At 63.4% G+C, this 56,038-nt stretch carries 49 protein-coding genes and 1 pseudogene (2 of these 50 only partly in view); 21 read left to right on the top strand and 29 right to left on the bottom strand.

Translation table 11 applies throughout. From position 1 onward, the window contains the following. The 3 genes in view from PCA31118_RS22630 to PCA31118_RS22620 are tightly spaced (at most 19 nt apart) and all read right to left on the bottom strand, a layout consistent with a single transcriptional unit that may run on beyond the window. Positions 1-1,048 carry the 5' portion of an acyltransferase family protein gene (locus tag PCA31118_RS22630; RefSeq protein ID WP_150627229.1) on the bottom strand. 146 nt of this gene lie to the left of the window's left edge, so 1,048 of the gene's 1,194 nt are visible here — the first part of the coding sequence; the start codon lies at positions 1,046-1,048; the stop codon falls past the left edge of the window. Positions 1,049-1,064: 16 nt separating this feature from the next. Then, entirely contained in the window at positions 1,065-2,054 is a 990-nt protein-coding gene (locus tag PCA31118_RS22625) for a DUF6492 family protein (RefSeq protein ID WP_150627228.1), read from the bottom strand. A 19-nt stretch (positions 2,055-2,073) separates the two neighbouring features. After that, complete coding sequence (locus PCA31118_RS22620) at positions 2,074-4,281, bottom strand: GumC family protein (RefSeq protein ID WP_150627227.1); 2,208 nt, start codon at positions 4,279-4,281, stop codon at positions 2,074-2,076. Between the two features lie 207 nt (positions 4,282-4,488). Here PCA31118_RS22620 and PCA31118_RS22615 point away from each other — a divergent pair, with 207 nt between their 5' ends. From PCA31118_RS22615 to PCA31118_RS22600, 4 genes are all read left to right on the top strand, one after another. Continuing rightward, positions 4,489-5,205 (top strand): polysaccharide biosynthesis/export family protein, encoded by a 717-nt coding sequence (locus PCA31118_RS22615; RefSeq protein WP_150627226.1) that lies wholly within the window; start codon positions 4,489-4,491, stop codon positions 5,203-5,205. Between the two features lie 116 nt (positions 5,206-5,321). Then, the gene (locus PCA31118_RS22610) at positions 5,322-6,650 is read left to right on the top strand and encodes a hypothetical protein (protein ID WP_150627225.1); all 1,329 of its coding nucleotides are present in this window, start codon (positions 5,322-5,324) and stop codon (positions 6,648-6,650) included. Next, the gene (locus PCA31118_RS22605) at positions 6,628-8,301 is read left to right on the top strand and encodes a glycoside hydrolase family 44 protein (RefSeq protein WP_150627224.1); all 1,674 of its coding nucleotides are present in this window, start codon (positions 6,628-6,630) and stop codon (positions 8,299-8,301) included. The genes PCA31118_RS22610 and PCA31118_RS22605 overlap by 23 nt, the downstream gene beginning before the upstream one ends. A gap of 1 nt (position 8,302) precedes the next feature. Continuing rightward, positions 8,303-9,643, top strand: coding sequence for a lipopolysaccharide biosynthesis protein (locus tag PCA31118_RS22600; protein ID WP_246190383.1), 1,341 nt, complete (start codon positions 8,303-8,305; stop codon positions 9,641-9,643). A 13-nt stretch (positions 9,644-9,656) separates the two neighbouring features. Here the strand turns inward: PCA31118_RS22600 and PCA31118_RS22595 are convergent, their stop codons facing one another. Together PCA31118_RS22595 and PCA31118_RS22590 are read right to left on the bottom strand one after the other, a co-directional pair. After that, complete coding sequence (locus tag PCA31118_RS22595) at positions 9,657-10,598, bottom strand: NAD-dependent epimerase/dehydratase family protein (protein WP_150627223.1); 942 nt, start codon at positions 10,596-10,598, stop codon at positions 9,657-9,659. Between the two features lie 13 nt (positions 10,599-10,611). Further along, positions 10,612-12,348 (bottom strand): FAD-dependent oxidoreductase, encoded by a 1,737-nt coding sequence (locus PCA31118_RS22590; protein ID WP_150627222.1) that lies wholly within the window; start codon positions 12,346-12,348, stop codon positions 10,612-10,614. A 330-nt stretch (positions 12,349-12,678) separates the two neighbouring features. Between PCA31118_RS22590 and PCA31118_RS22585 the strand changes: the two genes are divergently transcribed. Then, entirely contained in the window at positions 12,679-13,494 is an 816-nt protein-coding gene (locus PCA31118_RS22585) for a WecB/TagA/CpsF family glycosyltransferase (protein WP_150627221.1), read from the top strand. A gap of 117 nt (positions 13,495-13,611) precedes the next feature. On the opposite strand, the gene PCA31118_RS22580 is transcribed toward PCA31118_RS22585, so the two are convergent. Together PCA31118_RS22580 and PCA31118_RS22575 are read right to left on the bottom strand one after the other, a co-directional pair. Then, positions 13,612-15,027 carry an undecaprenyl-phosphate glucose phosphotransferase gene (locus tag PCA31118_RS22580; RefSeq protein ID WP_246190382.1) on the bottom strand — a complete coding sequence of 472 codons (1,416 nt, stop codon included), beginning with the start codon at positions 15,025-15,027 and terminating at the stop codon, positions 13,612-13,614. Positions 15,028-15,426: 399 nt separating this feature from the next. Continuing rightward, positions 15,427-15,954, bottom strand: coding sequence for a glycine zipper 2TM domain-containing protein (locus PCA31118_RS22575; RefSeq protein ID WP_044457231.1), 528 nt, complete (start codon positions 15,952-15,954; stop codon positions 15,427-15,429). 490 nt (positions 15,955-16,444) lie between these two features. Between PCA31118_RS22575 and PCA31118_RS22570 the strand changes: the two genes are divergently transcribed. Beyond that, entirely contained in the window at positions 16,445-17,941 is a 1,497-nt protein-coding gene (locus PCA31118_RS22570) for an MFS transporter (RefSeq protein WP_150627220.1), read from the top strand. Positions 17,942-18,070: 129 nt separating this feature from the next. Here the strand turns inward: PCA31118_RS22570 and PCA31118_RS22565 are convergent, their stop codons facing one another. Next, the gene (locus PCA31118_RS22565) at positions 18,071-18,547 is read right to left on the bottom strand and encodes a CBS domain-containing protein (RefSeq protein ID WP_044457229.1); all 477 of its coding nucleotides are present in this window, start codon (positions 18,545-18,547) and stop codon (positions 18,071-18,073) included. 623 nt (positions 18,548-19,170) lie between these two features. On the opposite strand from PCA31118_RS22565, the gene infA reads away from it, so the two are divergent. Continuing rightward, on the top strand, positions 19,171-19,392 hold the full coding sequence (gene infA / locus PCA31118_RS22560; protein WP_039393473.1) for a translation initiation factor IF-1: 222 nt from the start codon (positions 19,171-19,173) through the stop codon (positions 19,390-19,392). Here infA and PCA31118_RS22555 read toward each other — a convergent pair. From PCA31118_RS22555 to PCA31118_RS22540, 4 genes are all read right to left on the bottom strand, one after another. Continuing rightward, positions 19,389-19,859 carry a GNAT family N-acetyltransferase gene (locus PCA31118_RS22555; RefSeq protein WP_246190381.1) on the bottom strand — a complete coding sequence of 157 codons (471 nt, stop codon included), beginning with the start codon at positions 19,857-19,859 and terminating at the stop codon, positions 19,389-19,391. The two genes, infA and PCA31118_RS22555, sit on opposite strands and share 4 nt — an antisense overlap. Before the next feature lie 40 nt (positions 19,860-19,899). Continuing rightward, positions 19,900-20,196: an acylphosphatase gene (locus tag PCA31118_RS22550; protein ID WP_044457228.1), complete on the bottom strand. Its 297-nt coding sequence runs from the start codon at positions 20,194-20,196 to the stop codon at positions 19,900-19,902. 4 nt (positions 20,197-20,200) lie between these two features. Further along, the gene (locus tag PCA31118_RS22545; RefSeq protein WP_150627259.1) at positions 20,201-21,313 is read right to left on the bottom strand and encodes a metallophosphoesterase; all 1,113 of its coding nucleotides are present in this window, start codon (positions 21,311-21,313) and stop codon (positions 20,201-20,203) included. A 252-nt stretch (positions 21,314-21,565) separates the two neighbouring features. Beyond that, entirely contained in the window at positions 21,566-21,946 is a 381-nt protein-coding gene (locus tag PCA31118_RS22540; RefSeq protein ID WP_150627219.1) for a nucleotide pyrophosphohydrolase, read from the bottom strand. 266 nt (positions 21,947-22,212) lie between these two features. Here PCA31118_RS22540 and PCA31118_RS22535 point away from each other — a divergent pair, with 266 nt between their 5' ends. From PCA31118_RS22535 to PCA31118_RS22520, 4 genes are all read left to right on the top strand, one after another. Next, positions 22,213-22,494 (top strand): 2Fe-2S iron-sulfur cluster-binding protein, encoded by a 282-nt coding sequence (locus PCA31118_RS22535; protein WP_150627258.1) that lies wholly within the window; start codon positions 22,213-22,215, stop codon positions 22,492-22,494. A 66-nt stretch (positions 22,495-22,560) separates the two neighbouring features. Then, on the top strand, positions 22,561-24,228 hold the full coding sequence (ettA, locus tag PCA31118_RS22530; protein WP_044457225.1) for an energy-dependent translational throttle protein EttA: 1,668 nt from the start codon (positions 22,561-22,563) through the stop codon (positions 24,226-24,228). 169 nt (positions 24,229-24,397) lie between these two features. Then, a complete protein-coding gene (locus tag PCA31118_RS22525; protein ID WP_174990569.1) occupies positions 24,398-25,183 on the top strand; it encodes a 3-hydroxybutyrate dehydrogenase in 786 nt (261 codons plus the stop codon). 174 nt (positions 25,184-25,357) lie between these two features. Continuing rightward, positions 25,358-26,539 carry a DUF3734 domain-containing protein gene (locus PCA31118_RS22520; protein WP_150627217.1) on the top strand — a complete coding sequence of 394 codons (1,182 nt, stop codon included), beginning with the start codon at positions 25,358-25,360 and terminating at the stop codon, positions 26,537-26,539. Positions 26,540-26,690: 151 nt separating this feature from the next. Here PCA31118_RS22520 and PCA31118_RS22515 read toward each other — a convergent pair whose 3' ends face one another. From PCA31118_RS22515 to PCA31118_RS22500, 4 genes are all read right to left on the bottom strand, one after another. Beyond that, positions 26,691-28,520: a chemotaxis protein CheW gene (locus PCA31118_RS22515; RefSeq protein ID WP_150627216.1), complete on the bottom strand. Its 1,830-nt coding sequence runs from the start codon at positions 28,518-28,520 to the stop codon at positions 26,691-26,693. After that, a complete protein-coding gene (locus PCA31118_RS22510; RefSeq protein ID WP_044457222.1) occupies positions 28,517-29,044 on the bottom strand; it encodes a chemotaxis protein CheD in 528 nt (175 codons plus the stop codon). Before PCA31118_RS22510 ends, PCA31118_RS22515 begins: the two co-directional genes overlap by 4 nt. After that, positions 29,028-29,870, bottom strand: a complete 843-nt coding sequence (locus tag PCA31118_RS22505; protein WP_150627215.1) for a CheR family methyltransferase — start codon at positions 29,868-29,870, stop codon at positions 29,028-29,030. The genes PCA31118_RS22510 and PCA31118_RS22505 overlap by 17 nt, the downstream gene beginning before the upstream one ends. Positions 29,871-29,951: 81 nt before the next feature. Then, positions 29,952-31,649, bottom strand: a complete 1,698-nt coding sequence (locus PCA31118_RS22500; protein ID WP_150627214.1) for a methyl-accepting chemotaxis protein — start codon at positions 31,647-31,649, stop codon at positions 29,952-29,954. Positions 31,650-32,353: 704 nt separating this feature from the next. Here PCA31118_RS22500 and PCA31118_RS27525 point away from each other — a divergent pair. After that, the gene (locus PCA31118_RS27525) at positions 32,354-32,479 is read left to right on the top strand and encodes a hypothetical protein (RefSeq protein WP_281350147.1); all 126 of its coding nucleotides are present in this window, start codon (positions 32,354-32,356) and stop codon (positions 32,477-32,479) included. Positions 32,480-32,775: 296 nt separating this feature from the next. Here the strand turns inward: PCA31118_RS27525 and PCA31118_RS22495 are convergent, their stop codons facing one another. Together PCA31118_RS22495 and PCA31118_RS22490 are read right to left on the bottom strand one after the other, a co-directional pair. After that, complete coding sequence (locus tag PCA31118_RS22495) at positions 32,776-33,090, bottom strand: hypothetical protein (protein WP_150627213.1); 315 nt, start codon at positions 33,088-33,090, stop codon at positions 32,776-32,778. Positions 33,091-33,303: 213 nt separating this feature from the next. After that, positions 33,304-33,606 carry a hypothetical protein gene (locus PCA31118_RS22490; protein WP_150627212.1) on the bottom strand — a complete coding sequence of 101 codons (303 nt, stop codon included), beginning with the start codon at positions 33,604-33,606 and terminating at the stop codon, positions 33,304-33,306. A gap of 199 nt (positions 33,607-33,805) precedes the next feature. Here PCA31118_RS22490 and PCA31118_RS22485 point away from each other — a divergent pair, with 199 nt between their 5' ends. Then, positions 33,806-34,345: a VOC family protein gene (locus PCA31118_RS22485; protein ID WP_150627211.1), complete on the top strand. Its 540-nt coding sequence runs from the start codon at positions 33,806-33,808 to the stop codon at positions 34,343-34,345. A gap of 8 nt (positions 34,346-34,353) precedes the next feature. Here PCA31118_RS22485 and PCA31118_RS22480 read toward each other — a convergent pair whose 3' ends face one another. The 5 genes from PCA31118_RS22480 to hemA all read right to left on the bottom strand — a co-directional run bounded on the left by PCA31118_RS22480 (position 34,354) and on the right by hemA (position 38,672). Beyond that, positions 34,354-34,971 (bottom strand): UbiX family flavin prenyltransferase, encoded by a 618-nt coding sequence (locus PCA31118_RS22480; protein ID WP_246190380.1) that lies wholly within the window; start codon positions 34,969-34,971, stop codon positions 34,354-34,356. 52 nt (positions 34,972-35,023) lie between these two features. Beyond that, on the bottom strand, positions 35,024-35,338 hold the full coding sequence (grxD, locus tag PCA31118_RS22475; protein ID WP_044458554.1) for a Grx4 family monothiol glutaredoxin: 315 nt from the start codon (positions 35,336-35,338) through the stop codon (positions 35,024-35,026). An 80-nt stretch (positions 35,339-35,418) separates the two neighbouring features. After that, positions 35,419-36,303: a peptide chain release factor N(5)-glutamine methyltransferase gene (prmC, locus tag PCA31118_RS22470; RefSeq protein WP_150627209.1), complete on the bottom strand. Its 885-nt coding sequence runs from the start codon at positions 36,301-36,303 to the stop codon at positions 35,419-35,421. After that, positions 36,303-37,385 carry a peptide chain release factor 1 gene (gene prfA / locus PCA31118_RS22465; RefSeq protein ID WP_150627208.1) on the bottom strand — a complete coding sequence of 361 codons (1,083 nt, stop codon included), beginning with the start codon at positions 37,383-37,385 and terminating at the stop codon, positions 36,303-36,305. The genes prmC and prfA overlap by 1 nt, the downstream gene beginning before the upstream one ends. Next, complete coding sequence (hemA, locus tag PCA31118_RS22460) at positions 37,386-38,672, bottom strand: glutamyl-tRNA reductase (protein WP_150627207.1); 1,287 nt, start codon at positions 38,670-38,672, stop codon at positions 37,386-37,388. Positions 38,673-39,000: 328 nt separating this feature from the next. On the opposite strand from hemA, the gene PCA31118_RS22455 reads away from it, so the two are divergent. Together PCA31118_RS22455 and PCA31118_RS22450 are read left to right on the top strand one after the other, a co-directional pair. Beyond that, positions 39,001-39,258, top strand: a complete 258-nt coding sequence (locus PCA31118_RS22455) for a GlsB/YeaQ/YmgE family stress response membrane protein (RefSeq protein ID WP_044457212.1) — start codon at positions 39,001-39,003, stop codon at positions 39,256-39,258. 576 nt (positions 39,259-39,834) lie between these two features. Further along, entirely contained in the window at positions 39,835-41,331 is a 1,497-nt protein-coding gene (locus PCA31118_RS22450) for an MDR family MFS transporter (RefSeq protein WP_150627206.1), read from the top strand. 182 nt (positions 41,332-41,513) lie between these two features. On the opposite strand, the gene PCA31118_RS22445 is transcribed toward PCA31118_RS22450, so the two are convergent. Further along, positions 41,514-43,958 carry a penicillin acylase family protein gene (locus tag PCA31118_RS22445; RefSeq protein ID WP_150627205.1) on the bottom strand — a complete coding sequence of 815 codons (2,445 nt, stop codon included), beginning with the start codon at positions 43,956-43,958 and terminating at the stop codon, positions 41,514-41,516. A 144-nt stretch (positions 43,959-44,102) separates the two neighbouring features. On the opposite strand from PCA31118_RS22445, the pseudogene PCA31118_RS27560 reads away from it, so the two are divergent. Further along, positions 44,103-44,570, top strand: a pseudogene (locus PCA31118_RS27560) (GtrA family protein); the annotation flags it as partial. Here the strand turns inward: PCA31118_RS27560 and PCA31118_RS22435 are convergent. From PCA31118_RS22435 to PCA31118_RS22425, 3 genes are all read right to left on the bottom strand, one after another. Further along, the gene (locus PCA31118_RS22435; protein WP_246190389.1) at positions 44,515-45,654 is read right to left on the bottom strand and encodes a glycosyltransferase family 2 protein; all 1,140 of its coding nucleotides are present in this window, start codon (positions 45,652-45,654) and stop codon (positions 44,515-44,517) included. The pseudogene PCA31118_RS27560 and the gene PCA31118_RS22435 sit on opposite strands and share 56 nt — an antisense overlap. Before the next feature lie 47 nt (positions 45,655-45,701). Next, positions 45,702-47,036: a glycosyltransferase family 87 protein gene (locus PCA31118_RS22430; protein WP_150627204.1), complete on the bottom strand. Its 1,335-nt coding sequence runs from the start codon at positions 47,034-47,036 to the stop codon at positions 45,702-45,704. 331 nt (positions 47,037-47,367) lie between these two features. Continuing rightward, complete coding sequence (locus tag PCA31118_RS22425) at positions 47,368-48,840, bottom strand: SLC13 family permease (protein WP_150627203.1); 1,473 nt, start codon at positions 48,838-48,840, stop codon at positions 47,368-47,370. 70 nt (positions 48,841-48,910) lie between these two features. Between PCA31118_RS22425 and PCA31118_RS22420 the strand changes: the two genes are divergently transcribed. Continuing rightward, positions 48,911-49,567: a GntR family transcriptional regulator gene (locus tag PCA31118_RS22420; protein WP_174990567.1), complete on the top strand. Its 657-nt coding sequence runs from the start codon at positions 48,911-48,913 to the stop codon at positions 49,565-49,567. A 160-nt stretch (positions 49,568-49,727) separates the two neighbouring features. Here PCA31118_RS22420 and PCA31118_RS22415 read toward each other — a convergent pair whose 3' ends face one another. Next, a complete protein-coding gene (locus PCA31118_RS22415; RefSeq protein WP_150627201.1) occupies positions 49,728-51,128 on the bottom strand; it encodes an aminotransferase-like domain-containing protein in 1,401 nt (466 codons plus the stop codon). Positions 51,129-51,299: 171 nt separating this feature from the next. On the opposite strand from PCA31118_RS22415, the gene PCA31118_RS22410 reads away from it, so the two are divergent. From PCA31118_RS22410 to PCA31118_RS22395, 4 genes are all read left to right on the top strand, one after another. Continuing rightward, entirely contained in the window at positions 51,300-52,589 is a 1,290-nt protein-coding gene (locus PCA31118_RS22410) for a hydroxymethylglutaryl-CoA reductase, degradative (protein WP_150627200.1), read from the top strand. Positions 52,590-52,670: 81 nt separating this feature from the next. Next, entirely contained in the window at positions 52,671-53,114 is a 444-nt protein-coding gene (locus tag PCA31118_RS22405; protein ID WP_150627199.1) for a hypothetical protein, read from the top strand. 17 nt (positions 53,115-53,131) lie between these two features. Beyond that, positions 53,132-54,514, top strand: coding sequence for a tripartite tricarboxylate transporter permease (locus PCA31118_RS22400; protein ID WP_150627198.1), 1,383 nt, complete (start codon positions 53,132-53,134; stop codon positions 54,512-54,514). Between the two features lie 22 nt (positions 54,515-54,536). Further along, a complete protein-coding gene (locus PCA31118_RS22395; protein ID WP_150627197.1) occupies positions 54,537-55,424 on the top strand; it encodes a hydroxymethylglutaryl-CoA lyase in 888 nt (295 codons plus the stop codon). 49 nt (positions 55,425-55,473) lie between these two features. On the opposite strand, the gene PCA31118_RS22390 is transcribed toward PCA31118_RS22395, so the two are convergent. Continuing rightward, a protein-coding gene (locus PCA31118_RS22390) for a hypothetical protein (RefSeq protein WP_150627196.1) crosses the window boundary here: on the bottom strand, positions 55,474-56,038 show its 3' portion. The gene runs 3,674 nt beyond the window's last position; 565 of the gene's 4,239 nt are visible here — the last part of the coding sequence; the start codon falls outside the window, past its right edge; it ends in the stop codon at positions 55,474-55,476.

Here is a 56,038-nt window from a genome sequence, read left to right as displayed (position 1 = left end):
TCATGGCCAGGGTCGCGCTCGACATGCCCATACGCTGCAACACGATCACCGTCGTGAGTTGCAGCGGAAAGTGAATCAGATAGCTGGAATATGTCGTGTTGCCGAGATTGGCGATGGGCGACGCGAACCGTTCAGGAATCCACGGCTCGATGGCGTGCAGCAACACGATCGAGACCGGTGCAATGACCGTCGCTGCCAGATATTTCGTCCCGCCGAACAGCGCGCACGCGGCGAACAATACCGCATACCCCGCACAGCACAGCAACACCGTTGCACGACGGTGTGCCTCGATGACGTCGCGCAACCGCTCGTAAACCAGGTGTACCGCGCCGCCCATGAAAAAGTAGAAGGCGCAGAAGACGATGTTCGACTCGCTACCCTTGATGTGCTGATGAATCAGCAGGCCCCCTGTGGCCGCCGAGAGGCACATGATCAGCAACGTCCACCCGAGACCGATGCGACAGCATCGCGCCAGCAGGAAGAACGCCACATAAATCACGATTTCCGTCGATACGCTCCACACCGGACCGTTGAATGAGTCGGTGTACGGCGTCAACCAGCCGGACGCGAAGATCACGTTGACGAAGAAGTCGTAAGGCGTGTTGTACGGATAAACGAAGAACGCGTGGTTCTCGCGCACGTAATACGTCTGCAACAGCGCCACGACCACGAGCGTGACGATATGCAGCGGGTACAACCGCGAGAAACGGTTCAGGAAGAACAGGCCGCCGGAGACCTGGCGGGCAACGATCTTCGACAGATAGCGGTTGAAGAAAATGAAGCCGGAGATCGTCCAGAAGACGTTCACGCCGAGCCATCCGAAATCGTAGAACGGATGCAACAGCGCGTAGAGCGGCTGCGTGTCGCGCACCACTTCGATGGACGCCGTTTCGGGCCGGAAGAAGAAATGCTGGTAATGCCAGACGAGCACCGCGAACGCACTGAAAAATCGCAGGATCTCGATGCCGACCATCCGGCCACGCGTGCTGTCGGTGTTGCCTGTGTTGCCGATGTTGCCTGTACTGCCCGTGCTGCCCGTACTGCTCATGGAATCGGGTCCTGTCTTATTTGATACCCGCGCCGTTGCCCAGCAACTTCTTGACCATCTTGAGCCCCTTGCGCACGACCGCCGAGTATAACTCTGCGCCCTTGAGCGCAGGGTCCACGTGACGCTCGTACGGCTGAATGTCGATCGGGAAATACGGCGAGAGCTTCGCCACGACCTGATCGAGCGGAATCTTCGTATTGCTCTGCACCACGGCGAACAATCCATCGCTTTCGGGGGCGAAGTAGTGCGCGGCGTCCCACTCCTGCATCTTGTCGGCAAACCACACGCTCTCGTCGGCGTGCAGCGTGCGCTGCGGGGGCACGGCCTGCGTGTGGTACTTGTCGAGCAGGCCGGCCCGCTCGGCGTTGAGCCAGTACAGCGTGTATTCCGTCCAGTCGATGGCGTAGTTCGCGAGCAGCACGCGCTTCCAGTCCGTACCGTGCACAGCTTCGAGCCGCGCCTGCAGCGACAGGCACAGCGAGCGCGAGAGCGTTGCGGGCGTCCACCACACGCCTTCGCGATCCAGATGCGGATCGACATCGAGCAGCTTGGCCGACGCTTCCCAGTAGTACGGCTCGACGCTTCGTCCCTTGAGGTGCGTGATCGCACGGCCGTCGACGATGAGCGAGTCGTAGTCGAAGGCGTGGGTGGCGAAACAGTCGGGATCGAAGATGAGGAAGTACTCGGTCTCGATCCACTCCGGCGCGTTGATCTTGATGATCTGCTGACGATGCCAGTTACGGATCTGGTGCCGCTGCGAGAACTCGTTGAACGCCCCCATGTACAGCGACTCGTCGATCACTTCGATGGGGAAGTCGGACCACGCCTTCGCATAGCTACGCACTTCCTCGACTTCGTCGTGCGGCACGATGATCACGAAGCGATGGAACAGGTCCGGCGTCGTGAAGTGTCGCAGCGACGAGAAGAGGATGTCGCAACGACCGATGTTGTCGGCGTAGTGTCGTCCGCGGGTCTTGATCGGCAGGATCGCGCTGATTTGGGGCATGAGGGTCTGCACCGAGGCCTTAGAAGAACCGGTAGATGAAGCTCGGAATGTAGCCGCGACGATGCGTGAGCGCCACGCCAATGAGGCGGCCTCCCGCGTCTTCGACCTGCGCCTTGAGACCGGCAATGACCGGCTTGCGCGTGGCTTCCGCGCGCACCACGAGCACCGTGGCGTCCGCCAGCGACGCGTTTTCGATGCCGCTGAACGACTGACTCGACGGCGGCGCATGCACGACGATGTAGTCGTGCGACTCGCGCAGCCCGTCGAACAGCCGCGTGACCTGCTGCCACGACGACGGAATGGCGCCGCTGCGCGGTTGCGCCACAACGATGTTGTGACGATCGACACGCGTGAACGTCAGGTCCGCAAGCGCTCCGGCGGCATCTGCATTGATGCGGACGCCGCCCTCGGCGCCGGCGGTGCGGCTGCTGCCGTTCGATGGCCATTCCAGCAGGCCTTGCGCGTTCGGCTTGCCATATACCGGCGCGTCGGGCGTCGAGGCGATGTCCAGAATCAGAATCGGTTTGTCGGAGCGATATTCGAGTTCGCTTGTAAGCCCTTGAATGACGGAAGACTGGCCGTCGTTTCTGCCGGTCGACAACACCATCACCACCTTGGCATGCGCGTCGGTGCTGCTATTGATCGCGGCGATCATGCGACCGTAGGCCAGATGCGCGGGACGCGCATAGGCGGGTTCGGCATTCGCGCCACCCGCTGTCGCGCCGCCGGAACCGGTAACGTCAGCGGCACCGGCGGCACCGGCGCCACCGGCTCGTGCCCCGCCGAGCAGCACCGGGGCGTTCACCACCGGCAGCAGCAGCGCGCGTTCGACTTGTTCCGGGCTGAGGAACGTTTCGCGCAGGCTCGACAGAATCAGCACCGTGAGCGCAGAGATCAACAGGCCGGCGGCAATCGACGCGGCAATCAGCAGGCTGGCCGACACGCTGCGTTGCGACGGCGGGAAAGGCGCCTGAATGACGCGCACGTTGGTGCCGTTGATCTGGCTGACCTGACCCTGCTGCACGCGGGCGAGTTCCACCTGGCGCGAACGGTCCTTGAAGCTGTCGGCGAGAATGTCGCGACGCGCCTGCAACTGACTCAACTGGCTCGACACGTCGCTCATGCCTTGCAGCTTGCTGCGGGTGTCCTTGATCTGCGCTTCGAGCTCCGCTTGCTGGGCCACGCCACCGGCGATGCTCGCGTTGAGCACGGCAAGACGTTCCTGCACCACGTCGTAATAGTTGTTATGGCCCAAGCGCGTGGCGGTCATCATCTCCTGACGCTGCTTGGCGATGTTCGCGCGCATGTCGGCGATCTGCTTGTCGAGCTGCACCACGAACGGCGAGGTCGCCATGTAGCGCGATGCGAAGTCGGCGCGCTTGTTCTCCAGCTCGCTCAGCGAACCTTGCAGCGTGTTGATCGCGCGGCTGGTCTCGGAGTCGTCCGTGTAGATCGGAATCGTCGAGCGCACGTCCCGGGTCGAGCTTTGCAGCGACTTCAGTTCGCTGCGGTCCTGAGCGAGCTTCGCATCGGTTTCGAGCTTGCGCTGCACGAGTTGCGCTTCGAGCATCACGGCGCGCGACGTCTGATCGTCGATCTTCACGATGCCGTGCTTCTTCTGGAACGCGAGCAGATCGGCGTCTGCCTTGTCGAGTTGCTTGCCCACGTCGTCGCGCTGGCTGACCAGCAGGTTGACGCGACCCTGCGTGAAGATCGATGCGCGCTGACGGAAGTACTTGTCGAGCAGGCGCGCCAGCGCATCGGCCGCCGCCTTCGGATCGGTATCCGAATAGGTCAGCGTGATGGTGTTGGCCAGATCGTTCTGCTCGATGTGCAGACGCTTCTCGAAGTTCTGCAACTCGCGGTCGATCTCGCTTGCCGTCGCACTCGGGCCGAGCTTCGAGAGGATGACGTCGCGGTGCAGTTCGGGGCTGGAGAGAATCTGCGCTTCCACACCGTTCAACTGTCCGGGCGGGGGTTGCAGCGACACACCGCCGTTCGGATTGTTGGTCTGGTCGTAGTACCCCGCATTGAGCACGAGCAACGTGGCCTGTGCGCGATACGGAATCGGCACGAAGAGCGCGACGAGAATGCCGAGCGCCACAATGGCGAGGAACACCGTCGTGGCAATCTTGCGATAGTAAAAAAGGGTGTTGAGATAATCCCGGATCGTCACGTCGACGACCGCGGCGTGCCGGTCAGGCCTTGTTCTAGTCGTAATTGCCATAGCGATGCAAGAAGCGTAAAGGTTGCCCGGCCATTTGGAATGGTTTCAAGGCGCATATCTTACGCAAGAAAGTCCCCGTAAAGTCCCCCTAAAACCGCCATTATCCTAAATCTGACGCTGTTTTATCGTGCTTGGCGAGACGGCAGAAGTGCACTAGAGTACGGTCCAAACTCCGTGTAACTACCCCGGCCTCGTGCCATCTGTCCCATGAATATGCTCCGCCCGGCCTGCGTACTGGCGCTGATGACGCTGACGGCCTGCACCCAAACCTGGGTCGACACCAAATACCAGCAACCCGATCGTTTCGCGACGTGGGTCGATGCCACGCCGAGTCCGTACCGGCTGTTGCCGGGCGACGACATTTCCGTGGTGTTGCCATTTAACATCGAGCTCAACTACAAGGGCCGCGTCGCGCCCGACGGCACCGTTGCCATGCCGTTCGCAGGCAACCTGCCGGCAGCCGGCCAGACGCTCGCGCAATTCGGCGACACGGTCAACCGCGCACTCGCGGCCAACCACATGACCGCGAATGCGATGGCCATGGTCGCCGTGACGCAGACCGCCGCACACGTTTTCGTCGGCGGCGAAGTCGGCAAGCCCGGCGAGCTCGCGCTCACGCCCGGTATGAGCGTGATGCAGGCAATCATCACGGCGCAGGGCCTGCTCGACACCGCACGTACCGGCGAAATCGTGCTGATTCGCCGCAGCCCCGACGGTCGTCCGATGCTTCGCACGGTCGACGTGAAGGCGCTCACGCAGCAGGGCGATCCCGCGCATGACATCGTGTTGCAGTCGAACGACACGATCTTCGTGCCGAAGTCGTCGATTGCCGAAGTCGATCTCTGGGTCGACCAGTACATCAACAAGGCGCTGCCGTTCAACAAGAACGTCAACTACGACATCAACGGCGCACGCAGCTTCTGATCGCCGGACTTAACGGTGGAAGTAACGCTGGACGTCGCACACGAAGTGCGGCCTCCGGCAACGTCCGACCCGATCCGGCAAATTCGCCCAGTCTAACTACCGATTTCAACCGCTTCGTGACAGCCGCGCAGCCATCCTTCGAAACGAGACCCACCGCACCGGATGCCGCCGAACATCCCGCGGACGACTTGCCGGCCGTGTTCGCGGGCGGCTTGCCGCGCACGGCTGTCGTTGCCGTGCTGGTCGTGCTGTTGCCGTTGTTCGGTCAGACGTTCCACTACATCGCGACGCTCTATCCGCTGTGGGCGCTCTCGAAGGCGTTTCCGATTCTCACGCTGCCGCTGGTGTTGCGCCTGGGCAGCCAGCCGCGCTTTCCGATGACGCGGCAGGTGTTGCTCAGCTTTGCGTGGCTGGTGCTCGTGCCGAGCTTCGCGGCCGTGATTTACTTTCACGAAAGCGTCTTCACCAGCGTTACGGCACAGGTGAAGCTGCTGCCGATCCTGTATTTCTTTTCCTTTCTTGCACTGCTGCTCATGCTCAAGCCCACGCTGCATGAGTTGGGGCGCAGCTTCGTCATTCTCGGCGCCATCGTCGTTGGCGCCCTGATTCTCATGTGGCTGCTGGTGCCCGCCGACTGGTACAAGGAAACCTACGTTTTCGGACAAGCGCCGTTCTTCACGAGCGACAGTCGCGGACATCGCATTCGCATGTCGATGTACTTTCCGTTCATCCTGTTGTTTTTCTGCTATCGCCGCGCGTTCTTCGAGCGCCACGTCGGCTATCTCGTGAGCGTGCTGATCGGGCTGGCGGTGGCGCTGCTGATCGTCAAATCGCGCGCGATGGCCATCGGCATCATGGGTGTGCTGGTGATCAACACGTTCGTGTGGGCGCGCCCGCGTGCGCGTATCGGCCTGATGCTCGTCGCGCCGATCGTACTCGTCGGTATCTTTTCGATGGGGTATCTCGCGACGATCTTCAGCGCCAATGCGGAAACGGGTTTCGATACGCGTCGTATCTCGGCCCTGCTCGCGACGCGTTTTCTCGGTAACGACTCGTTGCGCTGGCTGTTCGGCGTGGGGACCATCAGCCCCGCGAGCGGCGACACGCTCACGACGTATTTCCACCACTTCTTCTTCCTGGCCGACATTACGTGGCTTGGGATCGTGTTCGAGTACGGCCTGATCGGCGCGTTCGTCATTCTGTGCTTTCAGCTGCGAGGCCTTTTTTTCTATCGGCGCCTGCGCGCGGAAGTCGAAGACGATTTCCTCGGAGCGCTGTACGACTATCTGGTTTTCGTGCTGCTCGTTTCCTTCTTCTATCCGCCAACACTGGCACCGGGCGAGACGGCCGTCATTCTGGCGATCTTCGTCTATGTCTGGCGCGCCGGCGGATTCGATTATCGTGCTGCTCCCCGGAGTTTCCATGCGCGTGTTGCCGCGCCGTAGTGCGTATTCCAGACTGACCAAACTCGTGGGCGCCGCCGTGTTGCTGTCGTGCGCCGCCTGCACCGAGGCAACGCCCGGCGGCGCGTTACCTGTGACCATTGCTGTGGATGCGGCAGCCAACCGGCACCCGATCAATCCGCTGATCTACGGCATCAATTTCGGCACGACGGCGATATTGCAGGACCTGCGCGCACCGCTCAACCGTTCGGGCGGCAACAGTGCGTCGGCCTACAACTGGCGGCTCGACGCGCGCAACGCCGGGCGCGACTGGTACTACGAAAGCCTGCCCGTCAACCCGACGGACATCAACGATCAGTTCGGCGATCGCTTTGTGGCGCTCACACAGGCCGCGGGCGCGCAGCCGATCGTGACGATCTCCATGCTCGGACGCGTGGCCACGCTCTCGCGCTCACGCGACCGGCTCGCGAGCTTTTCCATTGCCAAATACGGCCCGCAGCAGAACCACGACGTCGACGGCATGACGGATGCGGGCAACGGGATTCTGCGCGACGGCACGCCCGTCAGGAACGACCCGGACGACGCCACCGTGCCCGACGATCCCGCAAGCCAGCAGGCGCGTGTTGCCGCACTAGTGCAGCAATTCGGCCCGGCGCGCGCGGGCGGGGTGAAGTATTACGCGATGGATAACGAGCCCAGTCTCTGGCAGCTGATACACAACAATTCGCATCCGAGCGGCGCACACGCGAGCGAGATCGCCGCCAAGGTCATCGCGTATTCGCGCGCAGTGAAGGCCGCGGATCCGGGTGCGAAGGTGCTCGCACCGGAAGAGTGGGGCTGGAACGGTTACCTGTACAGCGGCTTCGATCAGCAGCACTCGATCACGCATGGCTATGCCCAGGCGCCGGACCGCCTGAACGAAACGGGGGGGATGCCGTACATCCCGTGGTTGCTCACGCAGTGGAAGCGGGCGGGGCGGCCGGTCGATATCTTCAGTCTGCACTTTTATCCGCAGAGCAAGGAGTACGAAGAGCCGGCCGACGGCCATTCGACCGACATCGCGCTCATGCGCAACCGGTCGACGCGCAACCTGTGGGACCCCAATTACAAGGACCCGACGTGGATCAACAGCGTGGTTGCGCTGATTCCGATGATGCGCCAGTGGGTCGATACGTACTATTACCCGGGCACGCCCATCGCGCTTACCGAATACAACTGGGGCGCGGACACGCGCATGAACGGGGCCACCGCGCAGGCCGACATTCTCGGCATTTTCGGCCGCGAAAAGCTGGACATGGCCACGCGCTGGGGCACGCTCGATCCGTCGATGCCGGTGTACAAGGCGATCAAGCTGTATCGTAATTACGACGACCACGGCGGTGAGTTCGGATCGACGAGCGTGGCCGCGAGCACGCCCGATCCGGATACGGTGTCGGCGTTCGCCGCGTTGCGCGACAAGGACGGTGCGCTGACGCTCGTCGTCATCAACAAGCAACTTGAGCGCGCCGCGCAGGCGACGATTTCGCTCGCCAACTTTGCCGAGGCGGGCACGGGCGAAGTCTGGCAACTGGTGGACAACAAGCTGGCGCGAGCGCCGGACACCACATTTTCCGGTCGCGAACTGCGCGCGGAGCTGCCGCCGCAAAGCATCAAGCTTTTCGTGCTGCGCAAGCCGGCGAACCGAGTGAAATGACATGAGCGAGACGCAAACCCCGGCAGGCAAATCCGGTGCCTCGATGATTCGCGGCAGCGTGATCAGCCTCGGCGTGCGTTTGCTGGATCTGCCGAGCCGCTACGGTTTCCATCTGCTGATAGCGGCGGCGCTCGGTGTCGAGCAGACCGGCAACTTCTACATCGTGTTCAGTACGATGGTCGCGCTCGCGGGGTTCGGGCGTCTCGGCATGGATCAGGCGTTGACACGGCAACTGGCCATGGATGTGGCTTCCGGGCGAACGGGCGCCGTTCGGCCGACGATCCGGCGTGCCATGGGGCAAGTCTTGCTTGCCTCGGTGGTCGTGTCGGTGCTGCTCGCAGGGGGTGCGGCGCTCTTCGCCAACGACATTCTCAGGAAGCCGGAACTCGTGGCGCCGCTCATGTTGGGCGCGCTCTCCTTCATTCCGCAGAACTTGGGCGCGGCCATTGCCGGTGCGCTCGCCGGATTGCAGCGCGTGGGTTTCAGTCAGATGATTTATTCGTGGCTGTGGCCGGCGATCTTCTGTGTGGCCGCGATCCCACTGGTGGCGACGGGCAAACTGACGGTCGCCAATACGCTGGTGCTGACGGCGGCAAGTTTCACCCTGGCGGCGATCGTCGGGGCGGTGTTGTTGAGACGATTCCTGCGTGAGGTGCCGTCGGGCGGGGCGCCCGACAGGATTCACCGGTTGCTGAAGCCGGGGCTATCGCTGTTCTCGCTGGAACTCACCAAACTGCTCATTACCTCCGCGCCGGCCATCGTGCTGGGGATCGTGGCCTCGTCGCGAGAAACCGGGTTGTTTGCACTGGCGTGGCGTCTTGCGCTCGTGGTGAACATTCTGATCAGTGGCGTGACGGGCATGGCCGCGCCGCGTTTCGCAAGCCTGTATGCGCGTCAGGACATTGCCGGGCTGGAGCGCAGTGCGGCACAAGCCATCGGCCTGGTGCTATGCCTCGCTTTGCCTGTGACGCTCGGCATGCTGCTTGTGCCGCAGTTCCTGCTGGGACTGTTCGGGCATGGCTTCGACGACGGCGCTGGTGCGCTGCGCGTACTGGCGCTCGGGCAGATCGCGGCGGCCTGCTTTACGGCGATGCCGGAGTTGCTGGGTATGACGGCCCATACGCGCTCGCTCATGCGCATCAACGTGGTGTCGGTCGTGGTGTTGCTCGCCGGACTCGCCGCGCTCGCGCCGATGGGCGGTAGCGTGGGCGCGTCGGTGGCGGCGTCGCTGGCGATCGCCGTGAACGGTGCCGCCGCCGCGTGGGCGGCACGCCGGTTGCTGGGCGTGTCGCCGTTCTCCACGCTGTGGCGCTGGACGGCAGGTCGTCTGGCAGGGCGCTAGGAAGGCGTCGACATCAGCGCCGTACAGCGTCGGCTTTCGCCTCGGCTTTCACTGCCTCGCGCCACGGTGTCCACGTCAGACCGAACGTGCTTTGTGCCCGGCTGGCATCCAGACAGATGTCCTGCTGCCAAAGCCGCGCGAGCGACGGTGGCAACGGCGGTGGCAATCCTTTGAGCCCGATCTTGCCGCCCAGAGTCTCGGCGATCTTGAGCGCGGGCGCGACGAGTTTCGTCTCGATCTTCAGGCGTCGCGCGCCAATGCGCCTGACCGGCGTCGCACCCAACGCCATGGCGTAAGCCACGAAATAGTCGTTCCAGCGCGGGGCATCGGCCATGGCGAGGTTGTACGCGCATCCTGCCGCCTCGGAGCGACGCAGTGCTTCGAGGGCCACCTGCACAACGTCGTCGACATGCACGAGATTGCTATGGGCGTCGCCTGCAGCACCCAGGTCGCCCAGGCGGCCGGCGAGCAGCAATTGCGCAATGCGCTCGGACCACTGCGGGCTGCCGCCTCCGTAGACACAGCCGGGACGCAGGACCGTGAGCCCTGGTAACCCCGCCAGCATCCGCTCCGCCTCGACTTTCGCCATGCCGTAAGGGCTGGCGCCGACAAGCGCTGCCGACTCGTCGACGTGACCTTCGGCAGTGCCGTAGACCGCCATCGAACTGAAGTAGACGGTGGGCAGTGGCTTGCCGAGGGCATCGAGTGCTTCGCGCAAGGCGCGGGCATTCGCCACGATGGTTTCCGGCGACCCCGCGACGCAGTTCACGATGCCGTCGACGTTGGCCAGGGCTGCGCCGAGCGAAGCGGACGACAGCGCGTCTACGGCGAGCAGGCCGGCTTGCGCGCGGCGTGAGGCGGCGACGGGCTCGGCCCAATCGCTGGCGGCGAGCGCGCTGACGATGTGCCGACCGATAAACCCGGTCGCGCCGGTAACGAGGATGCGAGCTTTCATGAGGCGGATGGGGTCACTGAGAATGAGAAAGCGAGGAGGAGGCTGAGCCGGAGGCGATGGCTGTGGCGGCGGGCGCGGGCAGAGCGGCCACGTTCGCCGGTCCCTGCAAATGTGCGGCCATGCGCAAGGCGAGCGCCACGATGCTCAGCGTCGGATTGGCCTGCCCGGACGTCGGGAAGACCGCCGCTCCAGCGATGAACACGTTGTCGGCTTCATGCAGACGGCCATTGGCGTCGACCACGCTGGTTGCCGGATCGTCGCCCATGCGTGCCGTGCCGATGTGGTGGCCGCCGTAGGCGCCGTAGCGCGTCATTTCGGCTTCCACTTCGGCCGGATCGTACGAGAAGTGGCCGACGCCGGTGCGTTCGATTTCCTGTGCGAGCGCCGCGAGGGCGCGCGTGACCGAGCTCACGTCTTGCGGGGTGTAGCGCCAGTCGATGTGAATGCGGCGCATACCCAGCGCATCGCGCTCGTTGCCCAGCGTCACGCGACTGTTTTCGTACGGCACCTGTTCGGCGTGAAAGTCGAGACTGAAGCGAAGGTTGGCCGGACGCACGATCACCGACGGGAATTTGCGCGTGGCCAGCGTGCGCCGCATCGCCCAATGGGTGAGAAAGCGTACGGTGTTGGGGGCGTCCACGATCACGTTGCGCGCATGCGCGAGCCAGTTGCCGATGCCCCCCGGCGCATCGCCATAAAGGCGTTTCGCGTATTCGTACGGCACGATCGGACGCGCCAGATAGAGCGCCGAGAGAATGCCGTTGCCATGTCCGGCGTCCGGAATGCGCGGGTGATGCAAACGTGCGATGAAATTGCCCGCGTGCAGCGCGCGCTGCGCATCGGGGCGCAGGGCCAGCCGGCGACGGCAGTAGATCCCGTCGTCCGAGACGTCGTATCCATGCCAGACGGATGTCGCCCCGGAAAGATCGATCGTGCCGATAGTGCCTGCGAGATGGCTCATGTAATAGCGGCCCACGACGTCGTGCGCATTGCCAAGCCCGCGCCCGCTAACGCCGGGACTGTTGAGCAGCAGACGCGGGATCTCGAGACCCCCGGCCGCCAGCACGTAGGCGCGCGCCGCGACCGTGAAGGGCTTGCCGTCGAGTGTCTTCACCTGGGCCGGACCGACGAGGCGCGGCGTCCCCTGTTGCGTCGGCAGATGGCAAAGGTTGGCATGTTGAACGACACGCACGCGACCTTTCGCCAGTCGTGCGCGATAACGGTCGCCGAAATTCGTCGGACAACTGAACCGTTCCAGCGTATTCGTCGAGAACACATCGCTGTCGAAATTGCCGATCATCGGGCGCGACGGGTTCGATGCGTTGGGGAAGGCCTGCTCCGCGGTGTACGCAAACTCGCCGGCCTCGCACAGTGCGTTCGCTTGCGAATACCAGGGGGTCAAGGCGTCCAGCCCGATGGGCCAGCCGCTGTGCGCAATATAGTCGCGGGGTTCGAAATCGATGGCGTCGAGCGGCATGCAGCGCCCGCCCCACAGCGTGGTGGAGCCGCCGAAGCGTCGCACGCGGTAGCTCTCGGCAGGCGGGTGCAGGCGAGCGTCTTCCACGGTGCCGGTGTAGAGCCGCTGGATGGCGGGCTCCGCGACGTCGCTGCCGCTCTCGAGCAGGATCACGTCGAGCCCGCTCGCTTCAAGGGCGAGCGCCAGCGTTATGCCGGCTGCGCCGGCACCGGCGATGCAAAGGTCGGCTTGCAGCTCGGTGCCGGAAGGAATGTCGTGGGCGTCGAGGATCATGGGTGGCAGCCACCCGCTGCACTCGCGCGGCGGGCGAATAGATTGACCAATAGATGGACCGATGGATGGACGAATGGATGGACCGTGTCAGGCAGCACGTTCGGCCGCTGCGATGGTAGCGGATCGGCGACGTCGTCACGCGAAGTCTCGCCAATGGTTCGTTCACCGTCATGTCGTCGCGACATCCGCGACATCCGGCGAAAAGTGTCACTGACGCAAGGCGTGCGCGCTGCTACTATCGTGCCTGCCATGAAACGTCGCCGGTACGACTGGACGACGAAGGCGTGCGGGATCGGTTGGATTTGCAGGATAAGGGGAACACGATAGGTCATGAGCCATGACACTGAACTGAAAGCTGCAACGCAAACTGTCGCGCGCGACGTCTTCGAGCCCAATGTCGCGCTGTTCGGTCTGAACATCGCTGCCGTGCCGTTCGAGCAGGCCGTCGACGTACTCACGCACGCCGCCGCGCTTCGCGACGGACGCTCGCGCATCGTGGTGACGCCGAACGTCGACCACATCGTGCGTCTGGACGTGCTGCCCGAATTCAAGCGGGAATATCGCAACGCCGATTTCCTTTTTGCCGACGGCATGCCGATCATCTGGGCAAGTCGTCTGTTCGGCCGCCCGCTACCGGGGCGCGTGACCGGCGCCGACTTGCTGCCTGCCCTGTGCGATCGTGCGCGCGCGTCGGGCCGCAAAGCGGTGTTCGTCGGTGGTCGCCCCGGGCAGGAGGCGCAACTCGATGCGGGGCTCTCACAGCGATTTCCCGGGCTGGACTTCACGCTGCTGATTCCCTCGATGACGTTCGATCCGACCGGGGCCGAAGGCCAGGAAATCGCACAGCGCGTTCGCGAACTCGCCCCCGATCTCATCTTCGTCTGTCTGGGAATGCCCAAGCAGGAGCGGTGGGCGATGGCATATGCGAGCACCATGCCGGGGGGTGTCATGCTGTGCGTGGGCGCCGCCATCGAGTTTGCCGCCGGCATGCAAAAGCGCGCACCGAAATGGATGCAACGCACCGGGTGCGAATGGATGTACCGCATCTTGCAGGACCCGGGTCGCATGTGGCGTCGTTATCTCGTCGAAGACCGGCGGTTTATCGGCATTTGCTGGCGACAGTGGCGTGCGCTCGGTCGCGAATGAGCTGAAGTCAATATGATTCGTCGTCCTTAGCGATTATCCTCGGGAGGCATTCCCGAGAGAACATGCCGCGAAGGACGACACGTACGACTGGCGCAGCTTGCACGTCGCGATTCAGGGTCAGACGGCATTGCGTCCCGTGACCATTACGGGAATCGTCTTGAGCAGAATCTTGATGTCGAGCCACAACGACCAGTGCGTGATGTAGTAGCGATCGTATTCCACGCGGCGCTGCATCTTGTCCGGTGTGTCGGTCTCGCCTCGCAGACCGTTGATCTGCGCCCATCCCGTAATGCCAGGCTTCACACTGTGACGCAACATGTAGCCGGGAATCATGCGTCGATACATTTCGTTGTGCTCTTCCGCATGCGGCCGCGGGCCGACAAGGCTCATCGAGCCGGCAAGCACGTCGAACAACTGCGGCAATTCATCCAGCGAGGTGCGGCGTAAATGCCTGCCGACCGGTGTGATCCGGCTGTCGCCCGCGTGCGCTTGCCGCAGACCGCCGGTCGCGGCGGCGGCCGCGTCTTCCGGCTGAATTACACGCATCGAGCGGAATTTGTGGATGACGATCGGCTCGCCGCGCTCGCCATAGCGGCGCTGACGGAACAGGATCGGGCCGGGTGAGTCGAGTCGCACGGCAATCGCGACGGCCACCATGACGGGGCTGAGCAACACCAGAATGACCGACGCGCCCACCAGATCGATGCCGCGCTTGATCATGCGCAGCAGGCCCTGAACGGCGATGTCGTGCAATGCCAGGAGCGGCACGCCGGCAAGGTCGGTGCTCGTCATGGGCATGTCGCCAGGGAAGTTGAACTCGGGCAGCAGGTAAATGGACGCCGTCGAATCGTAAAGGCGGTGCACGATTTCGCTGGTGAGTTCCTTGTTGTCCTGCTGTCCGATGGCGATGAAGACGATTTCGTACTCGTTGGCCTGAATGCGTGCGGCGGCGTCGGCATAGCGGCCGAGGTAAGGCGGCAGGACTTCGCCGTCCTGCGGTGTGATCGGGGTTTCGTTGTAGTAGCCCGCGACCTGAATGCCGAGAATCGGCGAGCGTTGCAGACGCAGATTCAGCTTGCGCGCCTCAGGTCCCAGGCCGAAGAATGCCGCACGACGTTGGTTGCCGGGGGCGTTGTTGATGCTGTGGGCCATGCCGCGGGATACGGCGAGACCGACCATTTGCAGCGGCAACGCGAGCAATATCCACTGGACGACCATCATGCGCACGCTTTCGGTGCTCTCGTAGGTGAGAAACAGCAAAACGATGACGGCGATCAGCACACGGCACCAGCGCATGGCGCCGCGACCGAGCATCCAGGTGAGGTTGCGCGCGCTTGCGATCAGATGAAAGCGCGCGAACACGACGAACGCCGTGGCCCCGAGCGCGCACACCAGCGTCAGACCGTAAGGGGTGTACGGGTTATGACCGTTGATCCGCAGGACAGTGAAGAAGGCGCCCGCGTTGAGTACTGCACTGAAGCCGCCGACCATCGCCATGAAAAGCCGATGGTGGTAGGTCGTCTGAGTCGACATGACGGAATTCGAAGGGTAGCGGTAACTGACGGACTCGACAAAGTTCCGGAACGGCGGGGGCCCTCCGATGGTCGCACCGATTTTCGCGCGTATCTTAGCAGGTCAATTTCGCTTTGCGTATGACGCGCGTTGCGGCGCCAATTATGGTTCGCCGCCGTCCCCCGGGCGTCCCCCGGCCGGTCCCCCATTGTCGCCTTGCGGGCCGATTCGTTGTTTTTTTAGCGATTCCCTTCGCCGTCTTCCCCCAGGTGTCTCCCGCATATGCCCGAGCGCCATTCCTTTCAGGTATCCACGAGATTGTGTAAATGACGGCGACAGCGACAGCGTGTAAACGCCAACGCCCGCCGGAGGGAACTGCCGGCGGGCGTTGGCGTTGAGCGGGGGATGCTGCTGTGCTGATCAGTACGGGTACACCACGTCGTTCGAGATGGCGGCGCGCTGGCCTTGCTGTACGCGCAGCGGCGGCGCTTGTGTGACCGTGGCGACACGGCCGTCGTCCAGGCGCACGGTAATGCGGTAGAGCACGTTCGGTTCGCCCATGCTGTTCTCGATGCGGTTGCCCGCAATGCCGCCGAGGGCTGCGCCCGCGATGGTGGTTGCCGTGCGACCGCGTCCGCCGCCCATGGTGTTGCCCAGCAGGCCGCCGGCGGCCGCGCCCAGCACCGTCCCGAGAATGTTCGGGCTGTTGTTCGGGCCGTTGAGTTGTTCGATCGACTGGACCGTGCCGTACAGCGCACCTTGTTGCTGCGGTTGTTGGTAGCCCTGCTGGTAACCCTGTTGATAGCCGGGTTGCTGGTATCCCTGCTGATAGCCCTGTTGGTAACCCGGTTGCTGGTAGCCACCGTATTGCTGGCCCGGAGCCACGCAACCGGCCAACATGACAGCGGCCATGGCCGCGCTGATTCCCGTAAGTGCTTTCATCTTCATTTTGGATCGTCCTCGTGAGCGTGAGGTGTTGATTCTTCTCAGTGTGCCCCGCGCGCTGGCATGCGTCGGTTGGCGCACCATGTGGCACATCTATTGCGACCACGATGCGGAATGTAGGGTTCCGCAGACCTTTTTGCTGTAAGAAAAGGTAAGCGTCTGTAAAGAGAACCGTTAAGAGAACCGTTACGACTTCGGCAGGCGCAATCTCCCGCAACGACGCGGGTTTGCGGCGCGACGCGCCCGATTTGAAACTTCCCTCGATCATATTCCCGTCCGGTGAGACGTGGGGCCATGCTCTGCGATTGCTTAACGTGTGAGCGGGATTCGCTCATTTTTTGGGATTCCGGTGTGGCTTATTGGTGCTTAATCACGTGCCGATGGCGGGCGGCGGGGGGAATCGTCTAAGCATATAACCAGAAAGCACTTGGGCGATGTCAGTACCAAGCGGTAACATCGCGATCTTTGGTGTCTGTATTTCCCGGTTCCGTTCATGTCAGTCGACGTCTCCCTCTCTTCCACCGCTTCGGCATCGTCAGGCGCTACCGCCGCGTCTGGTGCTTCCGCTCCTTCCAGCACATCTGCCGGTGGTCCTGCCGTCATCCGTTCCGCTGCCGATGTCGCCCAACTCGTCAATGAGGGCGGCGCTCGCGTATCGAACGCTCGCTGGATCGTGGCCATCGCCCTTGGCGGGGTATTCCTCGACGCGTATGACCTCGGCGCGCTCGCCTTCGGTCTGAAAGACGTTGCCCGTGAATTCCAGCTCACCCCGGCAGGCACGGGCATGGTGGCATCCGCGATCACGTTCGGTGCGATCGTTGGGGCGTTCCTCGGAGGCTACTTTACCGACCGTATCGGCCGCTATCGCGTGTTCATGGCCGACATGCTGTGCTTCGTGTTCGCGGCCATCGCCTGCGCGCTGGCACCGAACGAGTATGTGCTCGCGGGCGCGCGTTTCGTGATGGGGCTGGGCGTGGGCATCGACTTGCCGGTCGCCATGGCGTTCCTCGCCGAATTCTCGAAGCTCAAGGGGCGTGGCAACAAGGCGGCGCGGGTGGCGATGTGGTGCCCGACCTGGTACGCGGCCATCTGTGGGTCCTATCTGCTCGTGCTGCTGTGTTACTCGGTGCTGCCGGCGTCGCATAGCGCGCTGCTCTGGCGCATCATTCTCGGTTTCGGCGCGATCCCGGCGCTGGCGATCATTGCCGTTCGCAGCCGCTACATGAGCGAATCGCCGGTCTGGGCCGCCAATCAGGGCGACCTGGAAGCCGCCGCGAAAATCCTCAAGCGTTCGTACGGTATCGATGCGGTCGTTGCCCGGGATGCTGAGCGCGTTGCACCGAAACGGCCGGCGGCGTGGAGCAATTACGGCAAGCTGCTCAAGGGCGTTTACCTGCGTCGTACCACCCTCGCGACCGTTATCGCCGTTGCCTCGTCGTTCGCGTACAACGCAGTGGCGTTCGGTTTGCCGGTGATTATCGCGAGCTTCCTTGCGCAATCGATGCTCACCACGATTCTGATGTCGCTGGCGCTGAATCTGTTGTTCGCATTCACGGGCGGGCTGCTGGGCGTGCGTCTGGTACCGAAGGTCGGTGCGTGGAAATTGACGGTGCTCGGTTATGCGTTCCAGTTGACGGCGCTCGTCGGCCTCGCGCTCGTGGGCAAGCCCGCCGGCGCAGGGCAAGTGGCCTGGGCGCTGGGCTTCCTCGCATTGTTCCTGCTGGGGCAGGGCTTTGGGCCGGGGGCGCATTCGATGACGTTCGCGTCACTGAGCTATCCGACGTCGCTGCGTGGCGTAGGCGTGGGTTTTAACCAGACGCTCATGCGCGCCAGCTCCACCGTCTCGCTGTTCCTGTTCCCGGTACTGGCCGCCGCGCTGTCGACGAAAGTCTTCTGGGTGATCGCCGTGGCGCCTGCCGTCGGCTTGCTGGCATTGCTGGCCATTCGGTGGGAGCCGTCGAACTACGACGTCGACGCGGAGGATTTCTGACACCGGCCCACCGTCGGTCCGTCGCATCGGCATAAAAAACGGCGCTTCTGAACGAAGCGCCGTGCCCCTGATTACGCTGTCGGCGTGATGTCTGGCGATGCCCGGTGATGGCGTGGGCAGCTCGGGCGATCAGCTTGGCCGCGAGGGCGACGTGCCGATCAGGGCGGCGCTGCCACCCATGATGTAGTTCTCGAGCTGATCGATGGTGAATTGCTGCTCGGTGATGATGGCTTTGACCAGATCGCCAATGGAGAGCAGGCCGACCAGTTCGCCGTCTTTCATGACCGGCAGGTGGCGGATACGATGCTGCGTCATGAGCGACATGCACTCTTCGTTGGTCTGTTCGGGACTCACATAGCGCACTGCGGCGGTCATGACGTCACGCACCGGTGTATTGACCGAGGTCCGACCCATGAGCGCCACTTTTCGGGCGTAATCCCGTTCGGTGAAGATGCCGACGATGGCGCGGTCGTCCTCGCTCACCAGCACCGCGCCGATCCGCGCTTCGGCCATCAGGGTCAAGGCATCGAGTACCGAATCGGTCGGACGCACTTTGTATACCGTGTCGACCGGCTTGGACTTCAGGATCTGAGCGACTGTTTTCATGGTCTTTCCTCCTGCGGGCTACGGGTACTTACAGCATAGATGAGTGCGCGCCGCGCGTCACATCCGAGTTCACCCCGAGTGAACCGGGTGTCAGGCCGAGGCCATTTCTGAAGCCGCCACTGAGGCCCCCATCGACGCCAGTCGGGCGCCCCGGCCGTCTGTTGATGCATCGCGTCACAAAAGGGCGACAAAATCGCTCAAATGGACGCGCCGGGCCCATTTTTTCCACACGAGCGACCGAGAAAGGCGTATCCTAGCGGGATCGGCGAAAATTCGCCGATCATCGCCTGACGATCGCGAAATGCTTTATCGGCGCCGCTGACAGCCCTGTCCTGCGAGCCGGATCACTCGCTGTGCCGATGACGCAGACCGACCCGGTCTTCGCCCTCCCGACACGCACTGCTCGTCGTTGCGGCACTGCCGCAATGTGCCTTGCTCCTTCGAACCATCGCCGCTTTTCGGTGCGCCGCATGCCTTGATGGCCGGTCCACCGGGTAGGCTCCTTTTGGCGTTCGATGTGCACCCCCGCAACATTCAGGGTGCGGGGACGGTATTGGCGAACGAACTTTCAGTAACACGGGTGCTGCGCCCCTCGCGAGCGGCCCCCTCAAGAGGACACGATATTGGCCAAGGAAGAACTGATCGAATTCAGCGGACACGTCTCGGATGTGCTGCCGGACAATCGCTTTCGCGTCACGCTCGAAAACGGCGTGGAAGTGGTGGCATATGCGAGCGGCCGCATGCAAAAGAACCGCATCCGCATTCTGGCGGGTGACCGCGTGACGCTGGAAATGTCGCCCTACGACCTGAGCAAGGGCCGCATCAACTACCGTCACAAGAATTAAGTCAGCGACGACGTCTGGCTTTTGCGCGCAAGGCGCTGCCCATCGCGGGCATAGCCGTGGCGCGCATAGAAGCGATGTGCGGCGACCCGATGGTCGCTGCTCGTCACTTCGAACTTCTCGCATCCCCGCTTGTTGAACCACGCGTGAGCGGCCGCCATCAGCGCGTGCCCGACGCCCGAGCCCCGCACGTTTTCCTCCACCACCAGCGCCGTAATGCGCCCAAGACGCCCCGCCCGATGAAACATGGTGAGCGCGTGCAATCCGATACATCCCACGATTTCCGCGTTTTCGTCGATGGCCACGAAGGCCGCGTCGTCGCCGTCCAATGCAGACAGGGCGATGTTGCGACGAACGATGTCGATCGGCGTTTCGTAGCCCAGTTGTGCGAGTAGCGCGACGATGCGCGGTGCGTCGTCGTCGTTCGCGCGGCGGGTCGTGGGCGTGGGCGTAACGGTCGGCATTGGCATGGGCATGTTCGGGGCGGAAGGGGCGCTCCCGCGCGGAGCATCAGAGTTGCTGAAACCGGTCGAACCGTCGGCTGGTGTACTCCACTTCACTTTCGAAGGCCGTCACACGGGCGCCCGGCGGGCCATGACGCATCCATTCGAGCATCTTGTCGACCTGATCCGGCGTGCCCTGGACCATCGCGAGAATGTCGCCCTCGGGCAGCGCCTGTACCCAGCCGCGCACGCCGATCAAATGGCCTTCGCGTACGGCCGCCTGTCGGTAGCCGACGCCTTGAATGTTGCCGCGCAGCCGCACGGATACGGTTTCCAGCGATGGGCTGGTCGAAAGCGTTTTCATGGCGTCAAGCCTTGCCCGGCACAAGCCGGATGCGAGTAATTTCCGAGGGCGCACCGAACCGTTTCGGTGGGCCCCAGTATCCTGTGCCCCGGCTCACGTAGACGGCCAGGCGGCCAAGCCGGTGCAGCCCGTGTACGAAGGGCTGTTGCAGCGGCACGAAATACATCCACGGCCAGAATTGTCCGCCGTGCGTATGTCCGGAGAGTTGCAGATCGAAGCCGGCGGCCTGCGCCGCGGGGGCGCTGCGCGGCTGGTGTGCGAGCAGCACGCGCGGTACGCCTTCGGGCGCCCCGGCAATGGCGGCGGCCGGATCGCTGCGCTTGGCCTCATCGAAGTGATGGGCGGTGAAGTCGGTGACACCGGCGACGGTGAGCGACGCCCCTTCATGATCGAGCACCACATGCTCGTTCTCGAGCACGGTCAGGCCGATGCGGCGCAATTCCGCCACCCACGCCGGTGCGCCCGAGTAGTACTCGTGGTTCCCGGTGCAGACGTAAGTGCCGTGACGCGAAACGAGTTGGCCGAGCGGCGCGATGTGATCGCGCAATGCCGGCACACCGCCATCGACCAGATCGCCGGTGATGGCGACGAGATCCGGCTTGAGCGCATTCGACGCGTCGACAATGGCTTCGATATAGCGGCGTCGAATCGTCGAACTGACGTGAATGTCGCTCAACTGCACGATGGTGAAGCCTTTGAGCGCTGCCGGCAGGCCCGCGATCGGAATATCGATCTCGACCACGCGCGCTAGGCGCCTTGCATTGTAGAAGCCCAGTATCGTCGAGGCGGCGGTGAGCACCAGCACGATCACGGCCGAGCGCGTGACGAGTTGCGCGTCGAGCGCCGAAAAGGCCATTGCCACGCCAAGCACGACGTCGCGCAGCAAGGTGAGGACGAAAAGCGACGAAAAGACGCCGATGGCGGTCATGCCCGTCCACGTCAGCAATGTCGCCAACGGTTCTTTCTGGATCGCGCGGCTCATCAGGCCCAGCGGAATCAGCACGGTCGAGGCGACGAGCCACAGCCCGCCCAGGACCTTCCAGCCGACGGCGACCGGCAGCGGCGTGAGCAGGCGCCAGCCGATGTAGGCATGCAGCAGCGCGATGATGCCGAGCATCAACCATCGCGGACGCGCGGGTAATGTGCGCTTCGACGGCTTGCCGTGCGCGTGTCCCGTGCCTGATGGCGTCTGGGGAGCCTGCGAAGCTTGAGAGGATTGAGACATAGGATTGTCTGGTCGGAATTCGGGAGCGAACGTTGGCGGTTATGCGGGCTCGCGGCGCGATTGCAAGGGGCACACGTGCAATTCAGAGCATCGGTGCCATTCGAGATGGTGTCCGATGGTGTCCAAATGGGCCCAATGGCCTCTTCAGGCCTTCGGCACCGGATACTTCTGCGCGTTCATGACCAGCTTTTCGGCCACCGCACGGTTCAGGTCGATGCCAAGCACCATCGCCAGACGTACGAGATACATCGTGATGTCGGCAAGCTCCTGCTCGACGTGACGCGCCTCGCTCGATTGCATGACGGCTTTGGCCTGCGCGTCCGTATGCCACTGAAAAATCTCGACAAGCTCTGCGACTTCGACCGACAGCGCCATCGCTAGGTTCTTGGGCGTATGGTGCTGATGCCAGTCGCGGGCATCGGCGAACGCTTGCAGTTCGGCGCGCAGCCCGGCGGTATCGATGAGATGCGCGGCGGGACCTGATGATGCGTCGGTGGCCGCATCGACCTTCGGGGCTTTGGACATGGGATTCGGGACTCGAAAGTGGGTTATGGTAGCGCGTTGGCGCAGGATGCGCCGTGTAGCGATCCAATTCCCGTAGCGCATTGCCTGCCGTGCCTCGTTCCCGTTCAGACGCCCCCCGATCCGACACTTCGATCGAAGCTTCCATCGAAGCTTCCATCGCTGCTTCCATCGACACGTCGGCCGATGTTTCGACCCACGCCGTGGACACCGCGCCGAGCGACGCGGCAACCACGGCGCGCAACGTTGCGACGTACCGCGTCACGCTCATGCCGTCCGGATGGCAGTTCGCGGCGCCGTCCGACACCCCGATCCTGCTTGCGGCACAGGCGGCGGGCATCAAGTTGCCCAGTCTGTGCCGAAATGGCACGTGTCGTGCCTGCCTGTGCCAGGCGCACACGGGGGGCGGGAGCGCACCGGTGACGTATCGGATCGACTGGCCGGGCCTGTCTCGCGACGAAAAGCGCGACGGCTGGTTGCTGCCATGCTGCGCGTATGCGGGCGCGGACCTCGTCATCGACGCGCCCGATGCTGCCCGTGCTGCGCTTTGATAAACTTGCCGCTATCTGGCGCTCGCCCGTGAGCCGTCATAACCGTTTCAGGATCAGGAAAGCCGAATGGCACAGTACGTATTCAGCATGAACCGCGTGGGCAAGATCGTGCCGCCCAAGCGTCACATCCTCAAAGACATCTCCCTGTCGTTCTTCCCGGGGGCCAAGATCGGCGTGCTGGGTCTGAACGGCTCGGGTAAATCGACGCTGCTCAAGATCATGGCGGGCGTCGACAAGGAGATCGAGGGCGAAGCGATTCCGATGGCGAACCTGAACATCGGTTATTTGCCGCAGGAGCCGCAACTCGATCCCGAGCAGACCGTGCGCGAAGCCGTTGAAGGCGGCATGGGCGAAATCATGGAAGCCCGCACGAAGCTCGATGAAATCTATGCCGCATACGCCGAGCCGGACGCCGATTTCGACGCGCTCGCGGCCGAGCAGGCCAAGTACGAAGCCATCCTCGCGGCAAGCGACGGCAACAACATCGAGCAGACGCTGGAAGTGGCTGCCGACGCCCTGCGCCTGCCGCCGTGGGACGCCAAGATCGGCGTGCTCTCGGGGGGTGAGAAGCGTCGTGTGGCGCTCGCCCGCTTGCTGCTCTCCAAGCCGGACATGCTCCTGCTCGACGAACCGACCAACCACCTGGACGCCGAATCGGTCGACTGGCTCGAACAGTTCCTCACGCGCTTCCCGGGCACGGTCGTTGCCGTGACCCACGATCGCTATTTCCTCGATAACGCCGCCGAGTGGATTCTCGAACTCGACCGGGGCCACGGCATTCCCTGGAAGGGCAACTACAGCTCGTGGCTCGATCAGAAGGAGCAACGCCTGAAGCAGGAAGAGGCGAGCGAGTCGGCCCGTCAGAAGGCGCTCAAGAAGGAACTGGAGTGGGTGCGTCAGAACCCGAAGGGCCGTCAGGCGAAGTCGAAAGCGCGTCTCGCCCGTTTCGACGAACTGAACAGCCAGGAATACCAGAAGCGCAACGAGACCCAGGAGATCTTCATCCCGGTGGGTGAGCGTCTGGGTAACGAAGTGATCGAGTTCAAGAACGTCTCGAAGGCTTTCGGCGACCGTTTGCTGATCGACGATCTGAGCTTCACGGTGCCGCCGGGCGCGATCGTCGGCATCATCGGCCCGAACGGTGCCGGTAAGTCGACCTTCTTCAAGATGCTCACGGGCCGCGAGCAGCCGGACAGCGGCGAGATCAAGGTCGGGCCGACGGTCAAGATGGCATACGTCGATCAGAGCCGCGATGCGCTCGACGGCACCAAGACCGTGTTCGAAGAGATCTCGGGCGGCGCCGATGTGCTGACCGTGGGCAAGTACGAAACGCCGTCGCGTGCCTATATCGGCCGCTTCAACTTCAAGGGCTCGGACCAGCAGAAACAGGTCGGTTCGCTCTCCGGTGGTGAGCGTGGTCGTCTGCACATGGCCAAGACACTGATCTCCGGCGGCAACGTGTTGCTGCTCGACGAACCGTCGAACGATCTGGACGTCGAAACCCTGCGTGCGCTCGAGGACGCGCTGCTGGAGTTCGCCGGTTGTGTGATGGTCATCTCTCACGATCGCTGGTTCCTGGATCGTATCGCCACGCACATTCTGGCTTTCGAAGGCGACTCGCACGTCGAGTTCTTCCCGGGCAACTATCAGGAATACGAGGCGGACAAGAAGAAGCGCCTCGGCGAGGAGGCAGCAAAACCGAAGCGAATCCGCTACAAGCCGATCGCGCGGTAATGCAGGGAAAGGCGCCGCAAGGCGCCTTTTCTGTTTGTGCGGCGGCAGGGGTGGACCAGTGCAGTCTGCCCGGCGGCCTCGTCCACTGTCCGACGAGCCATGCGTGCGTTCAGGCATGCCGCATGACCCGCCATTTTGATGAATCAGGAGTGTGCAAATGAGCCAGTCAGTGAATCAGTTGAATGGAAAGGTCGCCGTGGTGACCGGTGCGGCAAGCGGCATCGGCAAGGAGATTGCGCTAACACTGGCGCGTGCCGGGGCGGCGATCGCGATTGCCGATCTGAACCAGCAGGGGGCAGACGCCGTTGCCGAAGAGATCAAGGCTGCCGGCGGCAAGGCCATCGGTGTGGCCATGGACGTTACGAACGAAGAGGCGGTCAACAGCGGCATCGACAAGGTGGCGGACACGTTCGGGTCGATCGACATCCTGATCTCGAACGCGGGCATCCAGATCGTCAATCCCATCGAGAACTATGCGTTCTCCGACTGGAAGAAGATGCAGGCGATTCACGTGGATGGCGCGTTCCTGACGACCAAGGCGGCGCTCAAGCATATGTACAAGGACGATCGCGGCGGCATCGTCATTTACATGGGCTCGGTGCACTCGCACGAGGCCTCGCCGCTGAAGTCGGCCTATGTTGCGGCCAAACACGCGCTGTTGGGGCTCGCCCGTGTACTGGCGAAGGAGGGCGCAAAGCACAACGTGCGCTCGCATGTAATTTGCCCGGGCTTCGTGCGCACGCCGCTGGTCGACAAGCAGATTCCGGAGCAGGCGAAGGAACTCGGCATTTCGGAAGATGAAGTGATCAAGAAGGTAATGCTCGGCGGCACGGTCGACGGCGTATTCACGACTGTGGACGATGTCGCGCAGACGGCGCTCTTTCTCGCCACGTTCCCGAGCGCGGCCTTCACCGGTCAGTCGTTCGTGGTGAGCCACGGCTGGTTCATGCAGTAACGCTGGCATTGTGCCGACGCCAACGAGCCGTTCCCCGCCCCGGGAGCGGTTGCGCAGGGCGTAGCGTGCAGTGATCGCATCAAGCCCATTGCCCCGATGTGCTCCCCAATGTGCCCCCATGCCGGGGCGGTTTCCGCACTCACAGTGCAAGCAGTCAGCTTCAGGAGAACGGTCATGACGGCCAACCCGCCCAAAGTCCCGAAACGCGCCATCGAGCTTCCGCCGTACGAGACGGTCGCGCTCGTCTTGCAGGGTGGTGGCGCGCTTGGGGCTTATCAGGCGGGCGTGTATGCAGGCTTGTCCGAGGCGGGCATTGCGCCGAACTGGATCGCGGGCATTTCCATCGGCGCGCTCAATACGGCGATCATCGCGGGCAATGCGCCGGCGCGTCGCGTGGCGCAGCTCGAAGCCTTCTGGCGCACGATCTGCGAGCCGGGGGGCTTCCCACCGTTGCCGGCGCCGCTGGAGGCGGCGATCCTCAACGGTCCCGAGTCGGGGCGGGTCGCCTACAGTGCGTGGCAGGCGTGGCGTGCGCTGACCGAGGGGCAGAAGGGCTTCTTCACGCCGCGCTGGCCGCAGCCGTTGCCCACGGCGATGGGCGATCCGGCGCACGCGAGTTATTACGACACGACGGCGCTGCGTGACACGCTCGAGCGCTTCGTCGACTTCGACCGGATCAATGCGCGCGAGATTCGCGTGTCCGTCGGTGCGGTCAATGTGCACACGGGCAATTTCGTCTACTTCGACAACACGCGCGAGACATTGCGCGCGGAGCATTTCATGGCGTCGGGCGCGTTGCCGCCGGGGTTTCCCGCAGTGGAGATCGACGGACAGTATTTCTGGGACGGCGGTCTCGTGTCGAACACGCCGCTCTCGGAGGTGCTGGGGACATCGCCGCGTCGTGACACGCTCGCGTTCCAGGTCGACTTGTGGAGTGCGCGCGGGCCGCTGCCCGACAATCTGAATGACGTGGCGGGGCGGCAAAAGGACATTCAGTTTTCGAGCCGAACGCGTTTGGTGACGGACAATCTTCAGCGCGCGCAGCACTATCGGCGTGTCCTGCGGGAAGTGCTCGACCGCGTGCCTGCCGATGTACGTGCGCGTGACCCGTGGTGCCATGCGGCAGAGGAGATCGCGTGCAGCAAGCGTTACAACGTCATCCAGCTCATCTACCGGAACAAGGAATACGAGGGGCACTACAAGGACTATCAGTTTGGTCTGGCAACGATGCTGGACCACTGGGCGAGCGGCCTCGACGATGTTCGCCGCACGCTGGCAAATCCGGAATGGCTGGCAATGCCGAGCGATGCGCGAGGCTTCATCACGCACGACATTCATCGTCATGAAGTGATTTGATGCGCTTGCTCCGTGTGCGTCATACCACCCCTGCGGCGTGCCCCCCGACACGCCGCAGGGCCCTGCAACCGGCGCTCGCGAATCGCCGGCACTTCATGACCTTCACCCTAATGTCCTTCGCGTCCGCCCGGTTTTCGTCATACTCCCTCGCTTAAAGCGCCAACGCCGTTTCCAGCCGCAGCTTGAGCGGTTGCAAATCGAGCAGCATGGCCGTGCGTGCCGCTCCGTCCGACGCTGGCAACTCCACCGCTTCACGCATGTCGTTGCGCATCTCGTGCGTAGCACGCCCCAACAGCACGGCGGGCACGGGCAACTTGTCCGCATCGTCGAGCGTCACAATGTTCTCGATGGCGTCGACCAGCAGCCCGAACTTGTCCTTGCCATGCTCGATCACCAGAATCTTGCGGGTGTTCGCCTCGTCCTGCGCCGGCATGCCGTAGAGCGCACGCAGATCCACGACCATCACGAGTTCGCGCCGCAGGTTCAGCATGCCGCGAATGAACGGTGGGGCACCCGGCGCGGGCATCACGTCCGGAGAATCGTGGATGATCTCGCGCAATTGATCCAGACGCACCGCGAGCATATGTTGCAGCCGGAACGACACGTAAGCGTGCCGCGTGCCGCGCGACGACTTCGCCCCCGTCGCGCTGCGCCACGCCGCGTCGCCCGCACTCGCTCGCTGCGCCGGGTCCGACTCACGATACAGCTCGCGATGCCCGCGCGTGAGGTCGAGCACCTGCGCGTGCGTGAAGAGCTCGTCGGCATTAAGCAGCACGATGTCGCTTGCCGACTCGCGGGCGATGCAACCCGAGAACAACTGGGCATGCGACGCACTAAACGAAGGCATCGCCAGCACTTCGTCGGCGTAATACGTCACGATGCTGTCAACGGCATCGACCAGCAAGCCGAAGTGCACGTCCTCCTGTTTGACAATCAGAATGCGCCGCGGATCGGATGCCGTACCCGCTACGTCCGGATCCGGGCGGCACGCCTGCAAACCGAGGAAGTGGGCGAAGTCGATCACCGGCACGACCGTGCCGCGCAAATTGAGCATGCCGACACAAAACACGCTCGCGAGCGCCGAGTTCTGCAATTCGGGAATGCGGATGATTTCCCGGATGGCACCCATCGGCAAGGCCAGGCGCGACTGTTCGACGGTAAACGACACGCATTGCAGCCGCTGACGCTGCTGGCGGCGCTGTGGTGCCGTGAGCGATTGTCGCGCGAGCAATTGCGGCATGTTCTCGATGCGCACGAGCGCAGCCGGCGCGAGAATCTGGAGAATGCGATCGCCACCGTCGAGCTTGATCGCCCCCGACACCACCTGTGCCGTGGCGTGGGACGGATCGTATTCGAACCCGGTGCGTTGGGAGGCCCGAACGCGCAAAATCTCGCCCGTGCTTTCGAACAGCAAGCCCACGCGTACGCCCTCGACGTCCACAATCGCGATTTTTTCCATTACCGGTAACGCACTACCCACGCCGTTCCCGGAGATGGCGAGCAGGGGCTTGAGGTCGACGATAGGGATGAGCGTGCCTCGCAAGTTGAAGAGCCCGAGCAGAAACGTCGGCGAGAGCGGCACCGGGGTCACCCGTTCGGGGTAATTCACCACCTCCTGCAACGCCGCAATCGGCAGCGCGAACTCGATATCGCCCAGATGAAACGAGCCGAAGACTTCGATGTCGTCCGCCGTGGCCTTCGGCGGTTGGGGAGCCACGGCCGCAGTTGCCGCAGGTGTGGCGAGCGCGGATGCATCGTCGGCCAGCGGCGCCAGGAGGGGATCGGCCTCGGGCGAAGGTGATGGCGGTGCATGGCGCAACTGCGTCGTCATCCCGGGCAGCGGGCCATACCCTGTGCCGTAGCCCTGGAAGGCATGATATCCCTGATATCCGTGACCGGGCGATCCCGTCGTCGGCAGAACGGTCGAGCTCGCGATACCGTCGCGATGCAAAAACGGAAATCCTGGTGTGCGCGCGTTCATGATTCACGTCCTACGAGTCTGAGTGCGGGGCGGCGCGGCATCGCGGCGCCCCCGTTCGTGCCAATGGCGCGCACCAGAAAGGCGTGGTGCGTGCAGTCGATCGTCAGTTGACGACCAACTTCGCCGCCGACTTCCACGTGCACGATCGGAATGCCGGCTTCCGTAATCAGCGCCTGCGCCATCTTGGCGTTGGCCACCCCAATCAGGCCGTGTTTGGCCGGTGGCTGGTGCGGCATCATGTTGCCTCCGCCCGCAATGACGGCTTCGATTTCACCGCGGCGCGCACCGTCCGCTTTCATGAGCGCGAGCAACGAGGGCACAGCTTGCGTCACATATTTGGCGCCGATCGCAAGTGTCGGGTGCGGCGATTCGGGCAACAGACAGTGGGCGAGCCCGTACAGGCCGCGCGCACGCCACATCAGGCCGATGCCGACACACGAACCGAGGGTCGCGCGCAGGACATCCGCTCCGCGCCCGATGCGCACTTCGCCCATCAACACCTGAATGTCATGCGACGGCCCCATTCGATGCTCCCTGATTGCGGTAAATGAGCGGTTGCTCAAACTGATAGCCGGTCGAGAGTCGTGAGAGCGACTCCGATTCCCCGACAATCAGCACGCCTTCGGGGGTAAGCGTGCGACGTACGTTCTCCAATACCCGTTCCTGATCCGACGTCTCGAAATAGATAAGCACGTTGCGCAGCATGACGAGATCGAATGCGTCACGGCGCGCCATGCGTTGATACAGGTTGTGCTCCGAAAACGTGATGTGCGCCCGCAGTTCCGGCACGACGGTAAAACCACCCGCAGTGGGGCGAAAGTACTTGGCCAGCATGGCGGGGCGTTGCTGCTTCAATCCATCGATGCTTCGTCCACCGTAGTTGCCCGCCATGGCGATGGCCAGCACCTGACTGGAGATATCGGTCGCGTGAATCTGATACTGGAAGCCCGGATGCCGCGCGCGGAACTCCTCGCAGATCATCGCGGCGGAGTACGACTCCTCACCCGATGAGGCGGCCGCCGACCACATCCGGAACGTTTGTCCGGCATGTGCCGCCTGCCAGCGAGGCAGGTAGTGCTGTGCGAAGTAGTCCCACACGCGCGGTGTGCGAAAGAACGTTGTCTCGTTCGTGGTGACGAGATTCACGAAATTGCGAATCTCGTCGGGGGTGTTCTCCAGCAACGCCAGGTAATCACGATAGCAACGCAACGACAGCATGCGCAGGCGCGGGCGCAGACGGCCCTGCAACATCGTCCACTTCTTCTCGTTCATCGAGATGCCCGTGTGCCGGTGAACAGCGCGCAGGAGCGCTTGCTGGGTGACGACATCGGCTTCGGCTTCGATTTCCATATCGGGCCCTCTTGGCGACCGGTGAGGCTGGCGGCGACCGGGGGGGTGCTACCCCAGGCGCCCCGCGCGTACCCGTATCCGTTACACCTTGAAACGCGAGACGGTGCGGTCCAGTTCTTCGGCGCCCTGATTGAGACCGGTTGTCGCGTGCGCGATGGTCTCGCACGCCCCGGCCGATTTCTCGGTCTCTTCGGCCACGTGCTGAATCGCGAGACTGACCTCCCGCGCCGCCACGAGTTGTTCCTCGGCAGCGCACGAAATCTCCGAGATCGCCTGTGTCGTACGCGACACGCCGTTCACGATCTTCTCGAACGCTTCGCCGGCCTGACGCGACACGTCGCTGCCTTGCGCCACGCGCTTGGTCGACTCGTTGATCAGTTTCGAGATTTCCTTGGTCGCCTGCGACGAGCGCTCGGCGAGCTTGCGCACTTCGTCGGCCACCACGGAGAAACCCAGCCCATGCTCGCCTGCCCGCGCGGCTTCGATAGCCGCGTTGAACGCGAGGAGGTTGGTCTGTCCGGCGATCTCGCCGATCACCTTCACGATTTCTCCGATGTCTTCCGAAGACTTGTTGATCAACTCCATCGCCTCGATGGAGCGCGCAATGGCCCGCGAGCCGGTCTCGGCTTCCTGCTGCGTGGATTTGGCCAGTTGATCGGCGCCCTTCGTGTTATCGGCAATCGAGTTGATCGATGCCGTCAGTTCCTCGATGGACGCATTCATTTCTTCCACCGTGGCGCCGAGCGCCTGTGCCCCCGTCGCCACCGTGTTGGCGCGATCGGCAATGTCGCGCGATGCGCCCGAGAATTCGCCCGCCGAGTTGACGACCTTGCCGATCACACCGCGCAGGTCGTCCATCATGTGGCGAATGCCGTCGGCCAGTTGATCGATGGGATCGGTGCCCGAGACGGCGATGTCACCCGTCAGATCGCCCGCCGATGCGCGATTGACGGTGTCGAGCAGCAGTGCGACCTTGCGCTGGTCTTCCTCGGCACGGCGCTTCACGCTCGCTTCGAGTTCCACTTGCTGCGTGATGTCCGTGGCGAACTTCACGACCTTGTACGGGCGACCGTTCGCGTCGAGGATCGGGTTGTACGTCGCCTGAATCCAGACTTCGCGCCCGCCACTACCCACGCGCTTGTACCGCCCGGCATCGAATTCGCCACGGTTGAGCTTTGCCCAGAAGTCCCGGTAGGCGGGCGACGCCACGTAATCCGCCTGGCAGAACATGCGGTGATGCTTGCCGCGCACTTCGTCCAGTGAATACCCGAGCGTTTTCAGAAAGTTGTCGTTGGCCGTGATCACGGTGCCATCGAGATGGAATTCGATGACCGCCTGTGCAATGTCCATGGCGCGGACCTTGCCCTCGAATTCGGCTTGCCGTGTGCGGTCGGCCGTGACGTCGGTGGCGAATTTGATGACTTTGTACGGTACCCCGTTGGGGTCGAACACCGGGTTATACGAGGCGCGGATCCACACCTCGCGTCCGCCTTTGCCGATGCGCTTGTATTCGCCTGTGTCGAAATCCCCGCGACCGAGTTTGGCCCAAAAGTCACGGTACGCCGCGGAGGCCGTGTACTCGGGCTCACAAAACATGCGGTGGTGCTGCCCCTGAATTTCGTCGAGACGGTAGCCGAGCGTTTGCAGGAAATTCTCGTTGGCGTGAAGCACGCGTCCCTGCAAGTCGAATTCGATGACGGCCTGCACGCGATTGAATGCGGCAGTGACCGCTTGTAGTTCCTGCTGTTCCATCTGGAATTCAGGCGTGGCGATTTCCATGACTTTTCCCCTGATACGTTTGCCCCGGCACGTGTCGCGCGGCCGTCACGATAAGGATGCTGCGTTCCCCCCAATTGAGCGCGCAGTCCTCTATAGACGCGATTACGACAGCGAATCAGGCAACTTGAGATCGGTGCCAACCCGTATCTGGTTTATGCCGATAAGGGCATAAATCGCTTCAAAAGCCGCGTCCAATAAGGTTTTAAAGATAAAGGAAAGAAATAAGAAGTCGACGCTCATGTAGCGTCAATACATTTCAAACGCACAGCTGAAATGAAAATACGAGAGCGCCTGCCCATGTGCGGTGCAGGAAAGTGACGCGATCGCGTATCGGAGCGTGGCGCGACGCGAGTCGGAGAGATGGAAAAAAAGCCTCCCCCCGCGTCTGCAACGGGAGGAGGGTTTGAGTCAAAGCCGCACTCTTCGGGGCAATTGAAAGGGCGACGCAAAAGACTATGCAATCGTCGTGCCAGCCGTCGGAGCCGACGCCAACCCGCATGAATATTGGGTTTGCGCGTTTCGCCAAAGGTCGAAGCCGGGCGATGTTACGGCCACACGCCGCACATGTTACGTAACAAAGTGCGACACTTTCCCCGTTTGGCAACCTTCGCTTACACGGCTTACAGACGCGTGATGGGCTTCCTACAGGCGCGACGATATAAAGAAAGCGAACCGATTCGCGTTCGTTCCTGTGGAGTCAGATCATGAAGTTAGTCGTTGCTGCGTTGCTCGCCGTTACGCTTGCCGGGTGTGTGGTAGTGCCTGAACGGCCCTATTACGGGGGGTATTACGGAGGGTATTACGGGCATCGTTGCTGCTATCGCTATTGAGATGAAACGCGCGGGATAGTGCGCAATGAGATTCATTTCGACCAATGAGTTAGCGAGGCTTTCGTCTTCGGGCTTTCGCCAGTTAATGCAGACGCATTGCGGACGCATTGCTAATGCATTCCGAACGCATTTCGAACTCATTGCGAACGCATCGCCTTTCGAAATCCAATGAATCGGTCTGTGAGCATCGATGCATAAAGTCGCGATAAATCGTCGGGGATTTATGCATGCATGAAACAAGCCCCGCAGGTCTTAAGACCTTGCGGGGCTTGTTGTTGGTGGCGGCGCGCGCCGGATTATCGGCGATGGTGCCAATCGCGGCGGTCCCAGTCACGCCGCTCCCAGCCACGATCGTGATGCCAGTGACGCGGCGGCGGCCCGCGCCAGTAGCGCGGCGGGGGGCCGTAGACGACCGGCGGCGGGGCGACGACCACCGGTGCCGGTCCGTAGACGACCGGCGGTGGCGCATACATGGGGGCCGGTGCCACGATGGCGGGGCCGGGAATCCCGATGTTGACCGACACGTCGGTACGCGCAAAAGCGCTGCTTGTGGCGAGGGCGGCGGCCAGGCCTGCCGTGGCTGCCGTCGCGATCCAGAAATGACGTTGCATCTGTTCTCCTTTTTCGACTTGTCGCTCCCGTGTCCGCGTTGCCCTGACGCATGTCATCTGGCGCGGCGGCGCGCGATCCGTGAATCGAATTCTACGGACGACGCACGAGGGGCGGTGCTACGGCGGCACTACAGATGTAACAAGGCGTAAGGGAAGGGGAACGGGAAAGGGAAAGGGACTCGATGCGGCTCGACCACATTGGCAGCGCGACCGTCAGCGACGGTCGTGATCGCGCGGTGCGAGAAAGCTGGCCGGGCGGCGGCCGCGTCGTGCGGATGTCGCGAAATACGACGGCCGACGCAGATCCTGCGTGTCGCTCGGCGAGCGCCAATAGGGCGTGCGCGGCGTGCCGAGCAAGTCTCCGGGACGATGGGGAGAGAGCGGCGGCATGGCGGCCGGCCAGGCGACATTGCGCCACCGGGCGCCGGCGGGGACCACGAGCACGAGCATGACGAACACGAGCGTCACCACGGCATAGACGACAACAGGCGAAAGGGAGAAGAGGGCGGTCTCCATGACAAACTCCGGTCGCAAACCTGTCACACCACTGGGGGGGATGCGTGCGGGCATGCGGCCCGCCACGCAAAGTGTGGCGTTTTCACTATAGTCCATGCGGCTCTCGCTGGCACTCGGTTGATGCCACGCGGGTTGCAGGACTACACTACAGACGCAGTTTCCCGAATGCCGTCGCCACTTTGCAATCCGGGGGATCGTGATGAACCAGGCCGTTTTGGACCCCAGCCTTGCCGTCGAATCCACGGCTCAGGGCACGCCTGTGTCTCCTGTGGCGATCGATCATGTCGCGTACCCGAGTTACGACGCGACACTCACGCACCGATTCTACGTCGAGGTCATGGGTTTCACGCTCGCCGGCGCGCAGAGCGGCATGAGTCGTCTGTGGGGCAAGCCCTATTTGCTCGTGAGCTATCAGATCGCGCCCGGTCAGGCGCTGGCCTTTTTCAATTGCGACGGACTCGCGCCCGAACCCCATCCCCATCCCGATACCCCCGCAACGCAGATTCACCATGTGGCATTGCGTGTGCGCGAGCGCGAGGCGCTCGATCGCTGGAAGTCCCGCCTGAATGCGTATGAGGTGCCTTTCGCCGTCGAGCGTCACGGCGACGGCGAACATGTCTATCTGCTGGATCCGAACGACGTCATGCTGGAACTGTGCGTGCAAACGCCGGAGTCCGCCGCCGGGCAGACGCAGGGCGCGCTCGATACATTGCAGCGCTGGGTCGATGGCGTGAGATGACGCGAGCGTCAGGCTTCGGCGTCTTTGCCGAGACCGTCCCAACTCGACGCAACCGGCGGCGCAATCGCGAACAGGTCGATAACGCGCGCGACGGTGTCGTCGACCATCGCATCGAGTGAAGCCGGACGGTTGTAGAACGCAGGCAACGGCGGGTAGACGATGCCGCCCATTTCGGTGACGGCTGTCATATTGCGCAGATGCGCGAGGTTGAAGGGGGTTTCACGCACCATCAGCACGAGGCGACGGCGCTCCTTCAAGGTGACGTCGGCGGCGCGCGCGATCAGGTTATCCGAGAGGCCATGCGCCACGCTCGCGAGTGTCTTCATCGAGCAGGGCGCGACGACCATGCCGGCCGTGGCGAAGGAGCCGCTGGCGATGTTCGCGCCGACTTCGCGCACGCTGTGATACTGATCGGCCAGCGCCTGTACATCGGCGCGTTCCATCCCGAGTTCGTGACGCAGCGTGAGCCAGCCCGCGCTAGACACCATCAGATGCGTTTCGACGCCGCCCATCGCGCGCAGGCGCTGGAGCAGACGCACGCCGTACACGGCGCCCGTCGCCCCCGTAATCGCGACGATCAGACGCGCAGGGGCGCGCACGCCGGGCGCTTGCGTCGAAACGTTCAAACCGGGCATCGGGTGCGGCGCCGTCGCTGTGAAAGCGGGAACGACCGCGAGATCAGGCGAGTTCGGCGATGATCTGCTTGAGTTCGCCGCTTTGGTACATCTCCATCATGATGTCCGAGCCGCCGATGAATTCGCCGTTGATGTAGAGCTGCGGAATCGTCGGCCAGTTGGCGAATTCCTTCACGCCCTGACGGATTTCGTCATCTTGCAGCACGTCGACCGTGAACAGATCGTTGACTTCGCAGGCCTTCAGAATCTGCACGGCACGGCCCGAGAAGCCGCACATCGGGAATTGCGCGTTGCCCTTCATGAACAGGACGACAGGATGTTCGGAGACGATTTGCTGGATACGTTGCTGGGTGGTCATGATCGGAAGCTCGTGGGGATGCCGGAAAGTCGGCGTATCCGGCATTTTAGCGGTTTTCGGGCGCGCTCGTCGGATGCCGCTCAGACGCGTCGGCCACCGGTGGTGCGCTCGATCCCGGCAAGGTCGCGCTCGGACATCACGTCCACGAACCCCGCCGCCGTGCACAGCGCCCTGACGTCCGCCGCCTGATGGTAGCCGTGCTCGCACAGCAGCCAGCTATCGGGCAGCAGTCGCGACGGCGCCCCCGCCACGATCACGCGCAAGGCCGCCAGCCCGTCGGCATGGTCGGTCAGGGCATCGACCGGCTCGAAGCGCAGGTCGCCCTGCGAGAGGTGTTCGTCGCCCGAGACGATGTAGGGCGGATTGGACACGATGATGTCGAACGCGGCCGTAGCGGTGGTAGCGGCAGGCAGTGCGCCATACCAGTCGCTCTCGAGGAACCGGACGCGCGCTTCCAGCCCGAGTTGGCGCGCGTTCTCCCGGGCGACATCGAGAGCCTCGGCCGAGCGGTCGAGGGCGGTCACCTCTGCGTCAGGGCGCGCGTGCGCAATGGCCAGCGCAATGGCGCCGCTGCCGGTACCCAGATCGAGCACGCGCGGCGTGCGGCGTCCTTCGAGCCGGGCCAGCGCCAACTCCACGAGCAGTTCGGTCTCGGGACGCGGGATGAGCACCGAGGGGCTCACCTTCAGCGTCAGGCCGAAGAATTCGCGGGTGCCGGTGAGGTAGGCGATGGGCTCGCCTGCCATGCGGCGTGCACGGAGCGACCGGTAGGCGGCGACCGTCTCGGGCGCCAGGGGCTCACGGTCGCGGGTGATCAGTTGTGTGCGGGTCCAGCCGAGCACGTGGGAGAGCAGAATGCGCGACTCCGGGGGGGGCAATCCCGGCTCACGCAGCAGCGTCGCCACGGTGGCGGGAACTTCGGAATCCGTCTGCCCCACAGGGTCCCCATGCACACCTGACGTCATCAGGCGGCCTCGCCAAGCGACGCGAGCAGTTCCGCCTGATGCTCGGTCACCAGCGCGTTGATCATCTCGTCGAGATCGCCGTCCATGATGTATTCGAGCTTGTAGAGCGTGAGGTTGATGCGGTGATCCGTCATCCGCCCCTGCGGGAAGTTGTATGTCCGGATGCGCTCGGAACGGTCGCCGGAGCCGATCAGGCTCTTGCGGGTGGCCGCTTCCTTGGCTTGCTGGGCACGCAACTGGGCGTCCTTGATGCGAGCGGCCAGCACCTTGAGCGCCTTGTCCTTGTTGCGATGCTGCGAGCGGTCGTCCTGACACTCCACGACGATACCCGTGGGCAGGTGCGTGATGCGCACGGCCGAATCCGTCTTGTTGACGTGCTGGCCGCCGGCGCCCGAGGCGCGGAACGTATCGATGCGAATATCGGCCGGATTGATTTCGACGTCGGCCACGTCGTCGGCTTCCGGCATGACCGCCACGGTGCAGGCGGACGTGTGAATGCGTCCCTGTGTTTCGGTCGCGGGCACACGTTGTACGCGATGGCCTCCGGACTCGAACTTCAGGCGTGAATACGCCCCCTGACCGACCAAGCGGACGATCACTTCCTTGTAACCGCCCAGATCCGATTCGCTCGCCGACATGATTTCGACCTGCCAACGCTGCCGTTCTGCGTAGCGCGTGTACATCCGCAGCAGATCGCCCGCGAAGAGCGCCGATTCGTCTCCGCCGGTGCCGGCGCGAATTTCCAGATAGATGTTGCGGTCGTCGTTGGGGTCTCGCGGCAGCAACATGCGTTGCAGCGTGCCCTCCATGTCTTCCATGCGCGCGCGGGCGTTGGCGGCTTCGTCTTCGGCAAACTCGCGCATTTCCGGATCGGACGCCATTTCCTGCGCCGCCGCCACGTCGTTGTGCGCCTGGCGGTATTGCTGATATTGCGCGACGACAGGCGCCAGCTCGGCATGTTCGCGCGTGAGCTTGCGATAGTTGTCCAGGTCGCGGGTGACGTCGGCCTGGCTCAATAGGCCATCAAGCTCGACCAGACGTTGCGTCAACTGGTCGAGCTTGGCTTGCATGCTCGCTTTCATCTATTTGTCGGCGGATCCCGAGGTGCGGAACAGTTCGGGAATGAGGTGAATGATTTGCTCGCGCGAATCGCCGCGCGCCGTATTCAGCGCGTGGGTCGGGCCGTGCAGGAATTTCTTGGTGAGGGACTGGGACAGGGCTTCGAGCACGGCGGCAGGGTCGTCGCCGCGCGCGAGCATGCGCTGCGCACGCTCGAGTTCCGCCACGCGCATGGCCTCGGCGGTACCGTGGATGTCACGAATGACCGGCACGACGCTGCGCGCGTCGAGCCATTGCATGAAGTTCTGCACGCGCGTCTCGATGATCGCCTCGGCTTGCGCGACGGCGGCCTGACGCAGGGCATTCCCTTCGCGAACGACCGCGCCGAGATCGTCGACGGTGTACAGGAAGACGTCGGCCAGACGGCCCACTTCCGGTTCGATGTCGCGCGGCACGGCCAGATCGACCATGAACATCGGCTTGTGCTTGCGCGCCTTGATGGCACGCTCGACGGCGCCCAGGCCGATCAGCGGCAAGGTGCTCGCCGTGCACGAGACGACGATGTCGAACTCGTGCAGCCGTTGCGGCAGTTCCGACAAGCGGATGGCCGTGCCGCCCAGACGTTCGGCGAGCTTCTCGCCGCGCTCGGCCGTCCGGTTGGCGATGTAGAGGGCTTTCGGGTTTTGCGCAGCGAAGTGCGTGGCGCACAGATCGATCATCTCGCCCGCGCCGATGAACAGTACCTTTTGCGTACTGATGCTCTCGAAGATACGCTGCGCGAGACGCACTGCAGCGGCGGCCATCGACACCGAGTGTGCACCGATCTCGGTCTGGCCACGGACTTCCTTGGCCACGGCGAAAGTGCGCTGGAAAAGCTGATTCAGATACGTTCCCAGGGCGCCGGCCTCCGAGGCGGTGCGCACCGCGTCTTTCAGCTGCCCGAGGATCTGCGTCTCGCCGAGCACCATCGAGTCCAGGCCGCTGGCGACGCGAAACGCGTGGCGCACCGCGTCGGACTGGGGCAGGGCGTACAGATGGGGAGCGAGATCGCCGGCGGGAATGTTGTGAAACTGGGAAAGCCAGTGCACCGCGCGCTCACGGGCTGCGGTGTCGTCCGTCACGCAATAGATCTCGGTGCGGTTGCACGTCGACAAGATGGCGGCCTCAGGGGCGCTCAACTTGCCGCTGCTCGTCCACAGGCTCTTGAGGCCCGCGAGCGCCGGCTCGATCCGCTCGAACGGAAACGCCACCCGTTCGCGCAGCGAGACGGGCGCCGTGTGGTGGTTCAGGCCGAGAGCGAGCAGTTGCATGATGTGGGGGATCTGATAGCCCCTGATTATAGCGCGTCGACGCGATGCCCGTTTCACTGGCGCCACGCCCCCGCGCGTTCTGGATGGCGTGCCCCATCATCGCGCAGACGCCCCTTTTTGACAAATAGGCGTCGCTTATACCCGGCATAGCGATGCCCGGCCACCGGCGGGCCGCGTCGGGTTTTTCTTGATATATCAGATCTCGTCGCGCGCCATCAGACGCCGTCGGGCGAATACAACAGGCGATCGACGGGGTTTGGGGATCCGGCGTGAGCCTTTGGAAATCAAGGCTATACTGCGTTCGGGTTCCCGTCCTTGGAGGTACGTCATGGGCATTATCGGCACCATCGTGGTCGGTCTGATCGTCGGTCTCATCGCGCGCGCCCTGCATCCCGGGCGGGACAGCATGGGCATCATCATGACCATCATCCTCGGCATTGCCGGCGCGCTGCTCGCCAGGTATGTCGGCCAGTTCCTCCACCTCTATACCGAAGGCGAGTCGGCCGGCTGGATCGCTTCGATCATCGGCGCGATCGTACTGCTGGCGATCTATGGCGTAATCAAGCGCAATCGCGGCACTGCCTGAGGCCGTTCACGGCGCGGTCACCGCGCTCGCGTGGATCGCGGGCCGGATTCTCGTGCCGTGATAATTCGATGAATCGATGCGCCGATGTGCCGGTAGGCCGGTAAGCCTTCGGAGGGCGCTGCGACGATAGGCCGCAAGGTCGTGTCGGATTTCGGGACGCCAAACGTCGTCATCCCGCAACGGTGTAACGCTTTCGGCTTTCAGCGCTCGCCTTCAGCAACGGCATCGGCATCGACATCGGCGCGCTTCGCGCAGGTATTTCGTCGTCCAAAACCTTCCAAAACCCGAAGGTGAACAGGGGCTTGTCGCCGCGAACCGGCACTTGCCCCGCTCCGTGCAAGGCTCTCGGGCGGAACCGCGAGGCAGGTCGGCGCGCGTCATACGCGTTTTGCTGCATTGGGCTATGCTTGTCGCCATCGCCAGGCCCAAGTCGTCTTGACTACGCGTGCGGCATCGCCGCCACGTTCGATCCCCGTCTTCCGCCATCTGGCGTGGCTGCGGCGCCCGACAGGGGTGTCGCGCCTTTCTCGCAAGTTTTCTCGCAAGTTGTTACGCACCCCCACTTCACAAAAAAACATGTCTGCGACACGCAATTCCGTGCGGCCATTGATTGTGGCATCCGTCATGGCGGCAACGTCTATGGTGGCCATCGAAGCCACGATCATCTCGACGGCCATGCCGCAAATCGTCGCCCAACTGGGTGGCCTGAATCTCTACAGCTGGGTCTTTTCCGCCTTTCTGCTCGCGCAGACGGCCATGACTGTGGTGTTCGGCAAACTCGCCGACCTCTATGGTCGCAAGCCGGTCATTCTCGTGGGCATTGCCGTTTTTCTCATCGCCTCGCTCGGCGGCGGACTCGCGTGGTCCATGCCCGCGATGATCGCATTCCGTCTGTTGCAGGGCGTTGGCGCCGCGTGCATTCAACCGGTCAGCCTCGTGATCATTGCCGATTACTACCCGATCAGCGAACGCGGCAAGGTACAGGGCTGGCTCGCCAGCGTCTGGGCCATCTCGGCGGTGCTCGGCCCGATGCTCGGCGGTCTCATCATTCGCGATCTGTCGTGGGCGTGGATTTTCTGGATCAACATTCCGATCGGCCTGCTTGCCGCTGCCGGTTTCGTGGCTTATCTGCATGAAGATGCGCCGCGCGAGCGCCCGAGCATCGACGTGATGGGCGCTGTGTTCTTCACGATTGCCGTGGCCGGGTTGATGATTGCCCTGACCGACGCGAATGCGTTCACCGACACGCACGTCTGGGGCGGCATACTCGTATGCGCTATCGCCGTCGTCCTCTTCGTCTGGCAGGAGCGCCGCGCGAAGGACCCGATGATCTCGTTTTCCCTGTGGAGTCGCCGCCCGATTGCGGCGGCCAATGCCGCGACGTTGCTCTCCGGCATGGTGCTCATGGGGCTGACTACCTTCCTGCCGATGTATGCACAGGGCGTGCTGCGTCAGACGCCGGTGGTGGCCGGCATGGCGCTTACGATGATCATGGTCGGCTGGCCCATCGGGGCGACGTTCGCGGCGAAGACATTCACGCGTTTCGGCCTGCGGCGCATTCTCGTGGGCGGCAGCCTGCTGATGCCGCTTGGCGGGCTCGTCTTTGCGCTGCTCGGGCCGAGCAGTTCTCCGTTGCTCGCCGGTTTTGGCTCGTTGCTGATGGGTTTCTCGATGGGCACAGGCAGCGTGAGCGCACTGGTTCTGATTCAGGAGATTGTCGACCCCTCGCAGCGCGGCAGCGCCACGGCGTCGAACATCTTCTCGCGAAACCTTGGCAGCACGCTGGGCGCGACGCTCTTCGGCGCCGTGCTCAACTTCGGCCTGACGCATTCGAGCGGCCTCGCGCCTGTGACCTCCGACCAACTGCGCCACGTGCTCGAGGATCGCGGCGTGTCGTCGTTGGCCGACGAGGCAATCCGCGCCGTATTGCAACACTCGCTGCACCTCACGTTCCTGTCGATCCTCGCGATCTCGATCGGCGTCATGCTCTTGCTGCTGCTCGTGCCGACCAACGCGGTCGACTCGCGCAGTATCAAGCGCGACAAATCGGAGTTTGTACCCGGCGGGCATTGACGCGCGAGCAGCGCTCGTTCACGCTCCGAAAACAGCTGGATGGGGAACACCCCCTCCGGCTGTTTTCGTTTCGGCCATGGCAAGCGACGCATGCGCGTGGCGCACCGACTCACATCGCCGCGCGTTTTACCAGCGTATTAGCGTGTATTAGCGTGTATTGGCGTATTGCCAGCCATTACGCGTCAACGTTCCGACGCAGGCACCAGATGCAAACGGGACTCCGTTGCCGCTTCCACCGCCTCGCGCGAATACGGCAGCTTGAAATACTCGCCGTCGAGCCACTTTTGCGCCAGATCGCGGTAGTGCGGGCTGTCCGGATTGCCGGACTCGCCGGGCAGGTTCATTGCGCGCGTGTTGTCCCAGTTGCCCACGTCGACCACAATGCGGAACGACGGACCGTTGGTTTGACGGAAGTCGCTCACACGGTAGGTCGACTGATTCGGCGTGAACGGACTGCCGCCTTTCGCCAGCGGGCCGACGTTGAGTTTGGCGCGCATGTCGGCGTCCACTGCGTCGGCGAGCGGATGGGCATTGAGGTTCGTATGGAGCTTGCCCCATTGCCACGCGCCCGGATCGGTCCCTTGCAGCCTCATCATTTCCCCCCACGCCTCACCGAGGCTCGTGAGCAATACGGCGTCGCGCTTGGCGTTGGCGTTTTCACCGAAACGCGCAGCAGGCTGCTCCAGCGCGTCGAGCATGGCCGCCGGGTCGGGAGCACCGAAGGTTTCCGCTGCGGTCTTGGGCAGCACGGCGTTCTTGTACGCGCGTCCCAGATGACGGCTGAACCAGACTTCTTCGAGCGCGGCCTGTGCCGAGTCGGCCCCCATGTGGGCGTCCCACCCCTTGAGAAGTTTGAGCGCCGCGGACGTTTGCGGATCGTCGCTGGACAGCGGTGCGAGTAGCGCCACCAGACGCCGCGCGGGTATCGACACGATATCGTTCTGCAAGCGCTCGGAGTCCTCCAGCGACACCTTGTCCTTCGCCTTGAGGACTTCGTCGATACGTGCGTGACGCGAACCGTTCGTCCATTCGAAGCCAAGCTTGCGCTGGGCGTACGGATAGCCCGCCGGCATGTTCATCTCGTTGGATGTCGTGAAATAGCCGCTCGCCGGGTTATAGGCCGACGGCAATTGATCGCGTCGCCAGAAGCCGGCCCATTCGTAGCGTCCATCTCCGGGCACCGGCATCAGGCCGTCCCAGTTAGGACGAATCGGCGCCATGCCGCTCGGGACCCACCCGATGTTGCCCGACGTGTCCGCATAGACCTGGTTGACCGTTGGCGCCCCCCACGTATCGAGCGCCGTCTGGAACTGGGTGAAAGTCTTCGCGCGCATGTAGCGCATGGCGTCGAAGTAGGGCGACATGCCCGGTTCCAGCCACGCGGTACGCACGGCGTACGCACGATGCCGGGCCGCGTCGACGTAGATCACCGGACCATGCTTCGTGAACTTGAGATCGGTCTGCACCGGTGCGCCGTCGCGTACGTCGATGGTCTCGTGCACGGTTCGCATTGGCACCCACTTCCCTCGATATCGGTATTGATCGGGGTTCGCCGGGTTCAGGTCGTAGACGTACAGATCCTCCTGGTCGATATTGAAAATCGTGAGCCCGAACGCGATGGTGCCGTTATGTCCGATGGCAACGCCAGGGATCGCGGGCTCGCCCGCGCCGATGAGATTGAGCGTCGGGGTGCTGACCTGCACGATGTAGCGCAGGCTCGGCGCGGCGAATGCGCGGTGCGGGTCGTTCGCCATGATGGCGCGACCGGTGGCCGACTTCTGCGGCGAGACGACCCAGTTGTTGCTGCCCTCGGCCGACTCGGTGGAAACGTCGTAAGGGCCGTTTTCCGCCAATTGCGCGATGTCGGCATTCGCGTGTTGCAGCGATTCCTTCGTGATCTTCACGCCCTGCGTGGCGAGGTCGAAGACCTTGAGCAGGTCATCAGGCAGGCATGGGTCCAGCCCGTCGGGCACCTGCGTCTTCCAGGCGGGCTGCAGGCCGACACGCACCCCGTCTGCATCGAGCGACGCCTTGCAAACCACTTTCGCACGCGCGACTTCGCTCTTCAGGTTGCGGGTCAGGCCGTGGCTGCGAATGCGAACGATGTCCTCGGCAGACCACTTCGCCGGCCAGTAGCCCACCTTTTTGAATTCGTACGGCATCTGATCGGGATGCCGCGCGAGCCAGTCGATGTAGGCGTTCACGCCAGCGGCGAACGCCTCGGCGGCGGGCCTGGCATCGGGGCCGTATCGACGCCATTCGGTCGCCATGTCGCCGCGATAGACGAAGCGGCGCGCGGCGTCGTCCTGCGCCACGTAGGCGCGCCCGAACACTTCGGACAACTGGCCCAGCCCCCGGCGTCGCCAGAGGTCGATCTGAAACAGGCGATCGCGAGCCGCGTTGAAACCCTGCACGAAGAAGCCGTCGCGCTCGTTTGCGGCAAAGATGTGCGGCACGCCGTTGCGGTCGATCAGAATATCGGCCGGTTGGGACAGCCCCTCGACACGCAGGGTTTGCGAAGCGATGGGGGCAGCCGGGGTGGCATCGACTGCGTGCGAAGCGGCGCTCCACGTCGTGACGGCAAAGGCCAGAACACTGGCGGCGTGGATGGCGTTGGGGCGTTGCATTGTCTTCCTCCTGTCGTTATCGGACGTCGTCTTTTCATTACGGAGTACCTCGCAATCCTAGACGTCTCGTACAGGCATGCAACCCATGTTCCGCGAAAATGGCATAAATTCTTATTCGTCCAACCCTGACGGGGCCGCGCCTCCATGCTGCACTGCAAACTTTTGCGGCAACTCGCGCGTGTGCTGGTATCGTCAGGCGAACCGCCGCCGAACTCACTTGCCAGCGTGACCGAAACCATGCCGGACTTGCGTCAGATATCTGCTCAAGAAGGCACCACGCGCCTGCAACGCTTGCGCGCGTCGCCGCACGTGCGCACGCTGGTGGTGCCATTGATGCGGTTCGGGGTGTCCGGCGCGATTTCAACGGCCGTGCATGTGATCGTGGCGATCACGCTAATCGAGGTGTTCGGCGCGGGTTCGGTACTCGCCAATGCCGTCGCCTTCTGTGTTGCGACGCCGTGCTCCTATCTGCTCAATACGCTATGGAGCTTTTCTGCGCGCGTACACCGCACGAGCCTCGCGCGATTCCTGCCCGTGTCTGTCTTCGGGCTGGTGCTCACGACATTCGTCGCACGAACGGTCGAGCATCTGGGAGGCAACCATTGGAGCGGGATCGCGGCGGTCGTGCTGATCGTGCCGCCGACGACTTTTCTGCTCCATCGTTACTGGACGTATCGGCGCGTGTGACGGGGCGCGGCTGCACGCGCATGCCGGCGCGAGACGGCAGGTGACTGACCTTGACGCTCGTCTGATAACGGCGGCGTACGAGATACAGGGGACGTCCCTTCGATTCGTAATAGATGCGTCCGACATACTCGCCGATCACGCCGATGCCCACGAGCTGAATCCCGCCGAGGAACAGAACGCCGACGAGCAGCGATGCGTAGCCGGGCACGTCCACCCCGTGAATGATCGTGCGCAGGGCGATGTAGCTGCCGTAAGCGAGCGAGAGCAGGGCAAGTGACACGCCAATGTACGTCCAGCAGCGAAGCGGCACCGTGCTGAAACTCGTAATGCCTTCGAGCGCGAAGTTCCACAGGCGCCATCCGGAGAACTTCGACTCGCCCGCGCTGCGCGGCTCGCGCACGTATTCCACGATTTGGGTGCGAAACCCCACCCACGCGAACAGGCCCTTCATGAAGCGGCGGCGCTCTGGCAGTTGGCGGATCGCGGTCACGACTCGCCGGTCCATCAGACGAAAATCGCCGACGTTCTCCGGCAACTTCACCTCCGAGAGCCGATTGTGCATGCGGTAATAGAGCCCCGCCGCTACGCGTTTGGCGACGCTGTCGCTCGCGCGATTGGTGCGCTTGGCCAGCACGACTTCGGCGCCGTCGCGCCAGCGTTCGATCATCACGGGGATGAGGGCCGGCGGGTCTTGCAGGTCGGCGTCGATGGGGATGACGGCGTCGCCCACCGCTTCGTCGATGCCCGCGCTCAGGGCCGCCTCCTTACCGAAATTGCGTGTGAAGTCGATGATGCGGATGCGGGGGTCTTCGCGTCGAAGCGCGAGCAGCGCGCCCAGCGTGTCGTCGGTACTGCCGTCGTTCACGCAGACAATCTCGAAGCGCGCATTGGCGACGCGGTCTAGCACCGGGGCCACGGCGCGATAGAACGCGTCGAGCGCAGGTGCTTCGTTGTGACAGGGCACGACGAGCGAGATGAGCGGCGCGCGAAACTGTGTCGATGACGACATTGACGCGCGGGAGGTGTCGGTACGGGCAGCGGCGCGGGGCATGGCGATTACCTCGTGAACGCGGGCGTGGTGGCAGTGCGGCGCAGCGGTGCGACGGCACGACCGCCGTCGGTCTCTGCGGGGTGGCTGGCATCGGGCACATGTGCGAGGCGACGGCGGCGTCGCCACAACATGGCCAGAGTACCCAGCGTGATGAACGGCAGGAACTGGAAGCCGATCTGCATCGAACCGAGCAGACCGAGAATGGGCGTTATCCACAGCAGCACGAGCCATTCGCGTTCGCCGGGCAGCCACCCGCGTGCGACGCCGTCGCGCACATACCAGGCGATGACGACGGCGAGCAGCGCGAGATCGTAATCGTAGAGGTAGGGGCTAACGAGCGTCGTGGCGCATACGAGCGTGGCGGCGCGCAGGGCAAACGCGCCGGGGCGTCGCCAGAAGTCGATCAGGACCGCGACGGCGCCCAGCGCGATGACCGCATGAATCGCTGCCGCCACGCCGACTGGCGCCCCCAGCATGCGCGCCGTGATGAAGAAGGTCGGCACACGCGCGATCTGCGCCGCCCCGTTGGTGATGCTCTCGCGAGCGAAGGTCGAGGCGTGCAGGAAGGCGGCATAGACGTCGACGCCGAAGAGCGCGGCGGCGAGCAACGTCGTGCCGACGACCGTGACGATGCACGCGGCGAGCGCGCGCCATTCACGTGCGCAGAGAAAAGCGAGCGGGAAGAGCAGGGCGACGTGCGGCTTGACGAAAAGCAGTCCGGCGAATACCCCTGCCCATACGGGCCGTTTGCGCAGCATGGCGAGCGAGAAGCCCGCAAGCGCCGTGGTGTAGAGGGCGATTTGGCCGGCCACGATCACGAGCATGACGCCGGGAAAGCCGAGCGTCGGCACGCGGGCCTCGGGCCAGGGGAGCGTGCGTCGCAATGCGGCGTAATAGAGGCTCAGACCAATCAACGCATACAACGCGTAAGCGTAGACATAAGGCAACAGCGCGAACGGCGTAACAAAGACCATCATCACCGGCGGATATAGCCACGGCAGGTAGCCACCGAGGTTTGCCGCCCAAGGCCGTTCGGCAATCTGGAGCTTCGACATCAGCTCGACGTCATAGGCGTCGATCGCGTGGCCGTGCAGCACGAAGTGCGCGGCCCCCCAGAACGGCAGGAAGTCGACAGCGGCGGGGCTCATGGTCGGCGTGCCCGACAGAAAGTATCGATACGCCCACACGCACAGCACCGCGAGCGTCATGAAGATTCCGGCGCCGCCATAAAGGCGCAGCCGCGCGCTGTCCTCGGACCAGTGCCGACGCGCGCCAGGCCCGCATGGCGTGGACGGCGCTGGAGGTGTGGCTTTGGTGACAGCCGACGGCTTCGATGTCATGCAAGACTCCCCTTGGCTGCATGAAACGGCTTGGTTCGACTACGGTGACTGCCTTCGGAGTTTCGGTATGGCGGGCGGCGCTCGTTGTTGCTCGTCTTTGCTTGTTGTGGCTCGTTGTCGCTTGTCGCCGCTTGTTTTCCTGGCTGATGAGCGATTGTGGCGGCATGCGGGTGAGTCCCTCAAGCAGGGCATTCCCCATGCGATTTCATAGTAGACGAGATGGTCTGCGAAACGATTGAAATCCATCGTATCGGTGTCCGTCCGATGGTAGCTCCGTGTTCGTCTCGCAAACCAGCGTTTGAAATGAAAGCTCGACAGTGGCGCGCCCAGGTCAGCGAAGTGACATCAGGCCGATGACGTGCCACCAGACGGCGGTCAGCGGCACGACGCTCAGCAGCGCGACCAGCGCGGTGGCAACGCAGTAGCGCGTCGCGTCGCGGATGCCAATGCCGGCGAGTGCCATGGCGAGTACGAGCGGCGGAGCCTGATAGGGAAGCGCGATGGTCGAGATGCCGACTGCCTGCGTGAGCAAAATGGCCTTTGCACCGAGCGGGGCGCCGACGGCCAGGGCCGGTACCAGTGGCGTGTAGAGCGCGGGCGCGGCGTTGGACGTGACAAGGAACGTGAGGACGATCGACAGGACAACCAGCCCCAGATAAGCGGGCATCGTCGACAGTTGTGCCAGATCGAGATGGGCCAGCAAGGGGCGCAACGCGTTGGCGAGTCCTGCGTGATCGACGGCTGCCGTCAGGCCGATGATGGCGGCGACGAACCACAGCGGGGCAAGTTTGACCTGCTTGAGGAAGGCGTCGGCATTCACGAGACGCAGCGGGCCCAGACACAGCAATGCAATGCCCAGTCCGACCCAACCCGCCGCAACGTGGTGCCACGGTTCGGTGAGCCAGAGCGCAAGCATGAGCGTGAGCGCGGCGAGAAGCCGCTTCTCGTGTGCGCTCATGGGGGTGTCGCGCGTCGTGGCGTCAGACCCGTTCTCTGCGCGGAGTGTCGTCAGACGATCCGGGAACAGCCGTTTTGCCACGACGACGAGCACGACGCCCCGAACGATGGCGAGTGTGGGCACGAGCGCGATAGCGTATTCGCCGTAACCGAGATGCAGACCGAGGACCGTTTCGGCGGTACCCGCCATGACGAGGTTGGGCAGATTGGCGGGCAGGATCGCGGTGGACAGTTCGCAACTGGCCAGGGCCGTGGCGAGCATCAGGCCGATGCGCCCCGGGCGGCCGGGCGTGAGTCCGACACGTTCGCAGAAGCTCAGCACGATGGGCGTGAGAATGGCGATGCGACCGAGTGTCGAGGGCATCACGATCGACAGCGCGAACGCGATGGCAACGAACCCGGCGAGCGCGAGCCCATACGCCCGGCCGCAATGATCGGCCAGCCGCGAGGCGACACGTTCGCCCAGCCCGGTCACGTTCAACGCCATGCCGATGACCGCGCCACTGAAAACGAGCCAGAATGCGCTCGACGTAAAGCCGGAGAAGACGACGTTCGCGCCAAGCGATGTGCACGTTGCGAGCAAAAACATCAACAGCAGCGATATGACGAAGTCCGGCAGCCAGCCCGTGGCCCAGTAACTGAGGCAGAGCAAAAGGACGACCGCCACAGCGAGCGGATCGCCGCGCAACCCCGCCACGTGCAACGCGAAGCCCGCCACAGCACACAGGCCGGTGAGCAACGCATGCTGCCAGAGGCGATCGGGGTGGAAGGCGTCGGGCGTCGAGGTCGACGAAGGCGATGGTGATGGTGATGGTGAGGGGGGGGAGGACGGGGTGGGTACAGACATGGACGTCACCTTTTTCCAAATAATATATAATTTGACGCGATTATATATTGTTAACCGAAAGAGGCGAACGATGCGTCAGGAGTCGGGCACGGGAACCGCCGTCGAGCGGGCGTACGAAGCGCTGCGGGAGCAGATCGGCCGTGGTGAGTTGAAGCCGGGCGAGGCCTTGCGGCAGGACCATCTGGCCGCAGCGCTGGGAGTGAGTCACGTGCCGGTGCGCGAGGCGTTGACCATGCTCGCGTCGGACGGACTGGCCGTGAGTCGCATGAATCGCGGCACGGTGGTGACGTCGCTCACCGAGGACGACGCGCTGGAACTGGCGGATTTTCGGGCGTTGCTGGAGGGGCGCCTGATGGCGCTGGCCATGCCGAATCTTTCACGCGCGGATCTCGCTCGCGCCAGAGCGGCGCTGGAAGCGCTGGAGGCCGCCACGGACCTGGCGGACATTGTGACGCGCAATGCCGCGTTCCACGGCATCCTCTACGCGAAGGCGGAGCGTCCGTACTTCCAGCGCGCGATCGCCACGGCGCGTCTGAATCTCGGCCGCTACCTCTTTCTGACGTGGCAAAAGCCGCGCAATGCCGCACGCTCGCACGAGGAACATCGCGAATTGCTGCGCTTGTGCGAGGCCGGGGACGACGCGGGCGCTGTCGCGCTGGTGCAGGCGCACAACCGTGCGACGGGCGAGCAAATCGCGCAGATCATTCGGGAAGGATGGCGCGAGTGAGCGCGGCCGTCCGGGAGATGACATCTGACGTCGCCACGCATCGTTTATCTGATCGCCGACGGTCGTCGCGATATGCAGACCGTTCTCGAAAACCGACTGTTGGCGCGCTGAACGGTGCCGGGTGCAGGCATCAGCCACGCCGCCAGGCGTTGCGGACGGACTAACTTCCCTGCAGCACTGCCCCAAATGCCGCTTCGAAGCGCGGATCCAGCATGGCGCCCACATTGCAGCGCGACCAGGGGGACACCCGGCTCGGATCGAGGGTAAAAACGTGGCCCGGCGCCATGGTGACCTTGTGGGTGAGCAACCGCTCCGCCAGACGCATCGCATCGGGATTGCCGGGAAACTTGACCCAGAGATAAAGCGACTGAGGATTGCGCGCGAAGACTTCGCAGTCGTGCTTCTCCAACCACGCCAACGCCTGCTCGGTCGCCTTGCCCAAGCGTTGGCGCAAGCGCACCAGATGCCGCTCGTAGTGACCCTCGCGAAGCATCACGTCGACCATGCGTTCGCAGTACTCCGATCCACTCACATGGATGAGCGATCGCAAATCTGCCAGATCGCTGGCCAGTGATTCGCTGCACGCGATAAATCCCACGCGAAGCGCTGCGGAAAACGACTTGGAAAAGCTGCCGATATAAATCGTGCGTTCCAACTGATCCAGCGTGGACAAACGCACCGACGACGTCGGTTTGAAGTCGGCCAACGGGTCGTTCTCCACCAGCAAGAGATTGTGACGTTCCGCAAGCTGCAGCACGCGGTAAGCCTTGGCGGCGCTGATGTCCGAGCCCGTGGGGTTATGCGCCAGCGACTGGGTAAAGAACAAGCGGGGGCGCTCGTTGAGCAGCAACTGCTCCAACGCGTGGACATCGGGACCATCGGCCTGCCTCGGGACGCCCAATACACGCGCACCGGCCAGCTTGAGTTTGCCGAACAGCAAGTAGTAGCCGGGGTCGTCCACCAGCACCGTCGCGCCGGGCGGGACGAAATAGCGAATGACCAGATCCATGGCTTCATTCGCGCCCTGGGTCAGCACGAGTTGCTGAGGTGTCACCCCGAGGCCGAACACGCCCAGCTTGCGCACCAGACTATCGCGCAGCGGTGCATATCCGAAACGGCTCCCGTAGCGAAACAAGGCGCCGAGCCCGGTTCGTACCACCTTCTGGTGATAGCGGTCCATGCGCATGTCGGCCAGCCACTCGACAGGCGGGAAGCCATCGCCCACGGCGACCGCATCCGGCTGCGTCTTGAGCTGCTCTCGCATCAGCCAGACCACATCCATCGCACGGTTGAGCTGCCCGGCGTCTTCTTCCGGCGTTGCGCGGCGTGCCTGAGGCTGGACATAGAAACCGGCGCCGCGCCGAGACTCCACCAACCCGCGCGACACCAGGAGATCGAACGCTGCCACCACCGTGTTCTTGGCGTAACTGTGCAAATGTGCCAACTCACGCAACGACGGTAATTTGTCTCCCGCGCGATACACACCGTTGGTGATTTGCTGCCCTATCAGATCGGCCAAACGCTCCGCAATCGGGGCCTGACGCTCACGACCACCGGCCATTCAAATCTCCTGAAACATGCGTTAGCAGTACGCATTCAGTGGGGTTGGATGCTGCGTTGCAGCAGTACTGTTCTCCCGAACTGTACCTGTATTTAACGGTACAGTTTGCATAAATTCACGGCCAACCGTCCCCTTGTATTGATATCCAGATCTGGATGAGTAGGAGTTTTCATGGCCGTCGATTCACGTCTTCCCAATTTCCGTGCGCTCACCCCCGCTCAACGCTGGGCGCATGTCGCCACCGCCTGCCATCTCAACGATGAAGAGCGCGCACTGCTGACTCAGGCCGGAGCGCTGCCCACCGCATTGGCTGACGGCATGATCGAAAACGTGGTGGGCACGTTCGAGCTGCCCATGGGCGTGGCAGGCAACTTCCGCATCAATGGCCGCGACGTTCTGATTCCGCTGGCAGTGGAAGAGCCCTCGATCATTGCAGCCGCCTCGTACATGGCCAAGCTGGCGCGTGAAGACGGCGGCTTCGAAACGTCGAGCACCTTGCCGCTGATGCGCGCACAAGTGCAGATCGTGGGCATCAGCGATCCTTACGGTGCACGACTGGCCTTGTTCAAGGCCCGCGACGAGATCCTTGCGCAAGCCAATAGCCGGGACAAAGTGCTGATCGGTCTGGGCGGCGGTTGCAAGGACATCGAAGTCCATGTCTTCCCCGATTCGCCCCGTGGCCCGATGGTCGTGATGCATCTGATCGTAGACGTGCGCGACGCCATGGGGGCAAACACGGTCAACACCATGGCCGAATCGGTCTCCCCACTGGTGGAGAAAATTACGGGCGGCTCGGTGCGTCTGCGCATTCTGTCGAACCTGGCCGATCTGCGCCTTGCCCGCGCCCGTGTGCGCCTCACGCCCCGGACGCTCGCGACCAAGGAGCGCAAAGGGGAAGACATCATCGAAGGCGTGCTCGACGCCTACACGTTCGCTGCCATCGACCCTTACCGCGCCGCCACCCATAACAAGGGCATCATGAACGGTATCGACCCTGTCATCGTCGCCACTGGCAACGACTGGCGCGCGGTCGAGGCCGGTGCTCACGCCTACGCCAGCCGCAACGGGCGCTACACGTCGCTCACGCATTGGGAAAAGGACAACACCGGCGCACTGGTGGGAACGATCGAGTTGCCCATGCCCGTCGGGCTCGTGGGCGGTGCGACCAAGACCCATCCGCTGGCACGTCTGGCGCTCAAGATCATGGACGTGAAATCTGCGCAGGAACTGGGCGAGATTGCCGCTGCCGTGGGGTTGGCCCAAAACCTTGGCGCATTGCGCGCGCTGGCCACCGAAGGGATTCAGCGCGGCCATATGGCGCTTCATGCGCGCAATATCGCGCTGGTGGCCGGCGCTGTCGGTGAGGAAGTGGAGATCGTTGCCAAGCGTCTGGCCGCCGAGCACGACGTACGCACCGACCGTGCGCTGGAAATACTGCAGGACATTCGCGCCAAGCGCTAAGCCTCTTGCGCCTCGTCAGGCACCGCCCGGCGAGGCTTTTTTATCCAAAACAGGCATAACTACAAGCAAGGAGACAAGACGATGCGTTCAGACAAGCAAGCGTCGAACTGGCAGCTCGCCGAGGTGTGGGGAGACACCGTCGATCTCAGGCACCTGAGCTGGTCCATCCTGATCGGCATCGGCATCAGCGTAATCGGTTTTTTTGCCGCCAGCCGATGGCTGAGCTCGGTGGTCGAATCGAAACAGCTGGCCCATGCCTACGCCATGCTCGCCGGTCTGGCCGGCTGTGTGCTCGCCGGCGTCATTTGTGCGCGCGTCTTCCCGCCCAAGCGTGTCGTGACCGAAGAAGACATCTCCAGCAACCCCGAATGGCGCGACGAAGTGTTGCGTGAGCTGGAGCAGCAGCCCGGTGGTCTGGGCTCGGTGTCCGACCTGCCCCCCGTTGTGGTGCAGGAACTCAAGGAGCTAAGGCTCTATGAACTCTTCGTCACGCCCGGCACATCCCAACGCCGTGATGGCCAATAATCTGAGGAGTACACGGCATGGATGCAGTACTGATTGAACAAATCGCCATCGCTGCGGGCATGGGCCTGATCGGCGCCATCGTCTTTGCAGCCATCGGACTGGTTTCGGGGACTGACGAAACCACGACGCTCGCACCGCTCACGCTGCTCGTCGTTTTGCTTGGCGTGCCGCCCGCCGGTGTCTTCACGTTTTTTCTGGCGGGAGCCATCGCCAAACACATGACGCACGCCGTTCCGACCGCGCTGCTGGGCATCCCGGGGGACACCCTCGCCACACCTTTGCTGCAGGACGCAGATTTGCTGCGCAAGCTCGGCGTGCCGCATATCGCGTTGCGCAAAATGGTCTCGGGCGCCATCGTCGCGGCATTCATCGCCGTGCCGCTGGCGGTGCTGTTCGCCGTGATGCTGGCGCCGTTTGGCGCGACCATCACCAAGACGGCCCCGTGGATCTTTCTGGCCGCAGCCGTACTGATTGCCTATTTCTCCAAAGGTCGCTGGGGGGCAGTCGCGTTGCTCGTGCCTTTCGTTGTGGTGATTCTGGCGCTGCAGACACTCACCGCCAAGTACGACACCAAGCTCAGCATCAGCTACTTCCTTGGTATCGCCATTGGCCCGTTGGTCGCCGACCTCTTTACCGTCATGGCGCCCGCAGGTCGCAAAAGCATGTTGCGGGAGAAGGTTCGCCAGTTCAACCTGGCGCCTGACGTCAAAGGCTGGTCGGGCTACTTCCCCAACCCGTTCAAGGTGCTGGACCGAACCCAGACCCGCTGGACATTGGCGACCGCCGCCATTTCGAGCGCCACGTTCGTGTTCAGTCCCGTGGCCATGACCGTGGTGCTGGGCGAGTTGGTGGGTGCTCGCGTGAAACATGCTTATCACCGGCTGACCACGGTGCTGAGCGCCCGCAACGGCGTGACGGAAGCCACGTACATCGCCGAAGCGCTGATTCCGCTGATTGCCTTTGGTTTGCCCCTGAGCCCGGTGGCTGCCGGCCCTGCGGCGCCGTTGTTCAATGCGCCGCCACGCTTTACGGTGGATGCAGCGACGGGCCAGACGCACAATCTGCATAACCTGCTCAGCCACTGGGAGTTTTTCGGCTACGGGATGTTGTCCGTGGTGCTGGCCGCGCTGGTGTCGTATCCGTTCGCGATGAACTATGCGCGTCGCGCTGCGATGTTCGTCTCGCGCAAGGTCAGCCATGAAGCCATCATTGCCACCTTTGTCGGCCTGATCATCGTGATCAGCGTCTGGGAAGGCGGCCTGCTGGGCCTGCTGGTGATCCTGACGATGGGTCTCATGGGCGGATTGCTCTCGCGCAACTTCGGCTTTAACACCGGCGTGCAGTTCATGGGTTACTACACCGCGGTGCTGAGCGTTCCTGCGCTGCTCAAGCTGTTCTGAATGTTCTGAAAGGGAGGCAGCGATGTCGAATGCGTCGGACCGCCGGGTCAAGATCGTGGAAGTCGGGCCGCGCGATGGCCTGCAAAACGAAAAGCTGCCCGTGCCACTGAGCGCCAAGGTCGAGCTGATCGATCAGCTCAGTCGCGCAGGCCTGCGCTTTATCGAAGCCGCTTCGTTCGTGTCGCCCAAATGGGTGCCGCAAATGGCGGGCAGCACCGAAGTCATGGCCTCGATCGAACGTCTCCCGGGCCTATGCTACAGCGCACTCACGCCCAACCTGCAAGGACTGGAAGCCGCGCTGGCGGCGCGCTGTGACGAAGTTGCGGTGTTTGGTGCGGCGTCGGAGACCTTCTCGCAGCGCAATATCAATTGCAGCATTGCGCAGAGTCTGGATCGCTTCGGACCTGTCGTGCAAAGGGCGCGGGAGGCGGGTGTTCCCGTGCGTGGCTATGTGTCCTGCGTGCTGGGCTGCCCGTATGAAGGCGAGGTTGCGGCGCAGGCGGTCCTGGAGGTGGCGCAGGCGCTGCTCGCCATGGGATGCCACGAGATTTCCCTGGGCGACACGATCGGCCGTGGCACACCCGAGTCCACACGCAAGCTGCTGGAGGTGTGTCTGCGGGATATCCCCGTCGAGCGTCTGGCGGGCCATTTTCACGATACGTACGGCATGGCGCTGGCGAACGTTCGCACGTCGCTCGCGATGGGGCTGCGCACGTTCGACAGTTCCGTCGCTGGGCTTGGCGGATGCCCGTATGCCGAGGGCGCATCGGGGAATCTGGCCACCGAGACACTGCTCGCGGACCTGCATGCCCTGGGCTATGAAACCGGCGTCGACATGTCCGGCGTGCAAGCCGCAGGGCGTTACATCCGGCAAGTGCTGGGCGATTTGCAACGCCAGCAGGCGGCGTGATGCCGGGGCGGTACCGGGCATCGTGCTGGGCATCGCGCCGGTCACGCGGTCACGGATTGCCCGGGGGATCGCGTTCGATGTCCCCAAACTCGACACGGTCGAGAAAGAAGAGCGGTCCCTTGCCTCGGCCTTCCGCAGCATTCACACCGCGCTCGAACTGCCCGTACTCCATGAGCCGCACGCGTGTTCGCTCGAAGATCTCTTTGCGCTGCAGTGACACGTTGGCCCGCCATTCGGTGAGCCCGAGTTTCGTGTCCAGGCTGCCGGTCATGCGTACGGGATCGCCAATCGGCTCCCACAGAATGGGGCCGGGTCCGCGGCGTGCCCCTTCCAACTGCATGACCATCTCACGCGCATTGATCGCCGAGACCTCCATTCTCGGTCCGCGAACCACGACCCGATAGCGCCTGGGCCGTTCCGACTCGCGGACGATGGACACCGCGCGGTCGTCCTGCCACTGGATGAAGTCGGCCATCACCACGGTCGAACTGTGAGCCCCGGGGATCGCATGCGGTTGATAGCGAACCAACGCGAACTGAACGAACGGCAACGACACGCCTGGTGGCGTCGCCAGCCGGATGTCGACGCGCCACGCGTCGTTCTCGACATCGAAC

Origin of the sequence: Pandoraea captiosa (genome assembly GCF_902459775.1) — a bacterium.
GTDB classification, from domain to species: Bacteria; Pseudomonadota; Gammaproteobacteria; order Burkholderiales; family Burkholderiaceae; genus Pandoraea; species Pandoraea captiosa.
The sequence above is the reverse complement of the archived record's forward strand: the minus strand, read 5'-3'. Positions and strand labels throughout refer to the sequence as shown.

What these genes read in the sequence shown, in the direction of transcription:
- PCA31118_RS22485 (WP_150627211.1), top strand. Translation starts at nt 33,806, where the DNA reads ATGAACCAGGCCGTTTTGGACCCCAGCCTTGCCGTCGAATCCACGGCT.
- PCA31118_RS22585 (WP_150627221.1), top strand. Translation starts at nt 12,679, where the DNA reads ATGAGCCATGACACTGAACTGAAAGCTGCAACGCAAACTGTCGCGCGC.
- PCA31118_RS22520 (WP_150627217.1), top strand. Translation starts at nt 25,358, where the DNA reads ATGACGGCCAACCCGCCCAAAGTCCCGAAACGCGCCATCGAGCTTCCG.
- PCA31118_RS22495 (WP_150627213.1), bottom strand. Translation starts at nt 33,090, where the DNA reads ATGCAACGTCATTTCTGGATCGCGACGGCAGCCACGGCAGGCCTGGCC.
- PCA31118_RS22545 (WP_150627259.1), bottom strand. Translation starts at nt 21,313, where the DNA reads ATGCTCGGCATCATCGCGCTGCTGCATGCCTACATCGGCTGGCGCCTG.
- PCA31118_RS22435 (WP_246190389.1), bottom strand. Translation starts at nt 45,654, where the DNA reads ATGTCGTCATCGACACAGTTTCGCGCGCCGCTCATCTCGCTCGTCGTG.
- PCA31118_RS22615 (WP_150627226.1), top strand. Translation starts at nt 4,489, where the DNA reads ATGAATATGCTCCGCCCGGCCTGCGTACTGGCGCTGATGACGCTGACG.
- PCA31118_RS22625 (WP_150627228.1), bottom strand. Translation starts at nt 2,054, where the DNA reads ATGCCCCAAATCAGCGCGATCCTGCCGATCAAGACCCGCGGACGACAC.
- PCA31118_RS22540 (WP_150627219.1), bottom strand. Translation starts at nt 21,946, where the DNA reads ATGTCCAAAGCCCCGAAGGTCGATGCGGCCACCGACGCATCATCAGGT.
- hemA (WP_150627207.1), bottom strand. Translation starts at nt 38,672, where the DNA reads ATGCAACTGCTCGCTCTCGGCCTGAACCACCACACGGCGCCCGTCTCG.
- PCA31118_RS22490 (WP_150627212.1), bottom strand. Translation starts at nt 33,606, where the DNA reads ATGGAGACCGCCCTCTTCTCCCTTTCGCCTGTTGTCGTCTATGCCGTG.
- PCA31118_RS22595 (WP_150627223.1), bottom strand. Translation starts at nt 10,598, where the DNA reads ATGAAAGCTCGCATCCTCGTTACCGGCGCGACCGGGTTTATCGGTCGG.
- PCA31118_RS22405 (WP_150627199.1), top strand. Translation starts at nt 52,671, where the DNA reads ATGCGTTCAGACAAGCAAGCGTCGAACTGGCAGCTCGCCGAGGTGTGG.
- PCA31118_RS22555 (WP_246190381.1), bottom strand. Translation starts at nt 19,859, where the DNA reads ATGCCAATGCCGACCGTTACGCCCACGCCCACGACCCGCCGCGCGAAC.
- PCA31118_RS22565 (WP_044457229.1), bottom strand. Translation starts at nt 18,547, where the DNA reads ATGAAAACAGTCGCTCAGATCCTGAAGTCCAAGCCGGTCGACACGGTA.
- PCA31118_RS22410 (WP_150627200.1), top strand. Translation starts at nt 51,300, where the DNA reads ATGGCCGTCGATTCACGTCTTCCCAATTTCCGTGCGCTCACCCCCGCT.
- PCA31118_RS22620 (WP_150627227.1), bottom strand. Translation starts at nt 4,281, where the DNA reads ATGGCAATTACGACTAGAACAAGGCCTGACCGGCACGCCGCGGTCGTC.
- PCA31118_RS22505 (WP_150627215.1), bottom strand. Translation starts at nt 29,870, where the DNA reads ATGGAAATCGAAGCCGAAGCCGATGTCGTCACCCAGCAAGCGCTCCTG.
- PCA31118_RS22445 (WP_150627205.1), bottom strand. Translation starts at nt 43,958, where the DNA reads ATGCAACGCCCCAACGCCATCCACGCCGCCAGTGTTCTGGCCTTTGCC.
- PCA31118_RS22455 (WP_044457212.1), top strand. Translation starts at nt 39,001, where the DNA reads ATGGGCATTATCGGCACCATCGTGGTCGGTCTGATCGTCGGTCTCATC.
- PCA31118_RS22500 (WP_150627214.1), bottom strand. Translation starts at nt 31,649, where the DNA reads ATGGAAATCGCCACGCCTGAATTCCAGATGGAACAGCAGGAACTACAA.
- PCA31118_RS22590 (WP_150627222.1), bottom strand. Translation starts at nt 12,348, where the DNA reads ATGATCCTCGACGCCCACGACATTCCTTCCGGCACCGAGCTGCAAGCC.
- PCA31118_RS22450 (WP_150627206.1), top strand. Translation starts at nt 39,835, where the DNA reads ATGTCTGCGACACGCAATTCCGTGCGGCCATTGATTGTGGCATCCGTC.
- PCA31118_RS22535 (WP_150627258.1), top strand. Translation starts at nt 22,213, where the DNA reads ATGCCGTCCGGATGGCAGTTCGCGGCGCCGTCCGACACCCCGATCCTG.
- ettA (WP_044457225.1), top strand. Translation starts at nt 22,561, where the DNA reads ATGGCACAGTACGTATTCAGCATGAACCGCGTGGGCAAGATCGTGCCG.
- grxD (WP_044458554.1), bottom strand. Translation starts at nt 35,338, where the DNA reads ATGACCACCCAGCAACGTATCCAGCAAATCGTCTCCGAACATCCTGTC.
- PCA31118_RS22510 (WP_044457222.1), bottom strand. Translation starts at nt 29,044, where the DNA reads ATGGGGCCGTCGCATGACATTCAGGTGTTGATGGGCGAAGTGCGCATC.
- PCA31118_RS22420 (WP_174990567.1), top strand. Translation starts at nt 48,911, where the DNA reads ATGCGTCAGGAGTCGGGCACGGGAACCGCCGTCGAGCGGGCGTACGAA.
- PCA31118_RS22400 (WP_150627198.1), top strand. Translation starts at nt 53,132, where the DNA reads ATGGATGCAGTACTGATTGAACAAATCGCCATCGCTGCGGGCATGGGC.
- prmC (WP_150627209.1), bottom strand. Translation starts at nt 36,303, where the DNA reads ATGACGTCAGGTGTGCATGGGGACCCTGTGGGGCAGACGGATTCCGAA.
- PCA31118_RS22395 (WP_150627197.1), top strand. Translation starts at nt 54,537, where the DNA reads ATGTCGAATGCGTCGGACCGCCGGGTCAAGATCGTGGAAGTCGGGCCG.
- PCA31118_RS22575 (WP_044457231.1), bottom strand. Translation starts at nt 15,954, where the DNA reads ATGAAGATGAAAGCACTTACGGGAATCAGCGCGGCCATGGCCGCTGTC.
- PCA31118_RS22550 (WP_044457228.1), bottom strand. Translation starts at nt 20,196, where the DNA reads ATGAAAACGCTTTCGACCAGCCCATCGCTGGAAACCGTATCCGTGCGG.
- PCA31118_RS22415 (WP_150627201.1), bottom strand. Translation starts at nt 51,128, where the DNA reads ATGGCCGGTGGTCGTGAGCGTCAGGCCCCGATTGCGGAGCGTTTGGCC.
- PCA31118_RS22515 (WP_150627216.1), bottom strand. Translation starts at nt 28,520, where the DNA reads ATGAACGCGCGCACACCAGGATTTCCGTTTTTGCATCGCGACGGTATC.
- PCA31118_RS22605 (WP_150627224.1), top strand. Translation starts at nt 6,628, where the DNA reads ATGCGCGTGTTGCCGCGCCGTAGTGCGTATTCCAGACTGACCAAACTC.
- PCA31118_RS22570 (WP_150627220.1), top strand. Translation starts at nt 16,445, where the DNA reads ATGTCAGTCGACGTCTCCCTCTCTTCCACCGCTTCGGCATCGTCAGGC.
- prfA (WP_150627208.1), bottom strand. Translation starts at nt 37,385, where the DNA reads ATGAAAGCGAGCATGCAAGCCAAGCTCGACCAGTTGACGCAACGTCTG.
- PCA31118_RS22430 (WP_150627204.1), bottom strand. Translation starts at nt 47,036, where the DNA reads ATGACATCGAAGCCGTCGGCTGTCACCAAAGCCACACCTCCAGCGCCG.
- PCA31118_RS22425 (WP_150627203.1), bottom strand. Translation starts at nt 48,840, where the DNA reads ATGTCTGTACCCACCCCGTCCTCCCCCCCCTCACCATCACCATCACCA.
- PCA31118_RS22580 (WP_246190382.1), bottom strand. Translation starts at nt 15,027, where the DNA reads ATGTCGACTCAGACGACCTACCACCATCGGCTTTTCATGGCGATGGTC.
- PCA31118_RS27525 (WP_281350147.1), top strand. Translation starts at nt 32,354, where the DNA reads ATGAAGTTAGTCGTTGCTGCGTTGCTCGCCGTTACGCTTGCCGGGTGT.
- PCA31118_RS22600 (WP_246190383.1), top strand. Translation starts at nt 8,303, where the DNA reads ATGAGCGAGACGCAAACCCCGGCAGGCAAATCCGGTGCCTCGATGATT.